Here is a 56666-nt window from a genome sequence, read left to right as displayed (position 1 = left end):
CGCACCGACAATTGCCGTTGCGGGGCCGCTTGGTTCGAATATGGGGATCAGGCCATGAAGCCCGGGAACCAGCCTTCATGTGCCTTGGTGAGATCGGCAACCGGCAGATCGATCAGGCCGTCGACAACGATCTTGTCGCCTTCGACCGTGCCGAGCGTGCGGAACGGTACGCCTGCATTTTCAGCGCCGGCCTTAACGAAGTTGGCGAGATCGGCCGGAACGGCGATGACGTAACGGGCCTGGTCTTCACCGAACAGGAGAGCATGGTCGAGACCGCGCTGTTCCTTCAGGCTGACCTTGAAACCCTTGGAGGAGGACATTGCCATTTCGGCAAGCGCCAGAACGAGGCCGCCGGACGAAATGTCGTGGCAGGCCGTGACCTGACCGTTGCGGATGATCGAGCGGACAAAATCGCCGTTACGGCGTTCCGCAACGAGATCGACTTCCGGTGCGGGACCATCGATCGTGTCGAGAATGTCGCGCAGGTAGATGGACGAGCCGAGATGGCTGCCATCCGTGCCGACCATGATCAGCACGTCGCCGTCCTTGGCAGAACCGATCTTCGCCATCTTCTTCCAGTCCGGCAGAAGGCCGACACCGGCAATCGTCGGGGTCGGGAGAATGGCGACGCCATTGGTCTCGTTATAGAGCGAGACGTTGCCGGAGACGATCGGGAAGTCGAGCGCCTTGCAGGCCTCGCCGATACCCTTGATGGCGCCGACCAGCTGGCCCATGATTTCCGGCTTTTCCGGGTTGCCGAAGTTCAGGTTGTCGGTTGCGGCCAGCGGCTCGGCGCCGGTCGCAACGATATTGCGCCAGCATTCGGCAACAGCCTGCTTGCCGCCTTCATAAGGATTGGCCTCGACATAACGCGGCGTTACGTCGGAGGAGAAGGCGAGCGCCTTGGAAGCATGGCCTTCGACACGCACGACGCCGGCGTCACCGCCCGGCAGCTGCAGCGAATTGCCCTGGATCAGCGTGTCATACTGTTCCCAGACCCAGCGACGGCTGGATTGGTTGGCGGAGCCGACCAGCTTCAGCAGCGTTGCATTGTAATCATCCGGTGCTGCGACCTGCGCGGCGGGCAGGGGCGCCCGGCCATTGCTCTCGATCCACGGGCGATCGTATTCGGGCGCCTGGTCGCCGAGATCCTTGATCGGCAGGTTCGCGACTTGCTCGCCCTGGTGCATCACGCGGAAACGCAGGTCGTCGGTGGTCTTGCCAACGATTGCGAAATCGAGGCCCCACTTGACGAAGATCGCCTTGGCGACTTCTTCCTTGGCGGGCTCGAGAACCATGAGCATGCGCTCCTGGCTTTCCGACAGCATCATTTCATAGGCTGTCATGCGCTCTTCGCGGACCGGAACCTTGTCGAGATAAAGTTCGATGCCGAGGTCGCCCTTGGCGCCCATTTCGACGGCCGAGCAGGTGAGGCCGGCGGCACCCATGTCCTGGATGGCGATGACGGCGCCGGTCTTCATCAGTTCGAGGCAGGCTTCCAGCAGGCACTTTTCGGTGAAGGGGTCGCCGACCTGAACGGTCGGGCGCTTCTCTTCGATCGACTCGTCGAATTCGGCGGACGCCATGGTCGCGCCACCGACACCGTCACGGCCGGTCTTGGCGCCGAGATAAACGACCGGCAGGCCGACGCCCTTGGCTTCCGACAGGAAAATGCCGTCCGACTTGGCAAGGCCGGCCGCAAAGGCGTTGACGAGGATATTGCCGTTATAACGCGGATCGAACTCGACTTCACCGCCGACAGTCGGCACGCCGAAGGAATTGCCGTAGCCGCCGACGCCGGCAACGACGCCGGAAACGAGGTGTTTTGTCTTCGGATGATCGGGAGCGCCGAAACGCAGGGCGTTCATGGCAGCGATCGGCCGGGCGCCCATGGTGAAGACGTCGCGCAGAATGCCGCCGACACCGGTCGCCGCACCCTGATAGGGTTCGATATAGGACGGGTGGTTGTGGCTCTCCATCTTGAAGACGACGACGTCGCCGTCATCGATATCGACGACGCCGGCATTTTCGCCCGGTCCCTGGATGACGCGCGGACCCTTGGTCGGCAGCGTGCGCAGCCACTTCTTGGAGGATTTGTAGGAGCAGTGCTCGTTCCACATGGCGGAGAAAATGCCAAGCTCCGTGAAGCTTGGCTCGCGGCCGATCAGATCGAGAATGCGCTGATACTCGTCCGGCTTCAAACCGTGCGAGGCTACGAGTTCGGGGGTGATCTGAATCGTATTGGAGATCGTCATCGCTTTTCCTGGGATGGCTGCCGTTCGGGGCTTTGCGCCTCTTTAACGCATGTGTGTTTGCAGCGCGACAGGAAAATCAGCCTGTCGCGCCGGATGGCTCTCAACTGTCCACAGCCGGACAGTCGCAGCCAATATAGTGATCAGGCGATACTGTCGTAACCGGCCGAACCGCTGTCGAGCAGGGTGCGCACCAGTTCAAGCCCCTGCCTGACTTCCTCTCGCGAACCCGGCGAGGAAATGCCGATGCGGATCCGGTGGCTGACCTTTTCGGAACGGCCCGCCTTGAACTCGTCCTCGTCATCAACCAGCACGCCATGTTCGTAGATCGCGTTCTTGAACGTGGCGGAGAGCCAGGGTTCGGGCAGCTTGATCCAGATAAAGGGAATATCCGGATGGGACCGGAAGTCATGTCCCGCCAGCATCGTCCGGGCCATTTCCTCACGTGCCGAGATTTCCGCGCGACAGCGCTCCCAGATCGCTTCGGCCTGACCGCTCAGCACGAGCCGGGCGCAGAGTTCTGCCAGAATGTAAGGTGTGCCGCCGGTGATCATCTTGTGGGCGATCCGAACCCGCTGGGCAAAATGGGGAGGGCAGGCGACCCAGCCGCCACGAACGCCAGCCGCAACCGCCTTCGACAGGCCATCGACCAGAAAGGTGCGATCCGGCGCCAGTTCGGCGATCAGCGGCACGCTCTTCTTGTCCATCGCGCCATAAAGATTGTCCTCGATCAGCCAGACGCCGTGTTTGCGGGCGATTTCGGCAATGGCCACACGCCGGTCGAGCGGCATGCTCGCGAGTGTCGGGTTCTGCGCCGAGGACATGACGAAGGCGACTTTTGGGTGCTGCTGGACGCAGGCCCGCTCAAAGTCTTCCGGCAGGATGCCGTGCTCGTCCGAATCGATCAGTGCCGTGCGCCGACCGACAAGGCCGGCTGCGCGGCTGACCTGTGAATAGGTGAGGTGCTCGAAGGCGATCCGGTCGCCGGGATTGGTCAGCGCCGTGATCACGGCCATGATGCCGGCATGGGCGCCAAGCGTCGGCACGATCGAATCCGGCGTTGGGCGCCAGTTGCCATAGGCCAGCCATTGTGCCCCGGCTTCCGACCAGTGGTCGGGAAAGCTGCGCGTGTAGCTGGAAATATCACTCGGGTGGTCGGTCATGATGCCGGTCATGATATCCGCGAGGATAGCGCCCTGGCCGATATCAGGTGCCGCCGTGCTGTCGAAGCGGATCATTCCGGGCAGGGTGCCCATCACCCGCGTGCCGGCAAGGCTTGCGGTGACACGATCATTCGACGCCTGCGGTGCAATTTCTTCGCGCGACAGGATGTAAGTGCCGCGCCCCACTTCGCCGCTGACAAGCCCGCGCTCGTGCAAAAGCGAGTAAGTCCGACTGATTGTACCGATTGTCACCCCGATGTCGAAGGCAAGATTGCGCTGCGGCGGTAGCTTTGATCCCGCCGGCAGAACGCCTTGCTGAATCGCGTCTTCCATCTGGTCGGCGAGACGGATGTAAATCGGGCCGTTGCCCTGATCGAGTTTAGGAAGCCAGTTTGTCATGGTGACAATAATCTAAATTGTCACCGTAGATGTGTCAATGTAGAGGGATTGCACCACTTAGAAAGGAAGCCGACAGGTGTAATATGCGCAAGCTCGATCAATATCTCGTAACAATCGATACAATCTACCCGGATCAATATCGGCGTGAATCGCCGGCCTGGGTGGCCAAGGATATTTTGCCGCCGGCACCGATGCCGGTTCGCCGCCAGGGACTGGCAGGTATTCTGGAGATTGTCGGCAACTGGTTGGCGCGGCGCGACGGTCGTAAAGCCCTGTTGGAGATGAGCGACGAACAGCTGCGTGATATCGGTGTCAGCCGTGTGGCTGCCCGTGGCGAGGCCGCAAAATCGCGGCTCCTGCGCTGAAACGCCAGTTCGGAGTCACTCGCATTATAAGATGAGGCTGGTTTTCAGCAGCCGGTGGAGCCGGCTGCCCAGCGCTTGACGTCCGAGTTGACGCGGCCGCCGATCGGCTCGTTCAGCATCGGACCGAAGGCGGAAAGCCGTGCCGGCCTGCCTTCGGCCTGGACAACCAGAAGCGGGCGGATGTCCGCCGATCCCTTGCGGGTCAGAAGAATGCGCGGACGATCCGAGAAGGATGTGAGTTCCGGCGCAAAGGCATAGGCCTTGAAGGCCGTATCACCCGACTTGAACCAGCAGCGATTGGCGGCAACTGCCACCTTCTCCATGACATCGAGAGCCGACTGGCTATGCGACGGTGCGGGAGCCTTGGACTGGCAGGCCGCAAGCAGCGCGCCGAGAACGATCAGGGAAACGGTCGAAATTCGGCGAGAGGTCTGCATTGCGGGCCCGGATGTGATTGCTGTGCAGTTTTGAAGATGGATGCGGCCTGATCAGGCCGCGATCACGTCGAGCGCCGAAGCGAAGATGCCACGGCCGTCATTGCCGCCATGAGCCGCTTCGATCAGGTTTTCCGGATGCGGCATCATGCCGAGAACATTGCCCTTCTCGTTGATGACGCCGGCGATGTCTTCGATCGCGCCGTTCGGGTTGGTGCCATCAGCATAACGGAAGACGACCTGGCCCTTGTCGTTCATCGATTTCAGGGTGTCCTGATCGACAAAGTAATTGCCTTCATGGTGAGCAACCGGGCAGCGGATGATCTGGCCCTTGCCGTAGGCGCGGGTGAAATCCGTTTCGGAATTTACGACTTCGAGCTTCACTTCCTTGCAGACGAATTTCAGCGAGGCGTTCATCATCAGGGCGCCCGGCAGCATGCCGGCTTCGACGAGGATCTGAAAGCCGTTGCAGACACCCAGAACCTTGACGCCCTTTTCGGCCTTGGCCTTGATCGCCTGCATGACCGGCATACGGGCGGCGATGGCACCGCAGCGCAGGTAATCACCGTAGGAGAAACCACCGGGAATGACGATCAGGTCGATATCGTCGGCGATCTCGGTTTCGGTCTGCCAGACCGTCACCGGCGCCTGGCCGGAGATCTTGGTAAGCGCTGCGATCATGTCGCGATCGCGATTGAGGCCTGGGAGCTGGACGACGGCTGACTTCATGGCTGTGGTTCAAACCTTGCTTGGGCTTCCTGGAACTCGCGCAGTTCCAGGCGGTTTTCGATACGGTCGAGGCGATTTTCAATATGCCCCAAGGAGACGCGCAGATTATTCACATCTCCCTGCAGCACATGAACCTGCCCTCGTAAGTTCAAATTGTCTGCACGCAAATCGCTGATGGCAGTATCCACCTTGTCGAAGCGTTGATGAAGCTTCTTAAGGAGTTCATACATTAAATCGCTGCTGATCTCAGCCATCACGCGCTCCGCAACCCTCAGGCGATTGCGATAGTATAGTTCTCGATCACCGTGTTTGCCAGAAGCTTCTCGCACATGGCCTTGAGTTCGGCTTCAGCCTTCGCCTTGTCGGCGCCGTCGAGTTCGAGGTCGAAAACCTTGCCCTGACGGACCTGGCCGACGCCTTCAAAACCGAGGCTGCCGAGAGCGCCTTCGATCGCCTTGCCCTGCGGGTCGAGAACGCCGTTCTTGAGCGTGACGGTCACGCGTGCCTTGATCACTTGCATTTACTCCCGAGATTACTTGACGAGAACCGGACCGGTACCGCGGATCGGCTCGTTTTCATTGATGATGCCGAGACGGCGTGCGACTTCCGAATAGGCTTCCAGAAGACCACCCATATCCTGACGGAAACGGTCCTTGTCCATCTTTTCCTTCGTCTCGATATCCCAGAGGCGGCAGCTATCTGGGGAAATCTCGTCGGCAAGGATGATGCGCATCATGTCGCCTTCGAAAAGGCGGCCGCATTCGATCTTGAAATCGACCAGCTGGATGCCGACACCGAGGAAAAGGCCGGACAGGAAATCGTTGACGCGGATGGCGAGCGCCATGACGTCGTCGAGCTCGGCCGGATTGGCCCAGCCGAAGGCCGTGATGTGCTCTTCGGAGACCATCGGATCGGCAAGCTGGTCCGACTTGTAATAAAATTCGATGATCGAGCGCGGCAGGATCGTGCCTTCCTCGATGCCGAGGCGCTGCGACAGCGAGCCGGCGGCGACGTTGCGCACGACGATCTCGAGCGGAATCATCTCCACTTCCTTGATCAGCTGTTCGCGCATGTTCAGCCGGCGGATGAAATGCGTCGGAATGCCGATCTTGTTCAGATGCGTGAAGAGGTACTCGGAAATGCGGTTGTTCAGAACGCCCTTGCCGTCGATGACCTCATGCTTCTTCTTGTTGAAGGCGGTGGCATCGTCCTTGAAGAACTGGATGAGCGTACCGGGTTCAGGGCCTTCATACAGGATCTTGGCCTTGCCTTCGTAAATACGGCGGCGACGGTTCATAGCGCGTTGTCTCATTGTTGGCGCTGTCTTCAGCGCAATGGAAGATGTTTGAAGCGGTCCCTTATCGGAAAAGATTCAGATTCACAATGCGGGCCTCCAAAAGCGTGCGTTGCCGGGTTTTTGACGATTGGCAATCAGAAATCATTCATCTTGACGTTACACGGATTCTCAAAGCTTTTCCTCTAGCAATACCGCTGTCTTCAAAGAAAGACGTAGTCAAAAACAAATAGAGGCAGGGATAATGGCCAGCACACTCCGTAACCGCGCAACCGCTCTCGAAGATAGATTCGCTTACGACCAGACCTACAGCTTCCGTGCGGAAGCCAGACGCAACAAGTTGATCGGCCTGTGGGCTGCAAGCCGCCTCGGTCTTGACGACGCTGAAGGCTTCGCGGTGCAGATGGTGCGTTCGTCTCTCGAAAACAAGTCCGGCTCGGATGTAGCCACGCAATTGCGTCATGAATTCGACACCGCAGGCGTTGCCCTGTCCAATGACGAGCTGCAGTCGAAGATGCACGACCTTCTCCGTCAGGCACTGCGCGACCTCGAACAGGCCTGAGAGCCTGGCCGGCCAGATTCCGACCGATAATTCCAGACCTGCGGCTCCTTATATGCCGCAGGTTTTTATTTGCCGCGGATCAGCCATGCCTGCCGCGCTTTGCCGTCAGGTTCTCGACGAGGTCACGCCAGCGGCCATTCGTCACGAAATGGACGACCTCATCGCAAGGTTTTGGGCGGGCGAGGGCAAAACCCTGCAGGGTGTTGCAGCCCAGTTCCCGCAAAATCCGGACATGGTCCGCAGTCTCGACGCCTTCGGCGACAACGCGGATATCGAGTGTCCGGGCGATCTCGATGATGGCGCTAACGAGCCGCCTTTGCTCCTGTGACTGCGAAATGGGGCGCACGAGTTGCCGATCGATCTTGAGCGCCGTAGGGCTCAGCCGCAACAGGCCGATGATCGAGGCATGGCCGGTGCCAAAGTCATCGATCTCGATATCGATCCCGAGCTTCTTCAGCTGTGTCAGGTTTTTCATGACGGCATCGTCACAGTCGTCGAAGAAGATCGATTCGAGCAGTTCGAACGACACCGTGCCGGGCTTGATCCTGCGTGCCTTCAGCGTCTTGACGAGATCCGCATCATGAAGTCTCCGATAGGAGACATTGACCGAGATCTTCGGGATGCCGACCGATTGTGCCTGCCATTCCCGAAAATCCGCGAGAGCAGCGTCGAGGATCAGCGTGTCGATCGTCGAAACGACGTTCAGCTCCTCCGCCAGAGGCAGGAAATGGTCGGGTGTCAGAATACCGCGCGTCGGATGATTCCAGCGCGCCAAGGTCTCGACGCCGACGATGTCGAGTGTCGAGGCGTCGAATTGCAGCTGATAGAAGGGCACGAATTCACGCCGCTCGATTGCAAGCAGGATCTCGTCGGAAACCTTTCTCGCGCTGATCATCTCGTCATGGGTTTCCGGCGAGAAAAATTCATAACGATTTCGGCCGAGATTTTTGGCGCGGTAGAGGGCGATGTCGGCATTCAGCAGCAGCTGCCGGGCATCGACGCCTTTGTCGCTCCGGCATGCGATGCCGATGCTAGCGCCGAAACGGCAGTCATGCCCTTCATAGGAGACGGGGTTGCGAAGCTCGGCGATGATGCGGTCCGCCAGGTTCGAGAGCCGGCGCGGCGAGCCCTGAAACCTTGAGAGGATAACGAATTCATCGCCGCCGATCCTGGCAACGAAATCGCCCTTGCGGATCGTGCCTTTCAGCGTTCTCGCGACATGCTTCAGGATGGCATCGCCGGCATTGTGGCCAAGCGTGTCGTTGATCTGCTTGAACCGGTCGAGGTCGATATGCAGGATCGCGACACCCTTTGCGTCACGGGCGCTCTCCATCGTCACGCGGGCGAGCATGTCGTCCAGATATCGGCGATTCGGAAGGCCGGTGAGGTAGTCGTGCATGGCATTATGCTCGATCCGGCTTCTCGCCGCCTCGAGCTCGTGGTTGCGGGCTTCTGCCAGCGTCTTTGCCCGCTGCAGTTCCTGATGTAGCGTGACGTCGCTCGTCACGTCCCAATTGGCGCCGACCATTTTCTGGTGACCGCGCTCATCCGTATAGGGCATGGTCCGGCTGCGAATGACCCGTTCCGATCCGTCCGCCAGAATGATCCGGTACTGGTCGAAGAACCGCTGGTCGTCGGAAATATTGTCGCGGACTTTTGCAAGCACCCGTTCGGTATCCTCCGGATGCAGGAATGTCTCCCAGAGCCCGCCGACCTCGATCTGCGGCTGGTCGCCGATCTGGTAGATCTCCCGCATCTGCTCGTCCCACTCGACCTTGCCCGTGTCGAAGTCGGCTTCGAAAACGCCGATGCCGGAAATGTCGAGCGCCATTTCCAGGCGCCTTGCCAGGTTGGCGGCAGCTTCCTCGGCCGCCTTGCGTTCGGTAATGTCGGTGTCCGTGCCGACCACGCGGGTTGCGACGCCATTTGCATCCCATTCGATGCAGGCGCCGCGGCACTCGATCCAGATCCAGTGGCCCTGCATATGGCGCTCACGGTATTGAAATACCGCGTAAGCCGGGTCGCCGGCATTTTGCCGCTCGATGCAGTGGATGACGTGGTCACGATCTTCCGGATGCAGAAGCTCGAGCCAGGCCTGGGTGCTGGCGGCCAGCGGATCGTCTTCCGACATGCCTCGGATTTTGCGCCAGGTCGGCGAATAGTATTTTTGGCCTGTTGCCCAGTTGTGATCCCAGACGCCGGATTCGGAGCTGATCAACGCGTTGTTCCAGCGGCTCTCCCGCTCCGAAACCTCCGAAAGTCGCTGTCTCAATCCGGTGACATCAGAAAACACGATCGTGATGGGCGGCGCTGTCTTGGTCGTGCCCGCAGCGATGAATGTCGCTGCGACCCAGCGGACGGCGCCTTTGCCCGGAACTCGGAATTCTATCGTGTTGCGATAGGCGCCGAGGCTTTTGGCGGAGAACCGCAAGGCACGATCGATCTCGATCGCGACCATCGCCCTGTCAGCCTCATGGGCGCTCGTTTCGAGGCTTATCGGTTCGGCCTGTTCGTCACCCAGCCATTCCTGTCGAAAGCTTCCGTTGGCGACAACGATGACGCCGCGCGCATCCAGTGCTGCCAGCGGAAATGGTACGGCCTCATAGACTGCGGCAAGCAGGCCGATCTCTCCGGACGGTGCGTCGAGAGAGGACGATCGAGTGGCATGATTGAGAGGCATCGATACCGAATTCTCCAGAATACCCGAAGGGGATTTTAGAGATTTCGGATTAAGTACAGCTTAAAATTGCCTTTCAAATCCATCACGTCACGGGACGTGATGGAGAAGGCTGCCGTTACGTCAGGGAAAGGTCAGAGCCGGCTCAAAAACTGGGCGAAGACCATCGTGCCTTCCGGCCATGGTCCATGGCCGGACTCGGAATTAATATGCCCGGATTCGCCCGCATCGACGATCATCGAACCCCATGCAGACGCAATTTCATCCGCGTGTTCGTAAGAGCCGAACGGATCGTTGCGACTTGCGACCGTCAGCGACGGAAAGGGCAGGGGATCGCGCGGATATGGCCCGAAAGTCATCAGGTGCTTCGGCCGTATTTCAGGATTGTCGACTTCCGGCGGTGCCACGAAAAACGCACCGGCCACCTTGTTCTTGAACAAGGGGACGGCATGCAGAACCGTCGGCACGCCGAGAGAATGGGCGACGAGCACGACAGGCTTCGTTGCTGCATTCACCTCTTCGGCGACGCGCGCGACCCAGTCTTCCTTGACCGGTTTCGACCATTCGGCCTGTTCCACGCGGCGTGCCGTTGTCAGCTTCTGCTCCCAACGGGTCTGCCAGTGATGCGGCCCGGAATTGGTATAGCCGGGCACGATCAAAATATCTGCGTCTGATGCTTTCATGCGCGCTATCTGGGTTTCCGGGCCGTCGTTATCAAGTGTTCAGGAGATCAGGCTTCGCCGAAGACGCGACGGAAGATCGTGTCGACATGCTTGGTGTGATAACCGAGATCGAACTTTTCGCGGATTTCCTCTTCGGAAAGCGCTGCACGGACTTCTTCGTCGGCCAGCAGTTCTTCGAGGAAGTCCTTGCCCTGTTCCCAGACCTTCATGGCATTGCGCTGCACGAGACGGTAGCTGTCCTCGCGCGAAACACCGGCCTGGGTGAGGGCCAGGAGAACACGCTGGCTCATGACAAGGCCTTTGAACTTGTTCATGTTCTTCAGCATGTTTTCTGGGTAGATCACCAGCTTCTCGACAACGCCGGCAAGCCGGTTCAGCGCGAAGTCGAGGGTGACCGTCGTGTCCGGGCCGATGGCGCGCTCGACGCTCGAATGGCTGATGTCGCGCTCATGCCAGAGAGCAACGTTTTCCATTGCCGGAACCACCGACATGCGCACGAGGCGCGAAAGGCCGGTCAGGTTTTCGGTCAGGACCGGATTGCGCTTGTGCGGCATGGCCGAAGAGCCCTTCTGGCCCGGCGAGAAGAATTCTTCCGCTTCCAGAACCTCGGTGCGCTGCATGTGGCGGATTTCGATCGCGACGTTTTCGATCGATGAGGCGATGACGCCGAGGATGGCGAAATACATGGCGTGACGGTCGCGCGGAATGACCTGGGTCGAGACCGGCTCGGGCTTCAGACCGAGAGCGGCGGCAACATGCTCTTCGACGCGCGGGTCGATATTGGCAAACGTGCCGACGGCGCCGGAGATCGCGCAGGTCGCGATCTCTTCACGCGCTTCCAGCAGGCGGGTCTTGTTGCGGTCCATTTCAGCATAGAAACGGGCGAAGGTGAGGCCCATCGTCGTCGGCTCGGCATGAATGCCGTGGCTGCGGCCGATACGGACCGTGTCCTTGTGTTCGAAGGCGCGTTTTTTCAGCGCTTCCAGCAGCCGGTCGAGATCGGCCAACAGGATGTCGGTGGCGCGCACGAGCTGCACGTTGAGGCAGGTGTCGAGCACGTCGGAAGAGGTCATGCCCTGGTGGACGAAACGGCTGTCCGGGCCGACGAATTCGGCCAGATGCGTCAGGAAGGCGATGACGTCATGCTTGGTGACGGCCTCGATCTCGTCGATGCGGGCGACGTCGAAAACGGCCTGTCCGCCCTTTTCCCAGATCGTCTCGGCAGCCGATTTCGGAATGACGCCGATTGCGGCCAGCGCGTCGCAGGCATGGGCTTCGATTTCGAACCAGATGCGGAACTTGGTCTCGGGCGACCAGATGGCAACCATTTCGGGCCGGGAATAACGGGGGATCATGGGTCTTCGTCTTTCTCAATCGCGTGTTGGCGTCGCTTTAGCAATTGACGAACGAAAGCTCAATCATTTGCCGTCACAGGACGCCGACGGGGTTAAATCCTTGTTCAGGCCGGAAGGGCGCAGCAGTTATGACCGGGCTGCTTCCGCGTTGGCCCGCAGCTTTTCGATGCTCTGGCGATAGGCCTCGACGGAACCGCCCTTGAAGATGGCCGAGCCAGCGACGAAGACGTTGCAGCCGGCAGCGGTCGCGGCGCCGATCGTTTCCGTCGTGATACCGCCATCGACTTCGAGTTCGATCGGTCGTGCGCCGATCAGCGCCTTGGCAGCACGGATCTTGTCATCCATCGCCGGAATGAATTTCTGGCCGCCGAAGCCGGGATTGACGCTCATGATCAGGATCAGGTCGACATCGTCGAGCACGTTTTCGATGGCCGAGAGCGGCGTTGCCGGATTGAGCGTTACGCCAACCTTCTTGCCGAGCGAGCGGATCGTCTGCAGCGAACGATGCAGATGCGGGCCGGCTTCGGCATGCACGGTAATGCTGTCGCAACCGGCCTTGGCGAAGGCTTCCAGATAGGGATCGACCGGCGCAATCATCAGGTGGCAGTCGAAGAAGGCGGTCGTATGCGGACGCAGCGACTTGATGACGTCAGGCCCGAAGGAAATGTTCGGTACGAAATGTCCGTCCATCACGTCGAGATGGATCCAGTCTGCACCCGCCTCGACGACGTCGCGGACTTCCTGTCTGAGCTTGGAAAAATCGGCGGCGAGAACGGAAGGCGCGATACGGATCGGCAGTGTCATGGGCAAAAACATCTCCGGTTGGTCCGCAGGCTCTAACATCGCCTTCGCAGGCAAACAACCGTCAAGCGGCGGTCTGGCCTATTCGGTGACGGGATGAACCTCGACAAAATCCGATCCCTGCCATTCGACGAGGTGGAAAGGGTTTTCCTTGAGTTCGTGATCCGCACCGAAGGCGATCGGGCCGATTGCCGTCGAAAACGTTCGGCCGATCATCGCATCGGCAAGCGGCCGCGTGGACGATGTCACCGCCTGGTGCGCGATTTCGGCCGCCGCATAGGCGGGCAGGGCATAACCGTCCGGCTCGGTATTGGCGGCCTTGAGAGCCGTGACAGCGGCTGTCGCCGAAGGCAAAGCTGCATAATTGGGAAGTGCGACCGAAAGAACGCCGTCGCGCAGGGAGACCGGCCGGTTCTGGGCGCGCAGCGTATCGCCGCCGATCAGCGTCAGCGGTACTTTCTCCGATGCCGCATCGCGGGCGATGATCGCGACATCATTGCGGTCGCCGCCGACGAAAACATGGGTGGCGCCCGTTTTTGCAAGACGGCGCACCAATGCCACCTGCTGCTCCTGGCCGGGACGGAACGTATCGGTGAAGACGGGGGTAATGCCGGCGGGCTCGAGCTTCTGCCGGATGGCGCTTGCGAGATCCCGCCCGTAGATCGTGCCGTCCTCCACGAAGGCTATCGGCTCGGCCTTCCAGTCGGCAAGGATTACCTGCGCCAGCTTGTCTGCTTCCGCGCCCTCGGCGGGCGCCATACGGAAAAACGGCCAGCCATTGCGCAGCGTATCTTCCATCAGGATCTTCGAGCGCACGGAAATCGAGATGGCCGGAATATTGGCGGCTTTCATCGGCGGCAATGCCGTCGTCAGGGTCTCGACGCAGAGAAAGCCGATGGCAATATCCACCTTGGCATCGACCAGAGCCTTTGCCGCCGCCGACCCACCGGTTTCGTCGCAGCTTTCATCAACCTCGACCACCTTGTCGCCCGCAGCCTGGGCTGCAAGTTTTGCGCCTGCAAAAATCTGCGCACCAAGAACCGAATAGGCGCCGGCTTTCGGTGCGACGACACCGATGGTCGCGGCTGATGCCGCCGTCCAGCTCGACAGGAGAGCGACGAAGCCGGCAATGACGAAACGATCCTGACGCATGTTTTCCTTCGGAAAGCCCTCGGTTTGACACGACATTTAGCCTGACGCGGCTGGTCGTCAAAGCGATTTGCGGATGCTCCCGGCAAAAACCATGGATCTTGCCTTCGGGAGGGCATGCTTCGTCTTGCGCATTTTGTCGCGCGGGCGCAAGTTTCGGCTTTATCCGTTCATTTGATCGTCAGCCGATCTTGCCGCCACCGCGGCGAGTGACCATGTCAAAACATCATTTACCGCACCGCGCCTGCGCTCCGCAGGATCACACAGCCGACAGGAGTGTCCTCATGACCTTGGGTGAGACCATGGATCCGTTATTGACGGCGCAGAACTGGAAGCAGGCTGGCCGCGGCGTCGCGATCGCAACCGTTGTCGAGACCTGGGGTTCTGCACCACGTCCCGCCGGCAGCCATCTCGTCATCGACGGTGACGGCAATTTCGAGGGATCCGTTTCCGGTGGTTGCGTCGAGGGCGCCGTGATTACCGAGGCACTCGATGTCATCACCTCCGGAGCGCCCAAAATGCTGGAATTCGGCGTTGCCGATGAAACGGCCTGGCGGGTCGGTCTTTCTTGTGGCGGCAAGATCCGCGTCTATGTGGAAAGGCTCGGCTGATGCTGCTCGATACGTTGGCAAGACTGAATGAGGCGCGCAGGGCCAGGCAGGCGGCTGTCGTCGTCACCCGTTTCTCGGGCGACGAGCCGGAAGTCGTTATCGAGGGCGATGAGCTCTCCGGTTCGCTCGGCGAGGAAATCGCCAAGGTTTTTCGTAGCGGCAAGGCAGCGACGGTCGAGATCGACGGCGCACCGGTTTTTCTCAACGTTCATCTCCCGCCGCCGAGGATTGTCGCGATCGGTGCCGTGCATATCACCCAGGCGCTGGCGCGTATCGCGCCCGTTATCGGTTACGATCTGACGATTATCGACCCACGCACGGCCTTTGCCACGGAAGAGCGTTTTGAAGGTGTTGAGCTGATCGCCGATTGGCCAGAGGACGTCTTGAAGGACCGCCCGTTCGATGCCTATACGGCCGTCGCAGCCGTCACCCATGATCCCAAGATCGACGATTTTCCGCTGTCGGAAGCCCTGAAGGCCGGCTGTTTTTATGTCGGCGCACTTGGCAGCCGAAAGACCCATGCAAAACGTGTCGAGAGGCTGAAGGAGATGGGCCGGACCGATGACGAGATCTGTCGCATCGCTGCGCCGATCGGGCTCGATATCGGTGCAGCCAGTCCCGCGGAAATCGCCCTCGCCACGCTGGCGGAAATCGTGCAGGCATTTCGCCGGCGCGATCTTGTCACTCTGCGGTGACGCCTTGAAATTCGGGAATTTCGACCTCGACGCGGCGGAAGGCACGGTGCTTGCCCATAGCGTCCGCATGAGGACAGGGCGCTTGTCGAAAGGACACCGGCTGTCGCAATCCGATATCGCGGCTCTTGCAGGCGAGGGGGTAACATCGGTGGCGGCCGTTCGCCTCGATCCCGGCGATCTGCTGGAGGATGAGGCTGCGTCGCGCGTCGCCGGTGCCATCGGTCCGGATCACTTGCAGTTTTCCGAGGCGACGACCGGCCGCGTCAATGTCTATGCCGGTGTCGATGGCCTGTTTGTTGCCGACAAGACGGTTGTCGATGCGCTCAACCGTGTCGATCCGGCAATCACGCTTGCCTGCCTTGCAGATCATGTTGCCGTCCGTGCAGGCGATATGGTCGCGACCATCAAGATCATCCCGCTTGCCGTTGCAGGCGAAAAGGTCGAGGCTGCACGTGCGTTGCTGGCGGGATCGGTAGCTTTCGAGGTCAAGCCGTTTCGAGCGAGAAACGTCGTTCTCATTGCCACCGAATTGCCGGCGCTCAAGGCTTCGGTCATGGATCGCACGGCAAAGCTTCTGGAGCGGCGGCTGGCATTATCCGGTAGCCGGCTAACGAAAGAAATCCGCATTCCGCATGATTCGGATTGCCTCACCGAGAGTTTACAAACACTTGGCAAGGGTCGAGATCGTGAGCCGGCAATGTATATTGTCTTTGGCGCCTCGGCTGTTGCCGATGCGGACGATGTCATTCCGGATGCGATAAGACGGGCAGGCGGCGAGGTGGAGCAGGTCGGCATGCCGGTCGATCCGGGCAATCTCATCGTGCTGGGTCGGATCGGTGATGTGCCGGTAATCGGCGCGCCGGGCTGTGCCCGCTCGCCGAAGGAAAACGGTTTCGACTGGGTCCTGCACCGCCTGATGGCCGACGAGACGCCGACGGCTTTCGATTTGACCGGCATGGGTGTCGGAGGATTGTTGATGGAAATTCCCGCAAGGCCGCTGCCGCGCGAAACCGCCGTGGAGAGAAAGGCTGCCCTGTCGGTCGGCGCATTGATGCTGGCTGCTGGCCAGGCAAGGCGGATGGGCAAGGATGGGCCGCACAAGCTGCTCGCCGAATTCGATGGTGTGCCGCTCGTTCGTCGCACCGCGCAGATGCTGCTTCGCTCGGCCGTCACGCCTGTCGTCGCGGTAACCGGCCATCGGCGGGAAGAGATCGAGGCTGCTCTCTCTGACCTCGATCTGGTGATGCGCAGCAATCCGGACTATGCGTCAGGCATGGCAAGCTCCCTGGTCACAGGTTTTTCCAGTTTAGAACTCAAGGACAGAGATGGCATCCTCGTCATGCTGGCGGATATGCCGGGCGTAACGGCGGAAAATATCGATACCCTGATCGCTGCATTCCGCGAGGCCGGTGGCAATGTTGTCGTGCGCTCGGTATCGAACGGCAAGCGTGGCAACCCGATCATTTTGCCGCGCGCGGTTTATGAGGCCGTCCGGCAGCTGGAAGGCGATGTCGGCGCGCGTGCCATCATCGAGACCTGCGGCCTGCCGGTCGTCGATATCGATATCGGTGCAGCCGCGCATCTTGATGTCGACACGCCGGAGGCTGTCATGGCGGCCGGCGGCATATTGCGGGGATAGGGGTGTCTTATGGACAATGAAGCCATTGAGGAAATGTTCGAGGGGCTCGGCCCGGTTTCCATCCGCCGCATGTTCGGCGGCAAGGGCATCTATCACCGCGGCCTGATTGTAGCGATCGACCTGCGCGACGAGATCATGCTGAAGGGCGATGCCGTCTCTGCACCCGAGCTGGAAGCGGCCGGCGCCCGACGCTGGTTCTATGAAGGCAAGAAGGGCAAACCGGTATTGATGCCCTATTGGTCTGTGCCGGAAGAGGCTTTCGACGATCCCGACGAGATGCGAAAATGGGTCAGGCTCGCTTATGAGGCGGCGCTGCGCGCAGAGGTTAAATCGGGCGCGAAAGCGTAATTGTGTCAGTTTTGCAAAATCGCAAGGCAGTACAAGATTTCGCATATTGATTGGGCAGGGATACCGGTTGTATATTTGCTGTGTATTGGGGGATGAAGGCTTGCCGGCAACGGCAGATTGACATCCAAACATATCCAAAAAATCATTTCATTAAGTCGAGCCGCTACGGGAAACCGCAGCGGCTCTTTGCTTTTGAAATCCTGGAAATAGTGGAGAAATCGCGCGATCAGCGCGTCAGATGACGGAAAGCGGTCTTTGAAAAGATCGAGAGGGGCTGCGGCAGGTCGTCAAGGTCGAACCAGCCCATGTCCGAAAGCTTGTCCGGCTCGGTCAGCTGCGGTTCGCCGCTATAGTCGCGGGTGACGTAGATCAGGGAAACCCAGTGCTGCCGGTCGGCCTCGACCATTTCCTCGGCAATGCAGAGGAAATCGATATGGCCGATCGAAAGGCCGGTCTCTTCTTCCGCCTCGCGGCGGGCAGCATCGGCGGAATGTTCGAAATGGTCGATCTTACCGCCGACGATATTCCAGTGCTCGGCTTCCGGCGCCTTCATCCGGCGGTACAGCAATACCTTGCCGTCATCGCGCAGAATGACGAGCCCTGTACCAAGGCCGGGGAAATCGATGCCGGGAAGGCCTGACAGGGTCAGGCCTTGACTGCGGTATTGGCGACGATCAGCATGAATGCCGGAATGTCATCGCCGAAGCCGACCGGGGTCGGGCCATCATCGTGATCGCGGTGGTAACGCTGGCGACGGTCGCTTCTGTCGTCGTTTGCGGGCGACGGGTTCGGCCGTGCATTGCGGTTGCCACCATTGTTCTGCGGCTTCCTGTCTGCCTTGCGTTCCGGTCTCACGTTTTCCACCCTTGTTTCGACGAAGGCCTCTTCAACGGCTTCGCTCTGATTATCTGCGATCTTCATGTCAGACTTCCGACCGGAATCACGACCGGATTCACGAGCCGAATCGCCACGATCACCGCGGCGGCCGCGGTCCCTATCACGATCACGGCCCTTGCGGCTACCGCGTTCGTTGTCATGGCTCTCCATCGGAGCGGGCAGGGCGGCAATGTCGCCGTTTTCCCACTCGATCTTCTCGTTGATCAGCTTTTCGATGGCATCGAGGAATTTCGTATCGGCGCGGGTCACGATCGTGAAGGCACGGCCCGAACGGCCGGCGCGGCCGGTACGGCCGATGCGGTGGACATAGTCTTCCGCATGGATCGGCACGTCGAAATTGAAGACGTGGCTGACATCGGGAATGTCGAGGCCGCGGGCGGCGACGTCGGATGCGACGAGCAGCTTGATATTGCCGTCCTTGAAGTTGGCAAGCATCGTCGTTCGCGAGCGCTGGTCCATGTCGCCATGCAGGGCGCCGACCGAGAAGCCGTGGCGTTCCAGCGAGCGGAACAGGTCGGCGACATCCTTCTTGCGGTTGCAGAAGATGATGGCGTTCTTGAGGTCTTCCTGCGCCTTGATGAGATCGCGCAGCACGGCGCGCTTCTCGTAATCCTTGTTGTGAGCGGCGACCAGGCGCTGCGTCACGGTCTTGGCGGTCGAGGACGGCTTTGCGACTTCGACACGTTCCGGGTTCTGCAGGAAGCGATCGGCCAGCTTCTGGATTTCCGGCGGCATGGTGGCCGAGAAGAACAGCGTCTGGCGGGTGAACGGGATCATCTTGGCGATCCGTTCGATATCCGGGATGAAGCCCATGTCCAGCATGCGGTCGGCTTCGTCGATAACGAGGATTTCCACGCCGGTCATCAGCAGCTTGCCGCGTTCGCAATGGTCGAGCAGGCGGCCGGGCGTGCAGATCAGAACGTCGGCGCCGCGCTCAAGCTTGCGGTCCTGTTCGTCGAAGGAAACGCCGCCGATTAGAAGCGCGACGTTGAGCTTGTGATTCTTGCCGTATTTCTCGAAATTCTCGGCGACCTGTGCTGCCAGCTCGCGGGTCGGCTCGAGGATGAGGGTGCGCGGCATGCGCGCACGCGCTCGGCCCTTTTCCAGGAGCGTCAGCATCGGCAACACGAAGGAGGCGGTCTTGCCCGTGCCGGTCTGCGCGATGCCGCAAATATCGCGGCGCTGCAGGGCATGCGGGATCGCTCCGGCCTGGATCGGCGTGGGAGTTGTGTAGCCGGCGTCTGTGACGGCGGAAAGGACTTTCTGGCTCAAGCCAAGATCAGCAAATGTGGTCAAAGGAAATTCAGTTTCCGTTCCATTGCGAGGAAGAAAACCGGCGCCTTGGAATGCAGGCAGACCGGCTGGCCCGCGACATAGGATTAAAACGCCGCAAAGTCAAGGAAACGGGGTGCATTGCACCGAAACTGGTGAATGAAAGTCGATCCCGGCAGGGGCAATTCTTGCATTGGCTGGAAATAAGCCTTTGCAGCGGTCAGTTGAGGTAGGTGGTAAGCTTCATGCCGGCATTGAGGAAATGGATCGGATCGACAGGTTCGCCATCGCGCCGGACCTCGTAATGCACATGCGGACCGGTGGAGCGGCCGGTCGATCCTGCACGTCCGACAACGTCGCCGGCAGCGACCGTATCGCCCACCCTGACGAGGATGCGCGACATGTGGCCGTAACGGGTGGTGATGCCCTGGCCATGGTCCACCTCGACCATGTTTCCATAGCCGGCAGCAGGCCCGGCGGCGATCACCTTGCCGGCGCCGGTGCTCTTCACGTCGTCGCCGACATCAGCCTGGAAATCGATGCCGGAATGCAGGGCAAGGCGGCCGAGAAACGGATCCATCCGGTTGCCGAACTGGCTGGTGACGCCGTGGCCGGGAATGGGGTTGGAAAACGGCAGGTCGCGCGCCGTCTCCCGCACGCTCTCAAGCCGGCTTAGTGCCGCATCGAGGTTGTTGAGGGAGTTATCGAAAGGGGCCGAAAAGAGCTGCGGCTCGACGAAGGGGCCGCCAATGCCGCCTTCCTGCATGGCAAGGGATTTGCCCTGTGAGTGCTCGGCCGAGGCGGCGGCAACATCGACGCCGGTGCGGCGCAGGATCGAGGTGATCGCATCAGCCGTCTCCGATGCGCCGGCCGTCAGATCGGTGATCTTGGCGATCTGCTGTTTCTCGATATTTTTGAGCGACAGCGTCACCTTCGAAAACACCCGGTCGGCGCGATCTGCGAGGTTTTCACGCAAGGCCGTATGGGCAAGCGAACCGATCTGCTCATTGGCTGGCGCAGATACCGAAGCCGTCGAGTTATCGATCATCTTGCCGATGGCGCCGAGGCTGTCACTGGCCGGCGCCTGTTTTCCGCCGTCGCCGATCGCGGCCGGCATCTGAGATGAGGTGAGGCCCGATTCTTCGGCCCGATTGAGTAGCGAATTCAGCTTGCCGTGCCGTGAAAACAGCGCGTCTTGCTGCTCCATCAGCTTTTCCACCTTCTGCTCGACGACCTGCTGGTCGAGAAGCTGGCGGGAGGTGATGCGATCGAGCTGGGCGCGCAGGCCGGAAATCCGGTCCTCGTATTCATGCTGCATGCGCGCCTGACGCGCCATGGTCGCGCCGATCAGATCGTCGCGGATCACGAGATAGGTGGTGGCTGCGAGGTAGCCGATAACCAGAAGGCCGATCGTGCAGAGGCCGGCTGCTGCCATCCACGGGCGGATGGACATATGGCGGATCTTGTCGCCGCTCGCGAGGATGAGCACGCTCTGTGGGGCGCGTCTGCCAAAGACGGGGCTTGCCGTTCCGTTCGCCACCTTTTGCTCCTGGAAATGCGACTCGTCGGATGCTGATATCCTGTCGGAGCAATAGAGCGCTTTATGGTTAATAACCTGTTAGCGAATAGACGTTCAGCCGCTGCTTGTGGCCGTCAATGAGCGGTAAAAGGACGGCGTCAGGCCGGCTTCGGCGCGCGCCACATCGTTGAAGGGCGGCTTCAACGAGCCGCGGAAATTGGCGCGAACAAGCTCCTGAAACGTTCTTGCCGGATCCTTGCGCTCCCGGGCGCAGAGAAAGCGGAACCATTTGGCGCCGATTGCCACATGCCCCTTTTCATCATTGTAGATGACGTCCAGTACGACTGCGCTTTCCATGTCGCCCGTCTCGCGCATCTTTGCCTGCAGGGAAGGCGTGACGTCGAGACCGCGCGCCTCGAGGATAAGCGGCACGACGGCAAGGCGGGCAGTCAGATCGTTGCGGGTGGAATGAGCGGCCTGCCAGAGGCCGTCATGGGCCGGCAGGTCGCCGTAGTCGGCGCCCAGATCTCGTAGCCTGTCGCGCACCATGCGAAAATGCTTGGCCTCCTCGAAGGCGACGGTCATCCAGCCATCGAAAAAGGAAGCCGGCACCGGTTCGGTGGCAAAGCGCGCAACGATATCGAGTGCCAGATCGACGGCATTGAGTTCGATATGGGCGATCGCGTGGAGGAGGGCAATGCGGCCGGGTTTGGTATGCAGCGACCGCTTGCCGACTGCCTTCGGCGGCACCAGTTCCGGCTTGTCCGGCCGGCCTGGGCGCAAGGGCAGGGCAGGGTCGAGCGGTGAGCGCAGCGAAAGGCGGCGCTCGAACCAGCGAGTCGCCGTCTCCTGCGCCACGGACGTTTTCACATCGAGATCGGCGGACGAGATCGCAAGCGTCGCGCCGCCTCGCAAGGATGTGATCTTCGGTCCGTCCGCCATGGTCTTCCTGCCTCTTGTTTCGCCGGCTTATTGGGAGAGGTTTCGTGCGCTTTCGAGCACGGCCTCGGCATGGCCGGCAACCTTCACCTTCGCCCAGATCTCGGCAATCTGCTCCTTCGAATCGATCAGGAACGTGCTGCGCTCAACGCCCATATAGGTCTTTCCATACATGCTCTTTTCCTTCCAGACGCCATAGGCCTGGGCAAGAGCCGTATCCTCGTCCGATCCGAGAATGATCGAAAGACTATGTTTCTGGGCGAACTTGTCATGCTTGCGGACCGGGTCGGGGGAAACGCCGATCACCACTGCACCGGCCTTCTCGAATTCCGGCAGAAGCGCCGAAAACGTCACCGCTTCCGTCGTGCAGGCCGGCGTGTCGTCCTTCGGATAGAAATAGAGGACGACGGTCTTGCCGGCAAAATCGCCGAGCTTGACCGAGCCGCCGCCGTCGCGCGGAATATCGAAACTGGGGGCAATGTCGCCGATCGCCAAATCAGTCATGGTTTTCCTTTCTTTCGCCGGTATCTTGAGAGAATGTCGACGCAATCGGTATATATTGGCGCGCGCGACGTCCAGATTGGTATGCGCATGAAAAGGATGTTCTCAGCCTGATGGCGGAAATTCGCGGCGAAAGGCTCAGATTCAGCCGAAAGGATATCGTGCCTTTGCATGATCTCCCCTCCGCGCAGGTGGAGGATCCCATCATCGTGCATTGCCCGCCACCGCGCCGCTCGCGATCGCGGCGTATCGGCAAAACCTGCGTTCTTTTCCTGATGCTGGTTCTCGCAGCGATCGGCAGCGCCGTCGTCGCCATCGAAGGCGGCATCGTCGATGGCGCGCTGTCGACGCGTGCCCAGTCCGCTCTCAATGCCGCGATCGGCCCGCGTTATGTCGCGACCGTCGGCTCGACCGTCATCCGGTTTGATTCGGGGTTTCGACTCGCGATCGAGGCACGAGACGTCGATATTATCGAGCAGGCAAGCGGCGAGCATCTGAGCCATGCCGCGGCCCTGCGCATGGCCGTCGGGCCGCTGGCGCTTCTCTCCGGCCGCGTCGAGATCAGCAATATCGAAGCGCAGGGCATCCGCCTCGACACCGCGCAATTGCCATCCGGCGATCCGATGCCGCTCTCGCAGGTCAGGGTCGATGCCGCGCCGGCCCTTTTGGAGCAGGCGTTTCAGCGTTTCGACGAAGCGCGTGGCCTGATCGAACGCACGGGAACGGCCTCGGTCAAGATCGCCGGCATCGAGATCCTTCTGCCGGCCGCCCCGGGACGCCAACCGCTGAGCCTCGTGATCAACGAGCTCGATCTTGCCAGAAGCGAAGACGGCGAGGTTGCGGTCAATGGCTCGGTCAGTCTCAATGGCAAGCGAGCGGTTCTCGCTGCCGGATCGAAGACGGTGGACGGCGTCACCAGCTCGCTGTCGGCACGGCTTTCGGGACTGGATGTCGCCACCTTCCTGCTGCAGCGCGACCCTGACGGGCAGCCGCGCGAAGGACTGGACAGTTCGCTCGACCTGCAGCTTTCGGCCGTCCGTTCCCGCGAGACCGTTAAACCCGTGATCTCGGCCGTGCTGAACCAGTCACCCGGGCGCTTCTTCTTCGATGGCATCGAACAGACGTTCAGCGGCGCCAATATCAACATCGCCTACGACTTTACCAAGAACTCGATCGAGATCCTCAAGTCCGAAGCCCGATTCGGCCCGACCATCCTGCCGCTCACCGGTGGCGTTATCGACCTCAGCCGGCTTGATGCCAATGACAAGCGTCCCGGTTTCGGCCTTGACCTCCTTGTCAGCGGCGGCACGGCGGCCGGCGCAACGAATGGCGAGCAGCCGGCCAAATTCGATCTGAAAGGCGTCGGCCGTTACCTGTCGGCCGACCGCGAACTGCAATTCGACGAAATGGCCGTATCAAGCCCGCTCGGCCGCATGGCCGGCGCGCTGAAAATCCGGTTTGGCGATCAGTCTCCGGAAATCTCCTTCGGTGCCCAGTTACCGCAAATGCAGCTGACCGGCGTCAAGCAGCTCTGGCCGTTCTGGATGGCCCGCAAGCCGCGTGACTGGGTGATGCAGAACATGTTCGGCGGCACGCTTACCAATGCAACGATCGGTGTCTTCATCCCCGCCGGACGTATGAAGGGGCCGGGCCAGCCACTCAACCTCAACAAGAACGAGTTGCGTGTCAGTTTCGATCTGGCCGACGGGCGCGTGAACCTTCCCGGCGACGTTCCGCCGCTGCGCGATGTCTTCGGTCATTTCGACCTCAAAGGCGAAGCCATGCAGGTGGATATCACCAAGGCCGGCTCCTTCTTCCCGTCAGGCCGTTCGGTTTCGGTCGATGGCGGGCGTTTTTCCATTCCCAACACCTATGCAAAACCGCTGATGGCCGAGATCGCGTTGAAGCTTAGCGGTTCGGCCGATGCCGTGACGGAACTCGCGAGTTTCCAGCCGATCAATGGCCTCAAGGGGACGGATTTCAAGCCCGCCGATTTCACCGGCAATGCGACCGTGGACGTCAAGGCACGCATGGGCCTGATCAAGGACCAGAACCCGCCGAAACCATCCTGGAATGCCCATGTGAACCTGTCCGACGTGGCGCTGGCGACACCGATGTCCGGTCGCAGGATCGCCAATGTCAACGGAACGCTCGACGTCGATCCGCAGGCGGCGCGCCTGAACGGCAAGGGCACGATCGACGATGTGCCGGCCGATATCATGCTGGTCCAGCCGGTCGATTCGGCATCGCCCGTCAAGCGTGAGCAGGTGATCAAGGCCGTGCTCAACGACGACCAGCGGGAAAAGCTGGTGCCGGGCCTGTCGGATATCGTGCAGGGCAGTGTCGGTGTCGAATTGACGAAGCTGGATGACGCACGCCAGGGTGTCAGCCTCGACCTGACCAAGTCGGCTTTGTCCATTCCGTGGATCGGCTGGACCAAGGGCAATGGCGTTCCTGCCAAGGCGCAGTTCGAGCTGACGGGCGAGGGCGAGCAGCGCACGGAGCTGCACAATTTCCAGCTGGACGGTGACGGTTTCGGCGCCAAGGGCAATGTCACCCTGTCGGGCGGTTCTCTGTCGTCGGCGGAATTCTCCAATGCCCGCCTGTCGCCCTCCGATAATTTCAGCGTGGCGATCAAGCGTTCCAAGGGCATCTATGACATCAGCATCGGTGGCGCCTCCGCGGATATAAGGCCGATCATCACTAAGCTGCGTTCAGACAGCAATTCCTCCGGTGACAAGGGCAAATCGCAGGATTCCGGCGGTGCGACGCTGCGTGCCAAGCTTGATCGTCTTGTCGGCTTCAACGACGAAAACCTGTCCAACGTGACGGCCCTGATTTCCCTGCGTGACGGCAGTTTCACCACGGCTGATCTCTCTGCCGTCAGCGGCAGTGGCCAGGCGGTCGTCAGCGAAATGAGCAAGGGCTCGACGATCTCGATCACCAGCGGCGATGCCGGTGCTTTTATCCGTTTCGCCAATCTCTACAACAATATGCGCGGCGGCCTGCTCAATCTGCGGCTCAAGGCTCAAGGGTCGGACTGGGTTGGATCGCTCGATATCCGCAGCTTCTCGCTGGTCGATGACCAGAGGCTCCAGTCCCTCGTCTCGACACCGGTCGGCAAGGAAGGCGAGAGCCTGAATGCGGCGGTGAAGAAGAATATCGACGTCAGCGCCGCAAAATTCCAGCGCGGCTTTGCTTCCATCGCCTACAAGGACGGCGCGCTTTCGGTCGGCAATGGCGTCGTGCGCGGCGAACAGATCGGCGCGACCTTCCAGGGCATGCTGCGCGATGCCCGCGGCAATATGGAAATGACCGGCACGTTCATGCCCGCCTACGGCCTCAACCGTCTCTTCGGCGAGCTACCCTTGATCGGCAACATTCTCGGAAACGGACGTGACCGCGGCCTGCTCGGCATCACGTTCAAGCTCGAAGGGTCCTTCGACAAGCCAAAGCTTTCGATTAATCCGCTGTCGCTGATCGCGCCCGGCGTCTTCCGCCAGATTTTCGAATTCCAGTAACGGAAAAGGCCGCCCGAAGGCGGCCTCTTGATCTGTTTCTCTGGTAGATTGTCCGGCTCAGGCCGGGCGCACCAGAATGTGCTTCTTCTTGCCGAGCGACAGCTTGATCACGCCATCACCGGTGACTTCGCCGGTGCCGATCAGCTTGCGCTCGTCGGAGATGGCGACGTCGTTGATGCGCACCGCGCCGCCCTGCACATGCCGGCGGGCTTCGCCGTTCGAGGCGGCAAGGCCGGCCTTGACGATCAGCGCCAGCAGGCCGATGCCCGCTTCCAGCTCTGCGGTCGGCACTTCGATCGACGGCAGGTTGTCGGCAAGCGCGCCCTCCTCGAACGTCTTGCGGGCGGTCTCCGCCGCTTCCTCGGCAGCCGTGCGGCCGTGCAGGATGGCGGTGATCTCCGTCGCGAGGATCTTCTTCACCTCGTTGATCTCAGCACCACCCAGTGCCGAAAGCCGGGCGATCTCGTCCATCGGCAGCGTGGTGTAGAGCTTCAGGAAGCGCGACACGTCTGCATCCTCGGTATTGCGCCAGTACTGCCAGAAATCATAGGCCGACAGCATGTCCGGGTTGAGCCAGACTGCGCCATTGGCCGACTTGCCCATCTTGGCGCCCGAGGACGTGGTCAGGAGCGGCGAGGTCAGTGCGTAGAGCTGCGGTGTCCCCATCCGGTGACCGAGGTCGATGCCGTTGACGATATTGCCCCACTGGTCCGAGCCGCCCATCTGCAGCCGCACGTCGTAGCGCTTGTTGAGCTCCACGAAATCGTAGGCCTGCAGGATCATGTAGTTGAATTCGAGGAAGGACAGCGACTGCTCGCGGTCGAGGCGCGTCTTGACGCTGTCGAAGGACAGCATCCGGTTGACAGAGAAATGACGGCCGACATCGCGCAGGAATTCGAGATAGTTGAGGCCGCGCAGCCAGTCGGCATTGTTGATCATCAGCGCGTCCTTCGGACCTTCGCCATAGGTCAGGTAATTGGCGAAGACGCGCTTGATGGAGGCGATATTGCTCTCGATCGTGTCGATCGTCATCAGCTGACGGGCATCGTCTTTGAAGGACGGATCGCCGACCATACCGGTGCCGCCGCCCATCAGCGAGATCGGCCGGTGACCGGTCGCCTGCATCCAGTGCAGCATCATGATCTGGATCAGGCTGCCGGCATGTAGGGAAGGGGCCGTCGGGTCATAGCCGATATAGGCGGTCACGGTTTCCTTGGCGAACAGTTCGTCGAGACCTGCCTCGTCGGAGATCTGGTGAATGAAGCCGCGCTCGTCGAGCGTGCGAAGGAAATCGGACTTGAACCTGGACATCTCTCTACTCTGTGGATGTGTTTCAGTTATGGGAGCCGGGATCTAGCACCGTTTCCGAGCGGAATCACTTCAAAAAAGCAGATGGGTTTGATGCATGCCGGCGATCATCTGTGGGGAAGCGCTGGACCCTAGCAGATCTAGCAATTATCAGGCGGCCCATAGAGGTTTAATCTTTCATTTCCGCGCGGGCTCTAATGTACGGCCTGAATAGCGACATTTCATTTCTGCATATTGATGGTTTCATGAACGGAGCGGTCTTTTTTCTGGCGGTGAATTTCATCGTCGCCATCTGTTTCAGCGCCGTGTTCGCGGTCGTCTCGACGCGCAGCCTGTCGCGCGCGGCTGCCCGCTGGTTTGCGGCCGGCTTTGGTATTGCTTCCCTGTCCGCGCTCTGCGAACTCCTGATCGCTTATGCCGATTACCAGATGGTCTGGGCGGTCGGTGCTTTTCTGACGGTTCTCGGCGGCATGTTGCTGCTGCTCGTCGGTATCTGCCGGCTTTACGGCAGGCCGATCCCCTGGCTTCTCATCGGTGGCTTTTTCCTGGCAAGCGCCATCGAGTGCATTCTGATCTATCCGCTGCAGCGTGGAACACCGCTGCAGGCCTTTGCCTATCAGACACCGTTTGCGCTGGTCATTCTGGCGAGCTCAGTGGTCGTGCTGTTCTCCGCGCGCCGATTGCCCATCGATCGCGGCCTTTTTGTCCTGCTTCTGGTGACGGGGCTGCATTTCTTCGCCAAGGCGGGTCTTGCCGTTCTGGTCGGAGCCGGCTCGATTGCGCGTGACTATGTCCATACCAATTACGCGCTGATTTCCCAGAGCGCGACGGCGGTGCTGATGGTCTCGGTTGGCCTGACGCTGCTCTCGGTCCTTGTTCTTGAGATCATGGCGGACGAGCGCAGCGCTTCGGAAATGGATGCTCTTTCAGGCATTGCCAATCGCCGTGGTTTCGAGCGGGGTGTCAAGGCGGCGATCGCGGCGGCGTCCTCCTATCCGCATGCCGTCGTTCTCTGCGATCTCGACCATTTCAAGCGTATCAACGATACCTTTGGCCATCACGGCGGCGATGCGGTGATCGAGAGTTTTGGTGCTCTCTTGCGCTCGAGCGCGCCATCAGGCGCGATCCTTGGCCGGATCGGCGGCGAGGAGTTTGCAGTCTTTCTGCCGAAAACCACGGTCGAAGTGGCAGCATTGTTTGCGCAGGCGCTGAGGGCAGGGACGATGACGATGTCCGTTGCGGGCATACCGTCCTTGAACGTCACCGGCAGCTTCGGTGTCGCGCATCTGACGGCACCGGATCAATCCGAGCAGATGTTCCGGCAGGCGGATATGGCGCTTTATGAGGCCAAGCGCAGCGGCCGCAACTGCGTGCGGCAGGCGAACCAGGATCCGCATGTCAGGCATGTCCATCTGCGGCCGATCAAGTGACCAGGCACATGCCGGAGAGCCTCCGGGATTGATGACTTTTCCGTCGCCCGGTTTGCAGCGTGTTAACCGAGCGATCAATCGCTAACGGGTTTTAATATTTTGTTCTCGCGACGGCCATAGAGTACCGCTCGCAGTCTCCCATGCCATTTAATTTATCGGGTTTATTTGATCTTCCATGTCTGCTGCCGCGTTCTTTTTGGTGGTGAACCTCTTCATCGGCCTATGTTTTAGCGCCGTATTCGCAGTTGTATCCATCTATAGCCGCTGGCGTTCGGCAGCTCTGCTTTTCTCTGCCGGCCTGTTCATCGCATCGCTGACGATGCCGGCCGAACTGGCAGTCGCCTATGCGGGCAATCCCGAGTTCTGGGCGATTATTGCCTATGACACGGTTCTCGCCGGTCTGGTTTTGCTGCACAGGGGCATTGCTCTTCTTTACGACAGACGTTTTCCAAACTGGGTGGCTGTCGCGACCTTCATCGCCGGCACGGTGATCTATCTCCTGATCCGCGATATCCCGCTATCCTGGTGGGGCTACGGTTTCCTCTATCAAGGCCCTTATGCGCTGGTAACCTTTGCCGCCGCCGCCAACGTTTTCCTGTCCGACCGCAGAACGCCGATAGACCGGGCTCTGGCCATCGTCCTTCTGTTGAGCGGCCTGCATTTCTTCGTGAAAGCTGCACTTGCCGCGGTGATGGAGCGTGGGGCATCCGCAAGCGCTTACGTCTCGACCGATTATGCCGTCATATCGCAGGGCATCACGGCCGTGCTGATCGTTTCCGTCGGTCTCATGCTGCTCGCCGTGCTGACACTGGATATCATGGCCGTCGAACGCGGGCGTGCGGAGCGCGACAGCCTTTCCGGTCTTGCCAATCGCAGAGGTTTCGAGACGGCGGTGAGGCTGGCGATCCGTAAGAGCGGCGAGCGGCAACATGCCGTCATTCTCTGCGATCTCGACCGTTTTAAGTCGATCAACGACACTTACGGCCATCATGCCGGCGATATGGTGATCACGGCCTTCGGAACGATGATTTCCGCGCAGGCCGGGGCCAATGCAATCGTCGGCCGAATTGGCGGCGAGGAATTTGCAGTATTTCTGCCCGACACGTCGCCGACGGTTGCCGTCGCGGTTGCTGAAACACTGAGGATCGGCGCGCGAAAAATGATGGTTCCTGGGCTGCCGGGCGGGTTCGTCGTCACGGCCAGTTTCGGCGTTGCCATTTTGGGGGCGAGGGGCAGTCTGGAAATCGCCCTGCGTCAGGCCGATGCGGCGCTTTATGACGCCAAGCGTGGCGGCCGGGATTGTGTGCAGCAAGCGCGTAGCGTGGCCGCCTGATCCCCGATTGATCTGACTATATTCCGGAAACGAAAACGGCCGCCCGAGAGGCGGCCGTCTGTTTTGTAGCTCTGTTGCGATCCGCTCAGCGGATGCGCTTGGCAGCCGGTTCCGGCACCAGTTCGCCGTTGAGACGGCGGTCGAGATAATCTTCGCATTCGCCGAGCAGCGTATCGACCTTGCCGTTGAAGAAATGGTTGGCCTCTTCGACGACCTTGTGGGTGATCAGAATACCCTTCTGGGTCTTCAGCTTTTCCACCAGCGCGTTGACGTCCTTCTCCGGCGAGACCTTGTCCGAATCGCCGTTGATGATCAAACCGGACGACGGGCAGGGCGCCAGGAACGAGAAGTCATAAATGTTCGGCTGCGGCGCGATCGACATGAAACCTTCGATTTCCGGGCGGCGCATCAGAAGCTGCATGCCGATCCAGGCGCCGAAGGAATAACCGGCGACCCAACAGCTCTTGGAATCCGGATGCAGGCTCTGCACCCAGTCGAGCGCGGACGCGGCATCCGACAGTTCGCCGGCGCCGTGGTCGAATTCGCCCTGGCTGCGGCCGATCGAACGGAAGTTGAAGCGGAGTGTCGTGAAACCGCGCTTCTGGAACATGTAGAAGAGCTGGTAGACGATCTGGTTGTTCATCGTGCCGCCGAACTGCGGATGCGGGTGCAGGATGATGGCGATCGGTGCGCTCTTTTCCTTGGACGGCTGGTAGCGTCCTTCCAGGCGGCCGGCTGGGCCGTTGAAAATGACTTCGGGCATCGGTACTCCGGTCAATGTGTTCAGGTTCGAAACCGGGCTGTCGAGTTTGACTTGACGAAGCCGCTCAGCTTTTCTAGAACTCAGTTTAGAACCATTCGAAACTTGGGCATGGTTTAGCATTGCCCGATGGGATGTCTCTTAAGGCAAGGCCGCCCGAAATTTCAAGAAAAATGCGGCATGGCCGGCCGCAGCAGGCAATTTGACTGCAAGTAGAAACGGAACGCGTTTAAACCATGGCGGTAAATCGCACCTATCTGGACTGGAATGCGACGGCGCCGCTTGGCGCGCCGGCGCGTGCGGCCATGATGGAAGCGCTGCTTCTGCCGGGAAATGCGTCTTCCGTGCATGGCGAGGGCAGGGCGGCCCGCACGGCCGTAGACAAGGCGCGTCGCCAGGTGGCGGCACTCGTCGGTGCCGAACCGGTGCATGTCACCTTTACCAGCGGCGCGACCGAAGCCGCCAATCATGTGCTGACACCCGAGTTCCGCATGGGCCGTGCTCCGCTGAAGGTCAGCCGTCTCTATGTTTCGGCGATCGAACATCCGTCTATCCGCGAGGGTGGTCGTTTCGATCCGGCTGACGTTACGGAAGTTGCCGTTACGTCAGATGGCGTCGTCGATCTTGCGGCGCTTGAAACAATGCTTGCCGCCCATGATCGCAGCGCCGGCATGCCGATGGTCGCCGTCATGCTCGTCAACAATGAGACAGGCATTATCCAGCCGGTCGAAGAGGCGGCAGCGCTTGTGCATGCGCATGGCGGCCTGATGGTGGTCGATGCCGTCCAGGCGGCAGACCGTGTGTCGGTCGATATCGCAGCGCTCGATGCCGATTTCCTGATCGTCTCCTCGCACAAGATCGGCGGCCCGAAGGGTGTCGGCGCGCTGGTGTCGCGCGGCGAGGTGCTGATGCCCAAACCGTTGATTCGCGGCGGTGGCCAGGAAAAGGGCCATCGTTCCGGGACCGAGAATTTTCATGCCGTCGTTGGTTTTGGTGCAGCTGCGGAAGCGGCCTTGCATGAGTTCGGTGATCGTAATGGCCGTATTGCCGCTCTTCGCGATCGTCTCGAGGTCGGCATGCGCGAACGGGCATCGGATGTGATGATCCATGGCGAAAACGTCGCGCGTGTCGCCAACACGTCCTTCTTCACTTTGCCGGGACTCAAGTCGGAGACCGGGCAGATTGCCTTCGATCTCGAAGGCGTGGCGCTGTCCTCGGGTTCTGCCTGCTCGTCCGGAAAAGTCGGCGAAAGCCATGTCCTGACGGCGATGGGCCGCGATCCAAAGCTTGGTGCGCTGCGTATATCGCTCGGACCAGAGACGACGGAAGACGACATCGACCGGGCGCTTGCCGCCTTCGGAAAAATTGCCGGTCGGCGCAAGCTGACCGGAGAGGCTGCCTGAAACAAATTTGGGCGGTTGCTAAATTGCGGAAAGCCAAAATTCCGCTTGCCAAAAGGTGGGAAAACCGCCTTCTGGCGCCTACATGGGGAGGCGAAAAGCATTTCCCCGAAATGATGACCAGAATTGCCGGAATTTGACCCGGCAAGAATTTGGAGACTGACATGCCTGCCGTTCAGGAAACGATCGATCAGGTCCGCGGGATCGACATCGACCAGTACAAATACGGTTTCGAGACTGTCATCGAAGTGGACAAGGCCCCCAAGGGTCTGTCCGAGGACATCATCCGCTTCATCTCGGCCAAGAAGAATGAGCCGGAATGGATGCTGGAATGGCGCCTCGACGCCTACAAGCGCTGGCTCACCATGGAAGAGCCGAGCTGGGCGCGCGTCGATTATCCGAAGATCGACTTCAACGACTATTATTATTACGCAGCGCCGAAGAACGTCACCGGCCCGGCTTCGCTCGACGAAGTCGATCCGGAACTGCTCAAGGTCTATGAAAAGCTCGGGATTCCGCTCAAGGAGCAGGAAATTCTCGCCGGCGTGAAGACGCCGCGCGTGGCCGTCGATGCTGTTTTCGATTCCGTCTCGGTCGTCACGACATTCAAGAAGGAACTGGAAAAGGCCGGCGTGATCTTCATGTCGATCTCGGAAGCCATTCGCGAGCATCCGGACCTGATCAAGAAATATCTCGGCTCGGTCGTGCCGACCACCGACAATTTCTACGCGACGCTGAATGCCGCCGTCTTTACCGATGGTTCCTTCGTCTTCGTGCCGAAGGGCGTTCGCTGCCCGATGGAGCTGTCGACCTATTTCCGTATCAACGAGAAGAATACGGGCCAGTTCGAGCGCACGCTGATCATCGCCGAGGAAGGCGCCTACGTTTCCTATCTCGAAGGCTGCACGGCACCGCAGCGCGACGAAAACCAGCTGCATGCGGCGGTCGTCGAGCTCGTGGCGCTGGACGATGCCGAGATCAAGTATTCGACCGTTCAGAACTGGTATCCGGGCGATGCCCAGGGCAAGGGCGGCATCTACAATTTCGTCACCAAGCGTGGCGATTGCCGTGGTGCCCGTTCCAAGATCTCCTGGACGCAGGTCGAAACCGGTTCGGCGATCACCTGGAAATACCCGTCCTGCATCCTGCGTGGCGACGATTCGCGCGGCGAGTTCTACTCGATCGCTGTCTCGAACGGTCACCAGCAGATCGATTCAGGCACGAAGATGATCCATCTCGGCAAGAACACGTCGAGCCGCATCATCTCCAAGGGAATTTCCGCCGGCAAGTCGCAGAACACCTATCGTGGTCAGGTCTCGGTCAATCGCCGTGCCGAAAATGCCCGCAACTTCACCAATTGCGACTCGCTTCTGATCGGCGACAAGTGCGGCGCCCATACGGTGCCTTACATCGACGTGAAGAACGCATCGGCGCAGATCGAGCACGAGGCCACCACCTCGAAGATCTCCGACGACCAGAAATTCTACGCCATGCAGCGCGGCATTCCGGAAGAAGAGGCGATCGCCCTGATCGTCAACGGCTTCGTCAAGGATGTCATCCAGGAACTGCCGATGGAATTTGCGGTTGAAGCGCAGAAGCTGATCAGCATCTCGCTGGAAGGTTCTGTGGGGTAACGATGAACCGAGACGAACAGTCCGATATGACTGCGGGTATGAAGGTCACAGTGTTGGCTGTCTTCGCATCTTGTATCGGACTCTTCGTCGGACTTGCAGGTCTGATAGGCGATTGGGCTTTGGCCAAATCCATTGGAGCTGTTTCACTTGCTGTTCTCGCCGCAATCATCTGGGCCTCGTCCGAGCTTGTCGGCAGCAAAATGATGGATCGCTTCCTTTACGGAAGAACAAACAAATCAAGAGATTAAAAAGATGCTTGAGATCAAGAACCTGCACGCCCGCATCGCCGAAGACGGCACCGAGATCATCCGTGGCCTGAACCTCACCGTGAAGCCGGGCGAAGTTGCGGCCATCATGGGCCCGAACGGCTCCGGCAAGTCGACGCTTTCCTACATCCTCTCCGGTCGCGAGGATTACGAAGTCACTGAAGGTGACATCCTCTATAACGGCGAAAGCATTCTGGAACTCGACCCGGCCGAGCGCGCCTCCAAGGGCATTTTCCTTGCCTTCCAGTACCCGGTCGAAATTCCGGGCGTCGCCACCATGCAGTTCCTCAAGGTCGCGATGAACGAGCAGCGCAAGGCGCGCGGCGAAGACGAGCTGACGACGCCGGACTTCATCCGCCGCGTCAAGGAAGCCGCTGGCGAGCTGAAGATCAACATGGACATGCTCAAGCGTCCGCTCAATGTCGGTTTTTCGGGCGGTGAGAAGAAGCGCGCCGAAATCCTGCAGATGGCGCTTCTCGAACCGAGCCTGTGCATTCTCGACGAGACCGATTCGGGCCTCGACATCGACGCGCTGAAGATCGTCGCCGACGGCGTCAACGCGCTGAAGTCGCCGGATCGCGCCGTCATCGTCATCACCCACTACCAGCGCCTGCTCGACTACATCGTGCCGGACACGGTTCACGTTCTCTACAAGGGCCAGATCATCCGCACCGGCGACAAGGAACTGGCGCTGGAACTGGAAGCCAACGGCTACGCCGACATCATCGGCCAGGCCGCCTGAGCGCCGAAAGGAACGTTGTCATGAACATGCAGACGACGACCCGTCTGACGGCCGCCGAGACCGCATTGGTCGAGGCTTTCACCTCGCAGATCGGCGATCTGCCGGGCAATGGCGCCGTGATCGGCACCCGCGACCGGCTGCTCGACGACCTGAAAAAGGCCGGCCTTCCGACCCGCCGCATCGAGTCCTGGCACTACACGGATCTGAAGACGCTGCTGCGCGCCATTCCGGAACAGGCGGCCTCGGCCCCGGTTCAGGCCGCTGCCGCACTCGTCGAAGGTTCGCGCGTCCTGCCGGTTCTGCAGGGTGTTGCCGCCGCTGCCGAAAACCAGGACAACCTGTCGATTGCGGTCTTCAAGGATCAGCTCGCCGATGGTTCGGCAGTTTCCGGCCTGACGGCGCTCGACCAGCACGACGCGATCGGCCGGATCAACGGCAGCTTTGTGCGCGACGGTCTGGCGCTTGCCGTGCCGGCCGGTGCCGAACTGGCAGATCCGATCGAGTTGCAGGCTTCGCATGCCGGCGGCCAGATCCATACCCGTTTCCCGGCCTCCTTCGGTGCAGGTTCGAAAGCGACCATTATCGAACGTCACCGCACGGTGACCGAAGATTCCGCCTTCGTATCCTCGATCAGCGACATCGTGCTGGAAGACGGTGCAGACATCACCTGGATCGTCCTGCAGCAGCAGGGTGCAGCCGACACCCATCTTGGCCAGGTTCGCGTCAAGCTTGGCACTGATGCAAAGCTCAGGCTGTATGTCATCAATGGCGGTGGTAAGCTGGTACGCCAGGAACTGCGCATCGACGTGGTCGGTGAAGGCGCCGAACTGACGCTGCGCGGCGTCAACCTGCTTGGTGGCGACACGCATACGGACGTGACCCTGGTTCTCGGCCATAACGTGCCGCACACCAATTCGACGGAAATCATCCGCAACGTTGTGTTCGACAAGGCAAGCGGCGTTTTCCAGGGCATGATCCGGGTTGCACCCGATGCCCAGAAGACCGACGCCAAGATGGCCTGCAACACGCTGCTGATGTCCGACGACGGCGACTTTTCGGTCAAGCCGGAGCTGGAAATCTTTGCCGATGACGTGATCTGCGGCCATGGCGCTACGGTTGCCGATATCGACCGCAACCATCTTTTCTACCTGATGGCCCGCGGCGTACCGGAAAACAAGGCGCGCGCCATGCTGGTCAACGCCTTCGTCGCTGAGATCGTCGAGGAACTCGAGGAAGAAAAGCTCGTCGAGGCTCTGGAAGACGTCATCTCGACGTGGCTCGAAAAGCACGCCTGAGTGCGCATTGAAAACAGGCCTCCAAAATCGAGGCCTGTTTTACAGCCTGTCATGAAGAGAGCCTGATATCGAAAGGGCCTGACATGGATCAGATTACCCCTGCAACTACCTATGATGTAGAAGCCATCCGGCGGGATTTCCCGATCCTGTCGACGCTGGTGCATGGCAACAAGCCGCTGGTCTATCTCGACAACGGCGCCTCGGCCCAGAAGCCGCAGGTGGTGATCGACGCGATCGCGCATGCCTACTCCAGCGAATATGCCAACGTCCATCGCGGCCTGCATTTCCTTTCCAACGCGGCAACCGACGCCTATGAGGCGGCGCGCGAAAAGGTGCGGAAATTTCTGAATGCCGGTTCGGTGGACGATATCGTCTTCACCAAAAATTCCACCGAGGCGATCAACACGGTCGCTTATGGTTGGGGCATGCCGCATATCGGCGAGGGTGACGAGATCGTCGTGACGATCATGGAGCACCATTCCAACATCGTGCCCTGGCATTTCATTCGCGAGCGGCAGGGCGCCAAGCTGACCTGGGTCCCGGTCGACGACGAAGGCGCCTTCCATCTCGAAGATTTTGAGAAGTCGCTGACGGACAAGACCAAACTCGTCGCGATCACTCATATGTCGAATGCGCTCGGGACCGTGGTCCCGGTCAAGGAAGTCTGCCGCATTGCCCATGAGCGCGGTATTCCGGTTCTGGTCGATGGCAGCCAGAGCGCCGTCCACATGCCGATCGACGTCAAGGATATCGACTGCGACTGGTTCGTCATGACCGGACACAAGCTCTATGGTCCGTCCGGCATCGGCGTTCTCTACGGCAAGCCGGAGCGGCTGAAGGAGATGCGTCCCTTCCAGGGCGGTGGCGAGATGATCATCGACGTCACCGAGGACATCGTCACCTATAACGACCCGCCGCACCGTTTCGAAGCCGGCACACCGCCGATCGTCCAGGCGATCGGTCTCGGTTACGCGCTCGACTATATGGAAAAGGTCGGCCGTGCGGCAATCGCGGCCCACGAAACGGATCTGGCGGCTTACGCCACGGAACGTCTCCGGGCGGTGAATTCGCTCAAGATCATCGGCAATGCGCCCGGCAAGGGCGGCATCTTTTCCTTCGAGCTTGCCGGCATCCATGCCCATGACGTGTCGATGGTGATTGACCGGCGCGGCGTGGCGGTGCGTGCCGGCACCCATTGCGCCATGCCGCTCTTGAAACGTTTCGGCGTGACCTCCACATGCCGCGCATCGTTCGGCATGTACAATACCCGTGCCGAAGTCGATGCGCTGGCCGATGCGCTCGATTACGCCCGCAATTTCTTTGCCTGAGGAAATATCAATGGCTATGGACGAAGAGATACCGAAATGGGATGCCCGCGAAGGGATCATCCAGTCCGCAATCCCGGCGGACGAGGTCGCGCGCCTTTCCGATGATATCATCTCCGCGCTGAAGACGGTCTACGACCCGGAAATCCCGGCCGATATCTTTGAACTCGGCCTGATCTACAAGATCGATATCGAAGACGACCGGATGGTGAAGATCGTCATGACGCTGACTGCACCCGGCTGCCCGGTCGCCGGCGAAATGCCCGGCTGGGTCGAAAATGCCGTCGGCGCCATCGAGGGCGTTTCGGGCGTCGAGGTGGAAATGACCTTCGATCCGCCGTGGACGCCGGAGCGCATGTCGGAAGAGGCGCAGGTTGCGGTCGGATGGTATTGATCGGTTTACCCGCCGGGACTACATTTAGTGCATGAAACACCGGGCCTTGAACCCGGCTGTCGAAGGAGAATGGGCCGATGGGCTTTGCAGTGATGACCATGACGGATGCCGCCGCCGAGCGGGTCAAGGCGATCGTCGCCAATTCAGGTCCGGATGCCAAGGGTATCCGCGTCGGCATCAAGAAGGGCGGCTGCGCCGGTATGGAATATACGATCGATCTCGTCACCGAGGCAAATGCCAAGGATGACAGGATCGAGCGCGATGGCGTATCGGTCTGGATCGAACCTTCGGCGGTCCTTTATCTCCTTGGTACACAGATGGATTTCGAGACGACCAAGATGCGGTCGGGCTTCATCTTCGTGAACCCCAACCAGACCTCTGCCTGCGGCTGCGGTGAGTCGGTCGAACTCAAGCCGGCGGATCTCGCCGAACTTGCCCGTCAGCGCGAGATGGAAGCACGCGCCGTCTGAGGGCGATCTTTCAGCATTGAAAAAGAAGGGCCTTCGCGGCCCTTTTTGTTTGTCCGGATTATTCGTGGCGCAGGGCTTCGATCGGGTTGAGCTGTGCGGCCCGTCTTGCCGGGAAATACCCGAACACCATGCCGATCGCCGCCGAAAAGGCGAAGGCAAGCAGGATGATTGTCGGGCTTGGGACGAAGGGCACTCCGAGCAGGGTGACGACGCCATAAGCCAGCGCCATGCCAGTCAGGATGCCGGTGACGCCGCCGAAGATCGAGAGCATCACCGCCTCGACCAGAAACTGGGTCAGCACCTGGTTTTCAAGTGCCCCGATCGCAAGCCGAATGCCGATCTCGCGGGTTCGTTCGGTCACGGAAACCAGCATGATGTTCATGATGCCGATCCCGCCGACAAGCAGGCTGACGGCAGCAACCGCTCCCAGAAGGCCTGTCAGAAGCACCGTCGTACCGGTCATCGCAGCGGCGATCTGCGACATGTCGTTGACCGAAAAATCATCCTCGCGGCCGATGGCGATTTTTCGCCTTTCGCGCAGCAGGCTTTCTACGTCGGACTGCACCTTTGCGGTCGAGACGCCATCCTGCGCCGAAAGCACGATGCTCGAAATTGTCGTCGTGCCGCCGATCCGCCGCTGGTGCAGTTTCAGCGGCATGATGACCGTATCGTCCTGATCGTCGCCCATGCCGGACTGGCCCTTGACGGCCAGAACGCCAACGACCGGGCAGGCGACATTGCTGACGCGGATATTCTGGCCGACAGGATCGGCCGTGCCGAACAGCGTCTTGCGCACCGTTTCGCCGATAATGCATGCCGCCTGGCTGCCGCGATCCTCGCTCGGCACGAAAGTGCGGCCGAGCGTCAGGGTCCAGTCCTGGGCAATCAGATAGTCGTTGGTCGTGCCGATCGCGCTGGTGGAATGGTTGGCGCCGCCAGCGATCACAGTTGCTGTTCCACGGTTGATCGGGGCGACGGCGCGCAGGCCAGAGATCTGGTCGCGGATTGCCTCGATATCCTTGTCGTTGAAGCGCTTCGCCTCGGTGCTGGCGCGACCCGGTCCCCACTGGCCCGGACGCACGAAAAGCGTGTTGGTGCCGAGCTGTGACAGCTCGGCCTTCACCTTCGCCGTCGTGCCATTGCCGACCGTCACCATGGCGATGACGGCGGCGACACCGATGACGACGCCGAGCACGGTGAGGAAGGAGCGCAGCATGTTGCGGCTGATCGCCCGCCAGGCAAGTTTCGCAGCTTCAAACAGCACGGCTCGCCTCCTTCACATTAGGCTCGTCCGAGGCAAGGTGGCCGTCGACAAAACGCATCAACCGCGTTCCGTATTCGGCAATGTCCTCTTCATGCGTGACCATGATCACGGTAATGCCGTTCTCGCGGTTGAGCCGGGTGATCAGTTCCATGATCTCGATACTCGTCTTCGTGTCGAGATTGCCGGTCGGCTCGTCGGCGAGAAGCACGGCGGGATCGGTGACGATCGCGCGGGCGATCGCCACACGCTGCTGCTGGCCGCCGGACAGTTCCTGCGTCGTATGGTTTTCGCGGCCTTTCAGTCCCACCTGCGCCAGCGCTGCGATGGCGCGTCCGCGCCGCTCCTTGTGCGGCATGCCGCGATAAACCAATGGCAGCTCGACATTTTCGGCAGCGGATGTCCGAGCGAGAAGGTTGAACCCCTGGAAAACGAAACCGAGCATGTGCCGGCGCAGAAGCGTCCTCTGGGCGCGACTAAAACTGCTCGTCGGCACGCCCTGAAAGAGATATTCGCCGGACGTGGGTTCATCGAGGCCGCCAATGATGTTCATCGCCGTCGATTTACCCGAACCGGACGGCCCCATGATCGAGACGAATTCGCCGGGCATGATCGACAGATCGATCTTGTCGAGCGCGCGGATCGTTGCTTCGCCGCGGCCGTAAAATTTCGAGACCTTGTTGAAGGCGATCAGGGGAGCGTTGGCAGCGGAGTTGAGGGGAGATTGAGGCATGGCGTCAGCCTCAGCTCGTCCGCGCCTGGGAATCGGTGATCAGCTCATCGCCTTCCTTGAGCTCGCCGGATTTTAGCACGGTTGACTGGCCGTCCGTCGGGCCAGTCTCGACACGGATCCGCTGCGGTTCGCCGTTTCTCAACACCCATACGGCCCGCTCGCTGCCGGCCTTCTGGTCTACGCCGCCTCGATTGCCGCGTGGCGGCCGCGGTGGGCCGAACAGGCGCGAGAGAACACCGCCGCGTGGGCCGGAAGCTGTCACGGGAGGCGAATAGCGCAGGGCCGCATTCGGAATGAGGATTGCGTCGGAGACCGATTGAACGGTGATGTCGGCGGTCGCCGTCATGCCCGGCCGCAGCAGAAGGTCGGCATTGTCGACGGTGAGGATCGCCTTATAGGTAACGACGTTGGAAACAGTTTCGGAAGCGAATCGTACCGTCTGGATTGCCGCAGGAAAATGCCGGTCGGGATAGGCATCGACCGAAAAGCGTGCCGGCTGACCTTCCTGCACCTGGCCGACATCCGCCTCATCCACCGAGACCTGCAACTCCATCCGCCGCAGATCGCCGGCAATGGTGAAGAGAACCGGCGCATTCAGCGAGGACGCGACCGTCGCGCCCGGATCGACATCGCGCGTCAGCACGATGCCGTCGATCGGCGAGACGATCTTCAGCTTGGAGAGATTGACCTCGGCAAGCGTCAGATTGGCTTCCGCGGATAGAACCGCCGCTTCGTTGACCTCGATCGTCGCATTGGCGGCGTCATAGGCATATTTGGCGGCATCCAGATCCTGCTGACTGGAAATCCTGTTACTGACGAGGCCGGTGAGGCGGTCGAGCGAGGTCTTTGCCGAGGCGGCCTCTGCCTCTGCCTTCAATACATTCGCCTTGGCCGATGCGAGTGTGGCGCGAGCGCTCTGGATATCCGCTTCCTGCTTGTTGGTGTCGAGTTCCGCCAACACGTCGCCCGTCTTCACCGGGCTGTTATAAGTCACGTTGACCTTGCGGACCGTGCCTGACAATTCGCTGGATATGTCCACCTGGTCGGTCGGTTGGACCGATCCGGTCGCCGTCACGATGACGGCGAGATTGCCGCGCTTGGTAGGCTGGGTCGTATAGTCGTAACGGGGGGCGGCACTGCTGAAATGCAGATAGAAGCCAATCGCCGCGGCAAGAACGACAACGGTTGCCACCGGCCAGAAAAACCTGCGTCCGCGCCGCTTCTTGCCCGATGTCGCCAGGATGGCGGCAAGGTTCGGTGAGCTGGTCTTGGATGTCGGATCGGGATTGGCGTTGACGTTCAAATCGTTCCTCGCGATGGCGCGCTGATGGGGAAATGGAAGCCGGGCTATTTCGATAAGGACCGAATCGGCCGGAAGCATGACGGAAGGCTTGTTCCTGCAATCTCAATGACATGAATTGCGGGGGCGAGAAACTTAAATGTCGGTAAGCTGATCCGACACCAGCTTCGCTTTCCAATTGCCTTTCCAGCCGTAATTCTCACCCGCGGTCATGCATCCATTGGCAATCCCGCGCGTTGTCATGGCGCAACCAGCAAGGAGAGATCCCATGATCGACACCGCACGCATCAAGGAACATGCAGAAGTCATCGGCGCCGATGGTGTCCATATCGGCACTGTCGACCGCGTTGAAGGCAGCCGTATCAAGCTGACCAAGAAGGACAGCGGCGAGGGCAGCCATGAGGGCCACCATCATTTCATTCCGCTCGAGCTCGTTGCCGAAGTTGAAGGCGGAAGGGTGCGTCTGTCCGCAGATGGTGACGTCGCAGTCACTTTCGAGGAAGAAGACAGCGGCAAGGCCGTTCACTGACGCGTTTCGGCGCAAGACTGTTTACCGGCCTTGCGGCGCGTATCCGCGAATAAACCAATGGTTTGAAGCGCGCATGTGGAAACTTGGGGTTCCGGCGCGCTTTAAATTTGCCCGCAGGGATGCATCTGCCGGTAGCCCCTATCCGCATGCGGCACATGCAATGGAAGCGTCACAGAACGGCGATTCCATTGCATGATCTTCAGGGTAATCAGATACCGCCTCTATTTGATCGTTGGCGATGCAGCGGGAACGCCAAACCGCTCCGGAAGAAATGCAGTCTCCGTTGTCGGCCCACCCAGCCTGTCCGATTTTGCGGTCGATACGGGCAGCCAATGGCTCATCACCGCAACCGTGATGAAGCCACCGGCAAAGGCGGACAGGACTGCTGTCGAAAGATTTCGGATAGTCATCGCGGTCACTCCTCTTTTCAGCCAATGGTTTTCTGAAGGAGTTTTGCCTGCGTATCACGCACCGGGGATATCGGAATGCAATGTCCGGAAACGGCTGTTGAACGCCGGTCTTCTTATCTCATTGCCGACATTTGTGCCGGAGATGCAAGTATCTCGTCTCCGCCGAGCGAGCTGTCGGAGTATTTAAAAGCCAGAATGCTCAGGACACACGCAAACAGCAGAACAAATATCATTCTCATGCTGAACTCCTTCGGCAATTCAACGAGAATAAAAAGATAAGGTTCCAGAAGTGCAGTTTTCAAGCCGATATGCGCGTAAACTTACTGCGATCGGCCTGAAATATGATGTCGGAATAAAGGTGGGTTGCCAAGGTGCCGCAAGTCGCGGGCCGCGCTTGCACATGACTGGCTGAAGAGCAGGCTGATCGCCAACCCGCGAATAGATCGCAAGATCTGCTGTCTATGCCTGCAAAAGGACGCCAGCCTCGTTTGCGGCTTCGACGAAGGCCTGACGTGCTTCCTCCGGCTTGCGTTTACCGGCATCGACAGCGGCACAGATCGCGAGTGCCCGGTCGAGACAGGTTCCGTCTTCCGTCGGCCAATCCTCGATCATCGCCCAGGCTGCACCCTGAGTCGTTTCGATCACTGTTTTTTCAGGTGGCTCGCCGATCAGGACGATGACGGGCTTTTTCCAGGGCGTGTTCATGCCGGCGGGCCGCCGCCGGTCATGGCGAAATAGACGTAGACGAGGGCAAAGGCCGCAATCACGCCGATGAGCACCAGCAAACGCTTGAGCCACATCGGTGTCTGCCGTGGCGGCTTGACCGGTTCCCGTTTCTTGAATTTGATGACGTTGTTGTTCATGCGATTATTCGTAAACACAAACGCGGACGGATGCACCACATTCGTCGCTGCAATCGGCCGATAAAGCCGCTTAATCACCAGAAATTCAAACAGGATATTGAATTGAATGGTGAGAGCGATGGGGCTCGAGCCTGTTGGCCTTTTCCCGTTGCACTAATGTATTTTGACTTGAATTATGGCCCAATGAGAGAAACATGCGCAGCGCTATTCAGGATGAGAGTCCTTTATGAAAGCTGTCACAATTGACGGCATTTGCAGATGGGCGTCGCCTCTACCGATGGGGCGCCTCCATATTCTTGCCCCGGTGCGCAATCCGCGGCTACCAAGAACACAGCGACCCGGAGCCGCTGGCGCGAACTCAAATCTAGATGCGGCTTGAGGATAAGCTTAATAGTGCGGAATGCTTAAACTACGCAGCCCAGCTGACGAGGCTATTTATTCAACGAAAATTCGATTGAGACATTGTTTATGCCAGTGCGTATTGAAAACCCGGAATATCCGAGATTGTCGCAACACCACTTTAGAAAATCTGCGAGATTTTCCTCCGTAAAGAAGCTGAAGTGAGGCCGAATGTCTTCAGCGACCATATCCTCCCGAGTACGCTTGTAGCGATTAACGTACTTGTCGTACTGCCAGGGCTGGGGGCGGGACAGGTCTGAATCCAGCAAGGAAACCCATTCGCTGAGCGTCGTGGGCTCATTGAACATGAAGTCGAAGCAACCCTTTATCGCGGGAACGATCCCGAGAACCCGACCTTTTTCGCTTAGTCGTGAGTGCCATAGGCGAAAATGGCCTAGTGGGTTCGGGAGATGCTCAACCATATGCGCAGAGAATATGAAATCCAACTCTCCCAAGTCGTCAGGTATTTCATGAGCGCTCCCCACGCGGTAAGATTTCCACAGGGTTTCCGCGTCTTGCAGGATGGGACTGTAGCCATGGTTGTATTTGAGGTAAGTTTCCTGACCATAGCGCTCCAAATATGTCACTTCCGTCGTGTCTGATTGTTTCACGCGCGGATTAGGTCCTGGCCCAATCTCTACTCCTCTGCCGGTCGCTAGGGCGTAGAATTTGTCATGCGTTATATTTTGCATCACACCAAGCGTAACAGATTGGGTGTTCGTTACGGGTGCGTCAATTACCAAGTCGTAAACATTCATCCCATCCGGCTTGTAAGGCACGAAAACGGGAACTGGTGTCCGGTTGAATGTGAAGCTCGATCGAGCTGCAATCTCTTGCGTTGATGGTAGAACGAAACTGATATCGAGGCTATCGTAGTCCGCTGTCGAAGCTCCCACCCAGCCAAGGTTGGTTTGGAAATTCCGCAGCGGATACCAATGCGATGCGCCGGGAAGTCTTATGGAGGCGCCTGGTGCTAAACTCAGCGCGTTATAGGACCCCATCTGTGGAGAAACTGTTGCAGCGCTCAGTCCTGCAATTTTCACATCCCCGGTGGTCACGTAAAATGGTTGGTCCCCATTTCGTGCCAAAAACCAAAGATTCATGGTGGCTGATCCGATTTCGCAAGGCTGATAGAGACAGGCTGCAGAGAGCGCCTGCGTTCTCCTGCCTCATATCAGCTCCACGGATTCTGGGCTAGTCTGTTGATTTCCACAGAAAGATGAACCGCTCCCGATGTTTTCGTTGAAAATTATCCTCGTTCCAATGAACGCGCCGGTTCGCCAGCAGCTCGAGAATAAGCTCTTCTAGAAATTCCACGGCGGCTAGTTATCTATTGCCTCTTCATCGCAGAGGATTTCTATTAAGCGCTCCATCTCTGCATGCCTGTCGGCTGGCGATGTCGCGGTTGACTGCTGGAATGAAGAAGAAGTCTCACCAACGGCATAATGCGAAAAAAAGACCTCCATGACATGTGCTACGCCAGATTCTTCTATCGAACGCATGTCGTTGGCAAAGTATTGCCCCCCGCATTGTGGAGAGGTTATTATTTCGAACGATGGGAAATAGTCAACAAAATCATATGTATTTCGCATCTCTTCGGCCGCAACTCTAAGGACGGATTTCGAATATACCGTAGATTGAAGCACATGTCTCTGCTCGTAAGTTGCGTTAAGCGGGACAGGAGATACCGTGAGCAATATCTTTATCTTAGGATTGACTGCTCTGATCCGGTCAATTGAGTAAGACATGTCATCGATTGTTTCTCTGACATTGAAATTCTTGAACTCGTGAATATCGGGTTCAAATACGCCTCCCGCCACGCCTGGCGCAATTGGAAAAACGGCGCCGTCTCGCTTGTCTACCCAAGCTTCTGTAAGGCCAAGGGTGAAAACGAAAACATCCGCTTGTTCTATGGCATTGCGAACGGCGACCAAGTGATGCCTGCGATCAAGGTCGAGTTCGTGGATGCTGATGAATCCGTCTGGCTCGACTTGCGGACGGAAGGGGTCAATAAAAATGCCATCCTTCTTTTGCCAATATGCGCTGATCGGAGAAAATCGATCATATGCGCGATCAATCAACTGGCGTAACTGACGCGCCGTGTAAATATTTCCGTAACGAGCGCTGAAGCTTTCGTAATTGAAGGTTGCTGCGTTAGCATCATCCCAGCTTGTAACCGAAAATATCGGGTGAATCTTTTCCGTCTGTAGGAAGTTAAAGCCGCGTTTCTTTATGTGTCTAGCAAGATGCTGGGCAAAGCAACTTCCGGCGGATACTATTTTTGTATCGATGTCTATTGTGAAGCGTGTGGATGATACAGGGTCCAGGCCATTGATGAAATTGCTTCCGAAGGATTTTTTCCAAAATTGATAATCCGGCAGCCCAATGTATGGATGTGCTTTTTTCATTTCAGGCCTCTGAGTATTTCCGCCAATTCATCAAGCATAATATTGCCATATCTGGCATTGGCGTGCCCCGGATCAGGGAAACAGTAATCTGGAGCTAGGAAGCCCTTGTCTGAGGTTGCCTCTGGCGGGAACGGAATGAAGTCAATTCCATGCTCGGCGCACGATTCTACATACATCGAGCTTTGCAGTTTCCATAATTTGAGGCGAATATTTGCTGGCGTTATGCCGGCACTTAGTGCTTCAACAAATGGGCCTGGGTACTTCCTAATATGGTCCTCGCTCTCAATCGGCGGCGGAGGTTCCAAAAGTATCATCTTTTCCCGCGTCATGGGACGCAGGATATTCAACATCCGAAGTTGTTCTCGGATACCATTTCGGAAGCTTCTGCTTATCTGCATGAATGGGATTATGCGCCTTGTTTCATCAACTCGCTCATCGAATGAAGGATAGACGAAATCAAATGGCTCAGCATGCTCGACCAAGGCCAGTGTGTTATACCAGTTCCCCCAAAGTGAAAGAACCACTAAACTTGCCTGGGTTAGCCTTTCGCGAAAAAAATCAGGATCGAATTGCTTCTGGAAGAAGCCTCCATTTTCCAGTCGCGGGTTTAGGCGGTCAATATGGAATGTGACTGGGCCTTTATAATCCGCAAGTGCCGCCCTAATGGCGTCTGTATTACTCATTCCGATTATGTAGACGTCGATTGTCATTGCTCTTCCTCTGTCGCCTCACCGGTACATCGTCAGGCTACAAGTGACAACATCTAAGCACGGATAACCACCATGTCCGCGCCCACTGTGCGGTCGAATTCGTCGCATCTTCCCGCCGGCATACTTGCCTGCCAAGCTTTATTACCTAGCTGATAATTAGGCATCTTCCGTGCGAGGAAGACTCTTCCCTACAAGGGTGAAGTAGGTTTTTCTAATAATTGGCGAGCGCCATTCTTACATTAGTTTTCACCGTGGCCGTCGCGCTTCTGGGGCTTTGCGGAAGTGCGTCTTGCTGAATGTACGGGAGCGCAGCCACGCGCTTTCTTCATAGTCTTACCTGCGCCGATTGACATTGATCGCAAGGTTGAGATGCCGCCGAAGATGCGCATTCCCAGCTCAAGGTAGCTTTCAAACAAAATGATTCAACTTGGGTTGTCACCCTGGCTGCAAAGACTGAGGTAATTATGCGCCGACGCTCGATCCAATTGCTGTCATTTGCCAAGAAGGGGGGCGACTTTCCGCTGCGCAAATGTATGGAATGGCGACGCGAGTCAAACCCTGTAATTGCGCAATACTCTTTCAAGCATCAACCCGGCCAGGAGTAGGCAGATGCTGCACGTCACCATATAGGACATCGAAAACAAGTGTGTTGGATATGTCGAGTAAAACCCAATTCTGAAAAGTGCAACGAAGTGCATCATCGGGTTCCATACAATTATGTTCTTGACAATGGGTGGCATATATTCCGGTATAAAAAATACCGCGCTGGTGAAGATCTGAATGCGCGCAAAGGCAGACCAAATCATCTTGTAAAGGGGGAAGACGTGGATGATGAATGAGTTGGCTATGCCTATGCCAAAAGAGAAAACAGTTAGAAAAAATATTGCTTCAACTACGGCGAGTGGATTTACGGGAATAGCAAATCTGGACAATCCAACAGCATAGATTCCAGCGAAAAAGGCAGAGAACAGCATTATGTAGGAAAAAACCTCTACTGTTGCTCGAGCCAAGGAATAATCAAGCGCCTCTATGGTCGGAATATTCGTCACGGATTTAGATGCTTCGATCCCGCCGGCTGCTCGAATGCTGATCGTTCGAAAGTAAAGAACTGGCAGAATGCCAGTAGCAATAAATACCAGCAGGCTATCGCCGATCAAAAGCTGGCGATGGAGAAACGTAAAGATGATCCAGTGGCCAACGATAAAAAACAAAGCTTCAAGCAAATCAAATAGTTGATTGAAGGCGAATTTACTGTTGCGCAGCCTGATCTCGCGCAGGGTTAGCGCGATTACGACGCGAATCTGGCGGTTCAATCCAATTAAAAACAATTCCATCGATGAAATTTCACTCCGGAGTCAGCCTTTGGATCGGCCCATTAGATTGAGTTTTTGTCGGCAGAATGGCCAGATAAGAAAATCTCGTTCATGGCAATTTAGCCCATTACGAGCGCCAGAGCCAGCAGAACTGCTGTTGGTGTATAGATCCCATCGCATAAGGGTCCTGTAAGCCTTTTTGAGCTTTTGCGGACGTGCAGCTTGGTCACTTTGAACAAAGGGAAGCGAAAGCCAGCCCCTCTGGAAAAAAAGTTTCAAGAGCTCGAACTTTCGCTTTCGTCCGTTAGGTCAAATACCAATTGAACGCGAGCGCGAAAGCGATGCAGCATATCGCTCCCAATTGTCTCGGCCAGTTTTACCCTCATAGGCTAATCACAAGGTGGCGGTTACGCCACCCCACATCTCATTGAATGGCAGAAACGGCACGCCCGCCTTTCGATGTGACGTCGTCATGACGTAGTGTCGCGCGATTACGCAGCGTCATGTTTATAGATGTGATAACGTGTCTGTTGATTTTACCGAATATTGAATGATTGACATCGAGCGACGTGAAACGCCAATTGCAGATTTGATAAGGTTGGCAGCGATTTGATGAAGCTTAGCGGAAACTGGCAGGCAGCATGGGACTGGTTCGTTGCCAGAAAGCAGCAGGCCGCCCTTGATGCGGCTGCTGAACAGATCAAGTCGGGCAATCTCAGGGGCGCAATCAAGATTTTAGAGGAAACGCTGCCCCGGTTGAGAGATCGCACGACGCGAGCCTTGGTTTTGCAGCGGCTGGTGAAGGTCCGCCTGCAGCTCGCCCACAGGCTGACCCGAGCGGAGAAGTCGCGTGCGGCACAACGGGAATTCCGGGCGACGATGCGATTGGTCAGCAGAGAGGTAACAAGCGGCGCATTGTCACCTGGGAAAGCCATATCCCTGATCGGATTTACGCTTGAGCGCCTGACGCATTACAAGCAGACGGCCTGGATTTCCGAATTGCGTGTAACAGCTCCTCCCGCGGCCAAACAGGCCGTTTCGGCAGCGAAGCATCTTGAGGCGATGACTCTCGCAAGTTCTCTTTCGCCTGTGTCTGCGCATCAGCTCGTGGGCGACATTGCCGCTGAGGCGATGCCGATGGCATGGTGGATGACCATGCATGATCTTCTTTACCGGCAAGGTCTGGTCCGCGCGGCTGTGGCGGCAAAACAGGCGGCCGCTAGCTCGTTTCTGGCAAAAAGCAACGCTTCGCCAAATGGAGCGATGCAGCTTGCCGCAGCGGTTTGCCTTGATGATCGAGACCGCATCGAAACGGTAATTGAAGCCGTCAACGATCCTGTGTTGAAACGTGACGGATTGCTGGCGCTTGGCGAAGTCGACCGGGCCCGCGACCTCCACGCCTCGATGCAGTCGGCATCCGATCGTCGGTTCTCACGGTGGATTGGGCGGAGATCGGTTGCCGTTGTTGGGCCAGCACGCAACAGGCTGGGTAGTGGAGAAGCGATCGACGCGCATGACCGCGTTGTGCGCACAAACTTCATCGCTAATGATGCGTTTCGCGCGGCGGGATCAATGATCGGCACACGCACTGATGCTGCATATTACAACAGCATCTTTCTGGAGAGACAGCCTGAAGCGATCGCCAGAACATTGAGAGAGGAAAACGTCGATTTTGCGATGCTACGCACGCAAATCGAGCGAATGCGTATCGCGTGGCAGACAAGGGGGCACCGCACCCGCTCTTATTATTTCTCACCCTCGATATTCATGGGACGAGGGTTTGCGATGCGCCATATCCTGCATGATCTGGCGTTGATGCCAGTTGGGCAAATTACCTGCTACGGCTCAGATTTTTTTCTCGGTGCCGATAGCCATTTCTCCGGCTATGCCGCTTGGCGGCATGCCTTCGAACATGCTGAAAGCTACATCGTTCACGATCCGCTCGATTGCTGGCGTTTTATGAAGCGCCTGCTGAATGCGGGTCTGATGAAGGCAGATGCTGTTCTCGATGAAATCCTCAATCTCGAAGAGCTGGAATTCATACTTGCTCTTGAGCGCCGGTTCGAAGGGCGCATGTTTGTCTCGTCCAGCGGTCCGTAAACAGAAACGGCTGCCATTCCCGGACAGTTTTAAATTTGGACTTTGGCGCGCAATCCCATTTTTTGCTGGCTTTGGTGCGCGAAGAAAAATAACGGCTCCGCCGCCAGCACTTCCTGCCCCGGACATAGTATAGAGCAACGGATTAATTGTCTGCCAATTGCCCGGGGAGACCCTCTGGGCGACACTGATATCTCTGCCCTGCTGGAAGGGGAAAGGTGCCGCGGATGTCGTCTGTCCTGCCGACGCCGTATAGATTCGGTAAAGGCTGTCAGGCTGGATTGGTAGGACCACGCTCATGAAGCGCCCCGTCTCTTGGATGGGCCGATGATTTCATGCGGGGAGTTTGGTCACCTGGTATCAGGGCGGTGCGGATACGAGCATGGCGGTTTAGTGCTCGACCTTTGAAAGCCTCTGCTCGAAATCGGCGAGCCTGCCTTTAAGAGATTGATTCTCTTGCTGCAGGCTCTCGATCTCTCAAGCCTGAATTTTTACCAGATCATCAACAGAGTGGAGTAGGCCGTTAATCGATCGACGCTGGTCCGATTGGCGATTTATGATTTCCGCATGGTCGTTGATCGTGTCGTTCTGTTCGTTATGCAGGCACGTGAGCCACTGGACTGCGCCATTCACGGATGATTAAAAATCGTAACGGACGCTCTGAATACAGGCGCTCGCCTGCGACGTGCCCAGAAACATTTCTAGAAAAAAGTACCCACACAGTGCCCTCTATGGTGAACGCGGCATCTCAGCGGGTTTGGAATGTCCTCGCAAGAGTGCGATTTCCGTGTGAATAAATCTAGTCGCAAAAAGTCACATGAAATCGGCTAACTAGTTGAATTTAATGGTGAGAGCGATGGGGCTCGAACCCATGACCTACTGATTAAAAGTCATTATGTCATGCCGTGTTTTGCAGGTCATGTAGAGTGTAATGTGCCGCACATGTGTCATTCTGTTTTTGCAAGCGTTGCCGCGATCTTGTCGAATGCGGACTGATGATCGTCGGACGGAAAAAGGTGACCGTAACGGTTCATAGTGATGGCATAGGATGCGTGACCGGCAAGGGTCTGAACCGCCTTTGGCTGAAGGCCTGCCTCGATCCATGTAGATACGGCATAGTGCCTAAGGGCGTGCCAACCTATCGGTTCGACATCTGCCGCAATAAATAGCGGGGTCCAGTTTCGCTTCATGTAATTGGTGTGTCGAGTGAAGCCTCCGCGAGAATCCGGGAAGACAAACCCGTCATTTTCCTTTTGCTTTGAACGATCGCGCCAGGCGGCAAGCTGTTCGACTATCGCCTTGCCGATAGGCACTGTTCGCATGCCGGCGGAGCTTTTGGTTACGTCGATGTTGCCGAAGGCATCCACTCGGCTGTCGACTGTGACTTTTCCCGCTTGCAGATCGACCCTAGACCACTTCAGTGCCCACTGTTCGGAAGCGCGGAGGCCAGTAGCTGCGGCAAACTGTATTCGAATTTTGAAATCCGGCTGAGCAGCTTTCAGGAGAGCGGCGAGATCAGCTTTAGCTGGTGGCGTCACGCGTTCGGAGTCCTCATCGCGGGTGCCGATTACCCGAATGCCCTTGGCAACGTTCATTGTTGCCATGTCGCTCTCAACTGCATGCTTTAGTATCCGTGACAATGTACCTAAAACTCTCCGAGTGGTCACAATACCGGCGCCATGCTTCCGCATGTCGTCGCGAAATTTGATCACCCTTGCTGCGGTCAAGTCGGATAGCTTGATACTACCAATCCCGCCTTTGAAGTTGATCGTGTCTTTGCGCACAATGCCAGGCCGTCGCAGCACGTATTCGTTCAGCGGGTCGATATAGTTTTCGCAGTGCTGGCGAGTTGTTCGAAGATAGGTTTCCGTCACCTTCTCTTTACGATCGGCACGTTCGGTCATGTACTCGCAGAACGCCTTGCAAGCTGCCGCGACGTCGGATTTGTCGGCTAGTGCACGATAAGTGCCCGCTCGCGTAGTGCCTTGCAACTCGCCGAGCCTAGTTTCTGCATCACGTTTGAGGCTGAACTGCTCGCGGTGCCGCTTTCCGAACCGATCGGTGAAGTCGAGTTGCCACGCCTCGTGTTTGCCGCTCGCGTTAGCCCAGCTACGCTTCTTGATTTTTGCCATGTGACCTCTTGATCGTGAGTCACATGATGGCTCCTTGGCACATGAATTTCAAGCGTGGGCGGCGGTCTACGTAACTAGCGGGATTTTTGGGGTTGTCGGGGGAATTTGCGACCACCAGCGTAATAATCACGTTGCGCATATCCAATGTGAACAGCAGCGTCGGGTCATCATTACCGCTAGAAGAGGAGAATTCATGACACTGTTAAGCGATGAGATTATCGACGGCGACCTTCTGATGGGAGCGCCAGCGATTGCCAAATTCCTCGGGGTGACCCAGCGTCAAGTCTACCGTCTGACTTATGAAAAGATAGTACCGCACTTCAAACTCGGTGGCACCGTTGCTGCTCGGCGTTCTTCTTTGTCGGCATGGATGAAGCAGGCCGAAGCGAGGGCTGCGGCATGACAGAAATGATCGACCGTGTCGCCTGTGCGCTTGCAGACAATCTCGGGGACGGGCTGGCATGGGAACACTACCGCGACCAGGCAGCTGCCGCAATTCGAGCGATGAAAAAGCCGACTGACGAAATGACAGCGACGTGCGGCAATGGCGATTGCGGTGTATGGGCGCCGGCCGCATGGCTCAACTACATCACCGCAGCTCTCGGCGACTACCCAGTCAGCGCCGCCTAACTCAACGCAATTTTGCACTCAGTAGACTCAACACCATAGCCGGACGTCGCGCCGGAAGGAGGACTTTTGCGCCCACAGATTAGCATCGGGAACGATCTCCCCATCGCCATCAAGCTACCCACCCATGAGGAATTCGACCAGAAATGGATAGGATGGCGCGTTTGGGCCGTCGACCTGCATCGCGAAACCGACGGCAACCTGCGCCTCTGCGTATTCGCCGATCATGCAAACGGAAGCAAGCAGCCGTCGACGGTCTTCGAATTCCTGCTCGGTCCACTTGGGCGGACAGCGTCGCCAAAGCTCGTAGCATTCGCGGCAGCCTGCGGGATGCGCGGATTCATCACGTCGGTCGACCAACTGGAGGGCCGCTACTTTTCAACCAGGAACAGCGGCAAGCGATCGATCGACTTCGGCCCGCTTTCAAATGCGCTGGCTGCGGCATGAAGATCGAGAACCTCCAACCCGCCGCTCACCCTGGCGGCGGGACGATGGCGCTGGTCGCCACGTTCGACCTGCAGATCACCGGTGACGTCCGAATATGTGGCATGCGCTTACTCCGCGCGCCGGATGGACGAATGCTAACCTACGCGCCAACCGCGGTGGGCGGTCGCCGATCGGTGACATTCTCGCCAGCCACGACAGCCGCAATCACTGAAGCAGCATCTCAGCAGTTCATGGAGCGCGTTACCGCCTATGTTTCCACTACCACAAACGCCGCCTAATTCTGCGCCGACCGCACAACAGACGGCCATCGCATTCGCAGAGCAGGGCTGGCCTTGCTTCCCGTGCCGCCATGAAGCCGAGGACGTTTACGACCCCCACACCGGCGAACTCGAAGAGCGTGGGCCCAAGACCCCGCTGACGGCCAATGGTGTTCATGGCGCGTACAAGAAGCCAGAGGTAGTTGAGCGCGCCTGGGGACGATACCCCAGTGCGATGATTGGCCTGCCGACCGGATCGCCGACGGGCTTCTTCGTGCTCGACATCGACGCCAAGCCGGGCGCAGCAAACGGATTCGACTGGCTCGCTGCCATGGAGGCCGAGCACGGCCCACTGCCCGAGACGGCGCGCGTCACGACGCCGAACGGCGGGATGCACGTCTACTTTAGGCACGATGATGGAGTCCGCAACCGCGGCGCTCTTGGCGCCGGGGTCGATATCCGAGGCGAGGGCGGCTACGTCATCGGCGCCGGCAGTGCTATGGGTGATGGTCGCCGCTACGACTGGGCCGACGATGTCCGCGAGATCGCAGAGGCGCCCGCGTGGTTGCTGGATCTCGTGAAGCCCAAAAAGATAGAGGCGGGCTCCACGTATTTGCCGACCGCTGCTGGGACTTACAGCGCCTACGTTGACGCCGCTGTTGAGCGAGAGCTCGCAGATCTTGCCCGCGCGCCAATGGGCAACCGCAACAACAGCTTGAACGATGCGGCATTCAACCTTGGCCAGTGGGTAGGTGGCGGTCACGTCAGCGAAAGCGATGCACGCGCCTGGCTGCAGGATGTTGCCCGTGGATGGGGACGAGATTGGGCTCGATGCGTCAAGACGATCGAGAACGGCTTGAAGGCCGGCATTCTCAGCCCCCGGCATCCGCCCGAGCCGGATTTTCAAACGGACAATACCCCACCGCTGGATCCGGAGGTCGTCAAGAGGTTCGTCGAGAACAGCCTTCGGAAGCAGGCGGAGAGGGGTATGCCGACAAATCAGCAGACCCCCACCGCGGCCAACGACAACAAGGCGGCCACACTCTCTATTCGAGAGTGGACCGTCGATCGATACGTCGGAGAAGCGCCGCCAGTAAAATGGTTAGTTGACGGGGTCATTCCTTTGGGAGTGCCTGGCATGGTGTCTGCGGCTGGTGACACTGGAAAATCATTCGCTCTTCTGGAGCTTCATCGCCGCATCGCGTTTGGCGAGAGCCTCTACAGCTCCCCCATTTTCGGAGGGAAGGTTGCTGTCGAAGGAACATCGGTGATGATCACATCTGAAGATGACGCGAACGAGGTGCACCGGCGCGTGAGCGCTTTGGATGCCAAAGGTGAGCGCTTCTCTGAACTCGGCAAGAAGATGATCGTGGTTCCGCTCCCCTCGGCGGGTGGGGCTCGGGCTTTCTGGCGGGAGGATCGAAAGCTTGGCCTCGTCGAGACGGACGAGTTCAAACGCGTATGCGAGCAGCTCGCGGACATAGACGATCTCCGACTGGTGACGTTCGATCCGCTGGCGAGTTTTGCACACCTTCCGATCAATGAGGATCCAACGGCTGGCCAGTTTGTCTGCTCGTCGTTAGCGCGCCTGGCTGCTGAGACAGAGGCAACGATCCTTACAGCCCACCACATGCGCAAGAGCTCGAAACCGATCGAGAACCTCAGTGACGCCCGCGAGGCGATACGAGGCAGCACGGCGCTCGTTGACGGCCTTCGTGTTGTTTACTCGATGTGGCCTGCAGATGAGGCCAAGGCAAAGGCAGCCTGCAAGCAGATCGGGGTGCCGTGGGAGCCAAACCGGATTGTTCTCGGCGGTATCGTCAAGGCTAACGGTCCGGCACGGCGAATCCTCAGTACGTACGCCCGAAACGAGTACGGGCTTCTTATCGATAAGACTGCCGGGGCGGGGGCGTCTGCATTCGATCAAGGCGACCTGCGCGGCGCGCTTGTCGTGGCGATTGCAGCTGCGGCTGAGGCGGGCTCGCCCTTCACGAAGACCGGAGTCAGTGGTGTGTACGAGATGCGCGAGAGATTGCCGGAGGAATTGAGAAGGCTGGCAAGAAACAAGATCGAAACACTCGCTGAACAAGCGCTGGAGAGGGGTGAGGTGGTGCGGGCAGCTGGGCGAGGAGAGAAAACAGCGAAGTGGCTGGACGTTCCGGGCGGTAATTTCGCGATTGGCCTTGGGTACTTCACGGCCGGTGCACCGAGGTGAAGGCTGGCCGCAAGCGCAATTTGCGCAGACGGGTGTCCCCAATTTTGGGGAGACCACCGATTCTAAGAGACAGGCCGGCCCTCGGCACGAATGTGTACCGGTCAAAGGCGTGGCCGCCCCAAGAACGATATCGGTATCCCGATATTGGCCCCATGAATCTCATTCCCAACAGCACTTGGGAACGGGCGTTCCCAGTGGGAATGGGAACGGAAAACGTAACTAAAACAACGAAATTACGTTCCCATTCCCAACGTTCCCAAAATCACTTGGGAACGGCTAAGTATCTGGAAACAAATGCATTCCCACGTTCCCAATTTTTCCCCTCTAAAGAGGGGGAGGCGGTGGGAACGCCATCCCCTTTGGGAGTGGGATGTAAACTGACCGGCCCAGCCGGATGAAACTCTCCAGACACGGAGACAACATGAAACCCACACAGCAGACAGTACGCATCAGAGGCGTCCGCACGATCATCCGCACTTCAGCCAAAGGCAAGGTAACGACCAAGCCCGCGCTGCCGAAGGAGTGGGAGCTTCAAGCCGCTCAGGTTCGTGCTCTGCGGGCGATGCCGGAATACGGCAAGCAGTTCCTGTTAGCCGGTGATCAGAACGCAGCCAAGCGCGGCCCGCGTGCCCAAGCCGAAGCCGTTGCGGCAGGCATGACCACCGGTGAGGCTGACATGCGGATATATCTGCCGGGCGGCCAGCTCCGTATAGCGCGGCAATCAGGATAAGACGCGGGCGACAATCTGGATGAGATTCTTAGGTCGCGGTCGGGATCAAGTTATCACGCTGATTGTCGCTGAC

The 56666-nt window shown here is 58.7% G+C and carries 55 protein-coding genes; 25 read left to right on the top strand and 30 right to left on the bottom strand.

Going from position 1 to position 56666, the window contains the following annotated elements:
• Positions 1-47: 47 nt before the first annotated feature.
• On the bottom strand, positions 48-2255 hold the full coding sequence (gene purL / locus FHW37_RS23815) for a phosphoribosylformylglycinamidine synthase subunit PurL (protein ID WP_145640911.1): 2208 nt from the start codon (positions 2253-2255) through the stop codon (positions 48-50).
• A gap of 140 nt (positions 2256-2395) precedes the next feature.
• The gene (locus FHW37_RS23810) at positions 2396-3814 is read right to left on the bottom strand and encodes a PLP-dependent aminotransferase family protein (RefSeq protein ID WP_145640910.1); all 1419 of its coding nucleotides are present in this window, start codon (positions 3812-3814) and stop codon (positions 2396-2398) included.
• An 83-nt stretch (positions 3815-3897) separates the two neighbouring features.
• On the opposite strand from FHW37_RS23810, the gene FHW37_RS23805 reads away from it, so the two are divergent.
• The gene (locus FHW37_RS23805; protein WP_145640900.1) at positions 3898-4179 is read left to right on the top strand and encodes a DUF1127 domain-containing protein; all 282 of its coding nucleotides are present in this window, start codon (positions 3898-3900) and stop codon (positions 4177-4179) included.
• Positions 4180-4223: 44 nt separating this feature from the next.
• Here the strand turns inward: FHW37_RS23805 and FHW37_RS23800 are convergent, their stop codons facing one another.
• The 5 genes from FHW37_RS23800 to purC are packed head-to-tail and all read right to left on the bottom strand — an operon-like array spanning position 4224 to position 6639.
• Positions 4224-4616, bottom strand: a complete 393-nt coding sequence (locus FHW37_RS23800) for a hypothetical protein (RefSeq protein ID WP_145640897.1) — start codon at positions 4614-4616, stop codon at positions 4224-4226.
• Between the two features lie 51 nt (positions 4617-4667).
• Positions 4668-5342: a phosphoribosylformylglycinamidine synthase subunit PurQ gene (gene purQ, locus FHW37_RS23795; RefSeq protein ID WP_145640896.1), complete on the bottom strand. Its 675-nt coding sequence runs from the start codon at positions 5340-5342 to the stop codon at positions 4668-4670.
• Positions 5339-5596 carry a hypothetical protein gene (locus tag FHW37_RS23790; protein WP_145640894.1) on the bottom strand — a complete coding sequence of 86 codons (258 nt, stop codon included), beginning with the start codon at positions 5594-5596 and terminating at the stop codon, positions 5339-5341. Before FHW37_RS23790 ends, purQ begins: the two co-directional genes overlap by 4 nt.
• A gap of 17 nt (positions 5597-5613) precedes the next feature.
• Positions 5614-5856, bottom strand: coding sequence for a phosphoribosylformylglycinamidine synthase subunit PurS (gene purS / locus FHW37_RS23785; protein ID WP_145640893.1), 243 nt, complete (start codon positions 5854-5856; stop codon positions 5614-5616).
• 18 nt (positions 5857-5874) lie between these two features.
• Complete coding sequence (purC, locus tag FHW37_RS23780; RefSeq protein WP_145640891.1) at positions 5875-6639, bottom strand: phosphoribosylaminoimidazolesuccinocarboxamide synthase; 765 nt, start codon at positions 6637-6639, stop codon at positions 5875-5877.
• Positions 6640-6880: 241 nt separating this feature from the next.
• Here purC and FHW37_RS23775 point away from each other — a divergent pair, with 241 nt between their 5' ends.
• Positions 6881-7198, top strand: coding sequence for an ATPase inhibitor subunit zeta (locus FHW37_RS23775; RefSeq protein WP_145640890.1), 318 nt, complete (start codon positions 6881-6883; stop codon positions 7196-7198).
• A 79-nt stretch (positions 7199-7277) separates the two neighbouring features.
• Here the strand turns inward: FHW37_RS23775 and FHW37_RS23770 are convergent, their stop codons facing one another.
• From FHW37_RS23770 to FHW37_RS23750, 5 genes are all read right to left on the bottom strand, one after another.
• Entirely contained in the window at positions 7278-9878 is a 2601-nt protein-coding gene (locus FHW37_RS23770) for a sensor domain-containing protein (protein WP_145640888.1), read from the bottom strand.
• 131 nt (positions 9879-10009) lie between these two features.
• Entirely contained in the window at positions 10010-10558 is a 549-nt protein-coding gene (locus tag FHW37_RS23765) for an RBBP9/YdeN family alpha/beta hydrolase (RefSeq protein WP_145640886.1), read from the bottom strand.
• 47 nt (positions 10559-10605) lie between these two features.
• Positions 10606-11913, bottom strand: a complete 1308-nt coding sequence (purB, locus tag FHW37_RS23760) for an adenylosuccinate lyase (RefSeq protein WP_145640885.1) — start codon at positions 11911-11913, stop codon at positions 10606-10608.
• A 126-nt stretch (positions 11914-12039) separates the two neighbouring features.
• Positions 12040-12717, bottom strand: a complete 678-nt coding sequence (gene rpe / locus FHW37_RS23755; RefSeq protein WP_145640883.1) for a ribulose-phosphate 3-epimerase — start codon at positions 12715-12717, stop codon at positions 12040-12042.
• Between the two features lie 78 nt (positions 12718-12795).
• On the bottom strand, positions 12796-13866 hold the full coding sequence (locus tag FHW37_RS23750; RefSeq protein ID WP_145640882.1) for a branched-chain amino acid ABC transporter substrate-binding protein: 1071 nt from the start codon (positions 13864-13866) through the stop codon (positions 12796-12798).
• A gap of 281 nt (positions 13867-14147) precedes the next feature.
• Here FHW37_RS23750 and FHW37_RS23745 point away from each other — a divergent pair, with 281 nt between their 5' ends.
• The 4 genes from FHW37_RS23745 to FHW37_RS23730 are packed head-to-tail and all read left to right on the top strand — an operon-like array spanning position 14148 to position 17156.
• The gene (locus FHW37_RS23745) at positions 14148-14474 is read left to right on the top strand and encodes an XdhC family protein (protein ID WP_145640881.1); all 327 of its coding nucleotides are present in this window, start codon (positions 14148-14150) and stop codon (positions 14472-14474) included.
• Positions 14474-15169: an XdhC family protein gene (locus tag FHW37_RS23740; protein ID WP_145640879.1), complete on the top strand. Its 696-nt coding sequence runs from the start codon at positions 14474-14476 to the stop codon at positions 15167-15169. Before FHW37_RS23745 ends, FHW37_RS23740 begins: the two co-directional genes overlap by 1 nt.
• Before the next feature lie 4 nt (positions 15170-15173).
• Entirely contained in the window at positions 15174-16808 is a 1635-nt protein-coding gene (locus FHW37_RS23735; protein ID WP_145640877.1) for an NTP transferase domain-containing protein, read from the top strand.
• Positions 16809-16817: 9 nt separating this feature from the next.
• A complete protein-coding gene (locus tag FHW37_RS23730; protein ID WP_145640876.1) occupies positions 16818-17156 on the top strand; it encodes a TfoX/Sxy family protein in 339 nt (112 codons plus the stop codon).
• 226 nt (positions 17157-17382) lie between these two features.
• Here the strand turns inward: FHW37_RS23730 and FHW37_RS23725 are convergent, their stop codons facing one another.
• From FHW37_RS23725 to bcp, 5 genes are all read right to left on the bottom strand, one after another.
• Positions 17383-17799, bottom strand: a complete 417-nt coding sequence (locus FHW37_RS23725) for an NUDIX domain-containing protein (protein ID WP_210249315.1) — start codon at positions 17797-17799, stop codon at positions 17383-17385.
• A 2-nt stretch (positions 17800-17801) separates the two neighbouring features.
• On the bottom strand, positions 17802-19349 hold the full coding sequence (locus tag FHW37_RS23720) for a DEAD/DEAH box helicase (protein WP_145640872.1): 1548 nt from the start codon (positions 19347-19349) through the stop codon (positions 17802-17804).
• 196 nt (positions 19350-19545) lie between these two features.
• A complete protein-coding gene (locus FHW37_RS23715; RefSeq protein WP_246690885.1) occupies positions 19546-20865 on the bottom strand; it encodes a M23 family metallopeptidase in 1320 nt (439 codons plus the stop codon).
• A gap of 93 nt (positions 20866-20958) precedes the next feature.
• Positions 20959-21786: a ferritin-like domain-containing protein gene (locus tag FHW37_RS23710; protein ID WP_145640871.1), complete on the bottom strand. Its 828-nt coding sequence runs from the start codon at positions 21784-21786 to the stop codon at positions 20959-20961.
• 27 nt (positions 21787-21813) lie between these two features.
• The gene (gene bcp / locus FHW37_RS23705; RefSeq protein WP_145640869.1) at positions 21814-22287 is read right to left on the bottom strand and encodes a thioredoxin-dependent thiol peroxidase; all 474 of its coding nucleotides are present in this window, start codon (positions 22285-22287) and stop codon (positions 21814-21816) included.
• 110 nt (positions 22288-22397) lie between these two features.
• Between bcp and FHW37_RS23700 the strand changes: the two genes are divergently transcribed.
• Entirely contained in the window at positions 22398-25805 is a 3408-nt protein-coding gene (locus FHW37_RS23700) for a DUF3971 domain-containing protein (protein ID WP_145640867.1), read from the top strand.
• A 57-nt stretch (positions 25806-25862) separates the two neighbouring features.
• Here the strand turns inward: FHW37_RS23700 and tyrS are convergent, their stop codons facing one another.
• Positions 25863-27116 (bottom strand): tyrosine--tRNA ligase, encoded by a 1254-nt coding sequence (gene tyrS, locus FHW37_RS23695; protein WP_145640866.1) that lies wholly within the window; start codon positions 27114-27116, stop codon positions 25863-25865.
• Between the two features lie 242 nt (positions 27117-27358).
• Here tyrS and FHW37_RS23690 point away from each other — a divergent pair, with 242 nt between their 5' ends.
• Both FHW37_RS23690 and FHW37_RS23685 read left to right on the top strand, forming a co-directional pair.
• Positions 27359-28543, top strand: coding sequence for a GGDEF domain-containing protein (locus FHW37_RS23690; RefSeq protein ID WP_145640864.1), 1185 nt, complete (start codon positions 27359-27361; stop codon positions 28541-28543).
• A 175-nt stretch (positions 28544-28718) separates the two neighbouring features.
• Positions 28719-29876, top strand: a complete 1158-nt coding sequence (locus FHW37_RS23685) for a GGDEF domain-containing protein (RefSeq protein WP_145640862.1) — start codon at positions 28719-28721, stop codon at positions 29874-29876.
• An 85-nt stretch (positions 29877-29961) separates the two neighbouring features.
• On the opposite strand, the gene FHW37_RS23680 is transcribed toward FHW37_RS23685, so the two are convergent.
• Positions 29962-30639: an alpha/beta hydrolase gene (locus tag FHW37_RS23680; RefSeq protein WP_145640861.1), complete on the bottom strand. Its 678-nt coding sequence runs from the start codon at positions 30637-30639 to the stop codon at positions 29962-29964.
• Between the two features lie 233 nt (positions 30640-30872).
• Between FHW37_RS23680 and FHW37_RS23675 the strand changes: the two genes are divergently transcribed.
• From FHW37_RS23675 to sufA, 8 genes are all read left to right on the top strand, one after another.
• Complete coding sequence (locus FHW37_RS23675; protein ID WP_145640859.1) at positions 30873-32039, top strand: cysteine desulfurase family protein; 1167 nt, start codon at positions 30873-30875, stop codon at positions 32037-32039.
• A 161-nt stretch (positions 32040-32200) separates the two neighbouring features.
• The gene (gene sufB / locus FHW37_RS23670) at positions 32201-33670 is read left to right on the top strand and encodes a Fe-S cluster assembly protein SufB (protein WP_145640857.1); all 1470 of its coding nucleotides are present in this window, start codon (positions 32201-32203) and stop codon (positions 33668-33670) included.
• Positions 33671-33672: 2 nt separating this feature from the next.
• Positions 33673-33918: a hypothetical protein gene (locus FHW37_RS23665; RefSeq protein WP_145640855.1), complete on the top strand. Its 246-nt coding sequence runs from the start codon at positions 33673-33675 to the stop codon at positions 33916-33918.
• A 4-nt stretch (positions 33919-33922) separates the two neighbouring features.
• Positions 33923-34678, top strand: coding sequence for a Fe-S cluster assembly ATPase SufC (sufC, locus tag FHW37_RS23660; protein WP_145640854.1), 756 nt, complete (start codon positions 33923-33925; stop codon positions 34676-34678).
• A 20-nt stretch (positions 34679-34698) separates the two neighbouring features.
• Complete coding sequence (sufD, locus tag FHW37_RS23655; RefSeq protein ID WP_145640852.1) at positions 34699-35973, top strand: Fe-S cluster assembly protein SufD; 1275 nt, start codon at positions 34699-34701, stop codon at positions 35971-35973.
• An 83-nt stretch (positions 35974-36056) separates the two neighbouring features.
• Positions 36057-37301 carry a cysteine desulfurase gene (locus tag FHW37_RS23650; RefSeq protein ID WP_145640850.1) on the top strand — a complete coding sequence of 415 codons (1245 nt, stop codon included), beginning with the start codon at positions 36057-36059 and terminating at the stop codon, positions 37299-37301.
• A 10-nt stretch (positions 37302-37311) separates the two neighbouring features.
• A complete protein-coding gene (locus tag FHW37_RS23645) occupies positions 37312-37692 on the top strand; it encodes an SUF system Fe-S cluster assembly protein (RefSeq protein WP_145640849.1) in 381 nt (126 codons plus the stop codon).
• 77 nt (positions 37693-37769) lie between these two features.
• Complete coding sequence (gene sufA / locus FHW37_RS23640; protein WP_145640847.1) at positions 37770-38162, top strand: Fe-S cluster assembly scaffold SufA; 393 nt, start codon at positions 37770-37772, stop codon at positions 38160-38162.
• A gap of 58 nt (positions 38163-38220) precedes the next feature.
• On the opposite strand, the gene FHW37_RS23635 is transcribed toward sufA, so the two are convergent.
• The 3 genes from FHW37_RS23635 to FHW37_RS23625 are packed head-to-tail and all read right to left on the bottom strand — an operon-like array spanning position 38221 to position 41459.
• The gene (locus FHW37_RS23635) at positions 38221-39426 is read right to left on the bottom strand and encodes an ABC transporter permease (protein WP_145640845.1); all 1206 of its coding nucleotides are present in this window, start codon (positions 39424-39426) and stop codon (positions 38221-38223) included.
• Positions 39416-40156, bottom strand: a complete 741-nt coding sequence (locus FHW37_RS23630; RefSeq protein ID WP_145640843.1) for an ABC transporter ATP-binding protein — start codon at positions 40154-40156, stop codon at positions 39416-39418. Before FHW37_RS23630 ends, FHW37_RS23635 begins: the two co-directional genes overlap by 11 nt.
• A 10-nt stretch (positions 40157-40166) precedes the next feature.
• Positions 40167-41459, bottom strand: a complete 1293-nt coding sequence (locus tag FHW37_RS23625; protein WP_246690884.1) for an efflux RND transporter periplasmic adaptor subunit — start codon at positions 41457-41459, stop codon at positions 40167-40169.
• Between the two features lie 265 nt (positions 41460-41724).
• Between FHW37_RS23625 and FHW37_RS23620 the strand changes: the two genes are divergently transcribed.
• Positions 41725-41985 (top strand): DUF2171 domain-containing protein, encoded by a 261-nt coding sequence (locus FHW37_RS23620; RefSeq protein ID WP_145640840.1) that lies wholly within the window; start codon positions 41725-41727, stop codon positions 41983-41985.
• A 221-nt stretch (positions 41986-42206) separates the two neighbouring features.
• On the opposite strand, the gene FHW37_RS23615 is transcribed toward FHW37_RS23620, so the two are convergent.
• The 7 genes from FHW37_RS23615 to FHW37_RS23585 form a co-directional block, all read right to left on the bottom strand.
• Positions 42207-42395 carry a hypothetical protein gene (locus tag FHW37_RS23615; protein WP_145640838.1) on the bottom strand — a complete coding sequence of 63 codons (189 nt, stop codon included), beginning with the start codon at positions 42393-42395 and terminating at the stop codon, positions 42207-42209.
• Positions 42396-42854: 459 nt separating this feature from the next.
• Complete coding sequence (locus FHW37_RS23610) at positions 42855-43100, bottom strand: DUF982 domain-containing protein (RefSeq protein WP_145640837.1); 246 nt, start codon at positions 43098-43100, stop codon at positions 42855-42857.
• Positions 43097-43336, bottom strand: a complete 240-nt coding sequence (locus FHW37_RS23605) for a hypothetical protein (RefSeq protein WP_145640835.1) — start codon at positions 43334-43336, stop codon at positions 43097-43099. The genes FHW37_RS23610 and FHW37_RS23605 overlap by 4 nt, the downstream gene beginning before the upstream one ends.
• 353 nt (positions 43337-43689) lie before the next feature.
• Positions 43690-44760 carry a hypothetical protein gene (locus tag FHW37_RS23600; RefSeq protein ID WP_145640833.1) on the bottom strand — a complete coding sequence of 357 codons (1071 nt, stop codon included), beginning with the start codon at positions 44758-44760 and terminating at the stop codon, positions 43690-43692.
• Positions 44761-44979: 219 nt separating this feature from the next.
• Positions 44980-46065, bottom strand: coding sequence for a GSCFA domain-containing protein (locus FHW37_RS23595; RefSeq protein WP_145640831.1), 1086 nt, complete (start codon positions 46063-46065; stop codon positions 44980-44982).
• Positions 46062-46775, bottom strand: a complete 714-nt coding sequence (locus tag FHW37_RS23590; RefSeq protein WP_145640830.1) for a hypothetical protein — start codon at positions 46773-46775, stop codon at positions 46062-46064. The genes FHW37_RS23595 and FHW37_RS23590 overlap by 4 nt, the downstream gene beginning before the upstream one ends.
• Positions 46776-47326: 551 nt before the next feature.
• Positions 47327-48109, bottom strand: a complete 783-nt coding sequence (locus tag FHW37_RS23585; RefSeq protein ID WP_246690883.1) for an ABC transporter permease — start codon at positions 48107-48109, stop codon at positions 47327-47329.
• Between the two features lie 591 nt (positions 48110-48700).
• Here FHW37_RS23585 and FHW37_RS23580 point away from each other — a divergent pair.
• Positions 48701-50188: a hypothetical protein gene (locus FHW37_RS23580; protein WP_145640828.1), complete on the top strand. Its 1488-nt coding sequence runs from the start codon at positions 48701-48703 to the stop codon at positions 50186-50188.
• A 944-nt stretch (positions 50189-51132) separates the two neighbouring features.
• Here FHW37_RS23580 and FHW37_RS23575 read toward each other — a convergent pair.
• On the bottom strand, positions 51133-52317 hold the full coding sequence (locus tag FHW37_RS23575; RefSeq protein ID WP_145640827.1) for a tyrosine-type recombinase/integrase: 1185 nt from the start codon (positions 52315-52317) through the stop codon (positions 51133-51135).
• Positions 52318-52351: 34 nt separating this feature from the next.
• Here FHW37_RS23575 and FHW37_RS34190 point away from each other — a divergent pair, with 34 nt between their 5' ends.
• The 6 genes from FHW37_RS34190 to FHW37_RS23550 all read left to right on the top strand — a co-directional run bounded on the left by FHW37_RS34190 (position 52352) and on the right by FHW37_RS23550 (position 56593).
• Positions 52352-52720, top strand: coding sequence for a helix-turn-helix domain-containing protein (locus FHW37_RS34190; protein ID WP_246690882.1), 369 nt, complete (start codon positions 52352-52354; stop codon positions 52718-52720).
• A complete protein-coding gene (locus FHW37_RS23565; protein ID WP_145640825.1) occupies positions 52717-52947 on the top strand; it encodes a hypothetical protein in 231 nt (76 codons plus the stop codon). Before FHW37_RS34190 ends, FHW37_RS23565 begins: the two co-directional genes overlap by 4 nt.
• Positions 52948-53013: 66 nt before the next feature.
• Positions 53014-53391: a hypothetical protein gene (locus FHW37_RS23560; RefSeq protein WP_145640823.1), complete on the top strand. Its 378-nt coding sequence runs from the start codon at positions 53014-53016 to the stop codon at positions 53389-53391.
• Positions 53388-53669: a hypothetical protein gene (locus FHW37_RS33695; protein ID WP_186458381.1), complete on the top strand. Its 282-nt coding sequence runs from the start codon at positions 53388-53390 to the stop codon at positions 53667-53669. The genes FHW37_RS23560 and FHW37_RS33695 overlap by 4 nt, the downstream gene beginning before the upstream one ends.
• Positions 53641-55863 carry a bifunctional DNA primase/polymerase gene (locus FHW37_RS23555; protein WP_145640821.1) on the top strand — a complete coding sequence of 741 codons (2223 nt, stop codon included), beginning with the start codon at positions 53641-53643 and terminating at the stop codon, positions 55861-55863. Before FHW37_RS33695 ends, FHW37_RS23555 begins: the two co-directional genes overlap by 29 nt.
• A 421-nt stretch (positions 55864-56284) precedes the next feature.
• Positions 56285-56593: a hypothetical protein gene (locus FHW37_RS23550; protein ID WP_246690881.1), complete on the top strand. Its 309-nt coding sequence runs from the start codon at positions 56285-56287 to the stop codon at positions 56591-56593.
• The last annotated feature ends 73 nt before the right edge of the window (positions 56594-56666 follow it).

The organism is Neorhizobium alkalisoli (assembly GCF_007829835.1).
In the GTDB taxonomy this organism is placed as follows: Bacteria; Pseudomonadota; Alphaproteobacteria; order Rhizobiales; family Rhizobiaceae; genus Neorhizobium.
The sequence above is the reverse complement of the archived record's forward strand: the minus strand, read 5'-3'. Positions and strand labels throughout refer to the sequence as shown.

Excerpts from the sequence above, each read along its gene's own strand:
- purL (WP_145640911.1), bottom strand. The coding sequence starts at position 2,255 with ATGACGATCTCCAATACGATTCAGATCACCCCCGAACTCGTAGCCTCG.
- FHW37_RS23810 (WP_145640910.1), bottom strand. The coding sequence starts at position 3,814 with ATGACAAACTGGCTTCCTAAACTCGATCAGGGCAACGGCCCGATTTAC.
- FHW37_RS23805 (WP_145640900.1), top strand. The coding sequence starts at position 3,898 with ATGCGCAAGCTCGATCAATATCTCGTAACAATCGATACAATCTACCCG.
- FHW37_RS23800 (WP_145640897.1), bottom strand. The coding sequence starts at position 4,616 with ATGCAGACCTCTCGCCGAATTTCGACCGTTTCCCTGATCGTTCTCGGC.
- purQ (WP_145640896.1), bottom strand. The coding sequence starts at position 5,342 with ATGAAGTCAGCCGTCGTCCAGCTCCCAGGCCTCAATCGCGATCGCGAC.
- FHW37_RS23790 (WP_145640894.1), bottom strand. The coding sequence starts at position 5,596 with ATGGCTGAGATCAGCAGCGATTTAATGTATGAACTCCTTAAGAAGCTT.
- purC (WP_145640891.1), bottom strand. The coding sequence starts at position 6,639 with ATGAACCGTCGCCGCCGTATTTACGAAGGCAAGGCCAAGATCCTGTAT.
- FHW37_RS23775 (WP_145640890.1), top strand. The coding sequence starts at position 6,881 with ATGGCCAGCACACTCCGTAACCGCGCAACCGCTCTCGAAGATAGATTC.
- FHW37_RS23770 (WP_145640888.1), bottom strand. The coding sequence starts at position 9,878 with ATGCCTCTCAATCATGCCACTCGATCGTCCTCTCTCGACGCACCGTCC.
- FHW37_RS23765 (WP_145640886.1), bottom strand. The coding sequence starts at position 10,558 with ATGAAAGCATCAGACGCAGATATTTTGATCGTGCCCGGCTATACCAAT.
- purB (WP_145640885.1), bottom strand. The coding sequence starts at position 11,913 with ATGATCCCCCGTTATTCCCGGCCCGAAATGGTTGCCATCTGGTCGCCC.
- rpe (WP_145640883.1), bottom strand. The coding sequence starts at position 12,717 with ATGACACTGCCGATCCGTATCGCGCCTTCCGTTCTCGCCGCCGATTTT.
- FHW37_RS23750 (WP_145640882.1), bottom strand. The coding sequence starts at position 13,866 with ATGCGTCAGGATCGTTTCGTCATTGCCGGCTTCGTCGCTCTCCTGTCG.
- FHW37_RS23745 (WP_145640881.1), top strand. The coding sequence starts at position 14,148 with ATGACCTTGGGTGAGACCATGGATCCGTTATTGACGGCGCAGAACTGG.
- FHW37_RS23740 (WP_145640879.1), top strand. The coding sequence starts at position 14,474 with ATGCTGCTCGATACGTTGGCAAGACTGAATGAGGCGCGCAGGGCCAGG.
- FHW37_RS23730 (WP_145640876.1), top strand. The coding sequence starts at position 16,818 with ATGGACAATGAAGCCATTGAGGAAATGTTCGAGGGGCTCGGCCCGGTT.
- FHW37_RS23710 (WP_145640871.1), bottom strand. The coding sequence starts at position 21,786 with ATGGCGGACGGACCGAAGATCACATCCTTGCGAGGCGGCGCGACGCTT.
- bcp (WP_145640869.1), bottom strand. The coding sequence starts at position 22,287 with ATGACTGATTTGGCGATCGGCGACATTGCCCCCAGTTTCGATATTCCG.
- FHW37_RS23700 (WP_145640867.1), top strand. The coding sequence starts at position 22,398 with ATGGCGGAAATTCGCGGCGAAAGGCTCAGATTCAGCCGAAAGGATATC.
- tyrS (WP_145640866.1), bottom strand. The coding sequence starts at position 27,116 with ATGTCCAGGTTCAAGTCCGATTTCCTTCGCACGCTCGACGAGCGCGGC.
- FHW37_RS23690 (WP_145640864.1), top strand. The coding sequence starts at position 27,359 with ATGAACGGAGCGGTCTTTTTTCTGGCGGTGAATTTCATCGTCGCCATC.
- FHW37_RS23685 (WP_145640862.1), top strand. The coding sequence starts at position 28,719 with ATGTCTGCTGCCGCGTTCTTTTTGGTGGTGAACCTCTTCATCGGCCTA.
- FHW37_RS23680 (WP_145640861.1), bottom strand. The coding sequence starts at position 30,639 with ATGCCCGAAGTCATTTTCAACGGCCCAGCCGGCCGCCTGGAAGGACGC.
- FHW37_RS23675 (WP_145640859.1), top strand. The coding sequence starts at position 30,873 with ATGGCGGTAAATCGCACCTATCTGGACTGGAATGCGACGGCGCCGCTT.
- sufB (WP_145640857.1), top strand. The coding sequence starts at position 32,201 with ATGCCTGCCGTTCAGGAAACGATCGATCAGGTCCGCGGGATCGACATC.
- FHW37_RS23665 (WP_145640855.1), top strand. The coding sequence starts at position 33,673 with ATGAACCGAGACGAACAGTCCGATATGACTGCGGGTATGAAGGTCACA.
- sufC (WP_145640854.1), top strand. The coding sequence starts at position 33,923 with ATGCTTGAGATCAAGAACCTGCACGCCCGCATCGCCGAAGACGGCACC.
- sufD (WP_145640852.1), top strand. The coding sequence starts at position 34,699 with ATGAACATGCAGACGACGACCCGTCTGACGGCCGCCGAGACCGCATTG.
- FHW37_RS23650 (WP_145640850.1), top strand. The coding sequence starts at position 36,057 with ATGGATCAGATTACCCCTGCAACTACCTATGATGTAGAAGCCATCCGG.
- FHW37_RS23645 (WP_145640849.1), top strand. The coding sequence starts at position 37,312 with ATGGCTATGGACGAAGAGATACCGAAATGGGATGCCCGCGAAGGGATC.
- sufA (WP_145640847.1), top strand. The coding sequence starts at position 37,770 with ATGGGCTTTGCAGTGATGACCATGACGGATGCCGCCGCCGAGCGGGTC.
- FHW37_RS23630 (WP_145640843.1), bottom strand. The coding sequence starts at position 40,156 with ATGCCTCAATCTCCCCTCAACTCCGCTGCCAACGCTCCCCTGATCGCC.
- FHW37_RS23620 (WP_145640840.1), top strand. The coding sequence starts at position 41,725 with ATGATCGACACCGCACGCATCAAGGAACATGCAGAAGTCATCGGCGCC.
- FHW37_RS23615 (WP_145640838.1), bottom strand. The coding sequence starts at position 42,395 with ATGACTATCCGAAATCTTTCGACAGCAGTCCTGTCCGCCTTTGCCGGT.
- FHW37_RS23610 (WP_145640837.1), bottom strand. The coding sequence starts at position 43,100 with ATGAACACGCCCTGGAAAAAGCCCGTCATCGTCCTGATCGGCGAGCCA.
- FHW37_RS23600 (WP_145640833.1), bottom strand. The coding sequence starts at position 44,760 with ATGAATCTTTGGTTTTTGGCACGAAATGGGGACCAACCATTTTACGTG.
- FHW37_RS23595 (WP_145640831.1), bottom strand. The coding sequence starts at position 46,065 with ATGAAAAAAGCACATCCATACATTGGGCTGCCGGATTATCAATTTTGG.
- FHW37_RS23590 (WP_145640830.1), bottom strand. The coding sequence starts at position 46,775 with ATGACAATCGACGTCTACATAATCGGAATGAGTAATACAGACGCCATT.
- FHW37_RS23585 (WP_246690883.1), bottom strand. The coding sequence starts at position 48,109 with ATGGAATTGTTTTTAATTGGATTGAACCGCCAGATTCGCGTCGTAATC.
- FHW37_RS23580 (WP_145640828.1), top strand. The coding sequence starts at position 48,701 with ATGAAGCTTAGCGGAAACTGGCAGGCAGCATGGGACTGGTTCGTTGCC.
- FHW37_RS23575 (WP_145640827.1), bottom strand. The coding sequence starts at position 52,317 with ATGGCAAAAATCAAGAAGCGTAGCTGGGCTAACGCGAGCGGCAAACAC.
- FHW37_RS23565 (WP_145640825.1), top strand. The coding sequence starts at position 52,717 with ATGACAGAAATGATCGACCGTGTCGCCTGTGCGCTTGCAGACAATCTC.
- FHW37_RS33695 (WP_186458381.1), top strand. The coding sequence starts at position 53,388 with ATGAAGATCGAGAACCTCCAACCCGCCGCTCACCCTGGCGGCGGGACG.
- FHW37_RS23555 (WP_145640821.1), top strand. The coding sequence starts at position 53,641 with ATGTTTCCACTACCACAAACGCCGCCTAATTCTGCGCCGACCGCACAA.
- FHW37_RS23550 (WP_246690881.1), top strand. The coding sequence starts at position 56,285 with ATGAAACCCACACAGCAGACAGTACGCATCAGAGGCGTCCGCACGATC.